The sequence below is a fragment of the Acutalibacter sp. 1XD8-33 genome (genome assembly GCF_003612555.1).
In the GTDB taxonomy this organism is placed as follows: domain Bacteria; phylum Bacillota; class Clostridia; order Oscillospirales; family Acutalibacteraceae; genus Acutalibacter.
In genome coordinates this window covers 1-43658 of sequence record NZ_RAZF01000025.1, presented here as the reverse complement: position 1 = coordinate 43658, position 43658 = coordinate 1, and the positions used below count along the sequence as shown (strand labels likewise).

At 58.9% G+C, this 43658-nt stretch carries 43 protein-coding genes, 1 tRNA gene and 3 pseudogenes; 18 read left to right on the top strand and 29 right to left on the bottom strand.

Annotated features, from left to right (window positions below):
• Together D7X94_RS13630 and D7X94_RS13625 are read right to left on the bottom strand one after the other, a co-directional pair.
• The coding region (locus D7X94_RS13630) for a chorismate-binding protein (protein ID WP_243111318.1) at window positions 1–748 on the bottom strand (748 nt) is incomplete at its 3' end.
• 28 nt (window positions 749–776) lie between these two features.
• On the bottom strand, window positions 777–968 hold the full coding sequence (locus tag D7X94_RS13625) for a hypothetical protein (protein ID WP_120428221.1): 192 nt from the start codon (window positions 966–968) through the stop codon (window positions 777–779).
• A 674-nt stretch (window positions 969–1642) separates the two neighbouring features.
• Here D7X94_RS13625 and D7X94_RS18215 point away from each other — a divergent pair.
• Window positions 1643–1963 carry a hypothetical protein gene (locus D7X94_RS18215; RefSeq protein ID WP_147401738.1) on the top strand — a complete coding sequence of 107 codons (321 nt, stop codon included), beginning with the start codon at window positions 1643–1645 and terminating at the stop codon, window positions 1961–1963.
• Here D7X94_RS18215 and trmB read toward each other — a convergent pair.
• Entirely contained in the window at window positions 1960–2634 is a 675-nt protein-coding gene (gene trmB, locus D7X94_RS13615; RefSeq protein WP_120428219.1) for a tRNA (guanosine(46)-N7)-methyltransferase TrmB, read from the bottom strand. The two genes, D7X94_RS18215 and trmB, sit on opposite strands and share 4 nt — an antisense overlap.
• Window positions 2635–3256: 622 nt before the next feature.
• Between trmB and D7X94_RS13610 the strand changes: the two genes are divergently transcribed.
• Window positions 3257–4111 (top strand): patatin-like phospholipase family protein, encoded by an 855-nt coding sequence (locus tag D7X94_RS13610; RefSeq protein ID WP_120428218.1) that lies wholly within the window; start codon window positions 3257–3259, stop codon window positions 4109–4111.
• Between the two features lie 16 nt (window positions 4112–4127).
• Here the strand turns inward: D7X94_RS13610 and D7X94_RS13605 are convergent, their stop codons facing one another.
• Window positions 4128–4418 (bottom strand): YlmC/YmxH family sporulation protein, encoded by a 291-nt coding sequence (locus D7X94_RS13605; protein WP_199715118.1) that lies wholly within the window; start codon window positions 4416–4418, stop codon window positions 4128–4130.
• A gap of 385 nt (window positions 4419–4803) precedes the next feature.
• Between D7X94_RS13605 and D7X94_RS13600 the strand changes: the two genes are divergently transcribed.
• Together D7X94_RS13600 and D7X94_RS13595 are read left to right on the top strand one after the other, a co-directional pair.
• Entirely contained in the window at window positions 4804–5340 is a 537-nt protein-coding gene (locus tag D7X94_RS13600) for an inorganic diphosphatase (protein ID WP_120428216.1), read from the top strand.
• A gap of 140 nt (window positions 5341–5480) precedes the next feature.
• Window positions 5481–6326: a hypothetical protein gene (locus D7X94_RS13595; RefSeq protein WP_120428215.1), complete on the top strand. Its 846-nt coding sequence runs from the start codon at window positions 5481–5483 to the stop codon at window positions 6324–6326.
• Here D7X94_RS13595 and D7X94_RS13590 read toward each other — a convergent pair.
• Window positions 6321–7202, bottom strand: coding sequence for a zf-HC2 domain-containing protein (locus D7X94_RS13590; RefSeq protein ID WP_120428214.1), 882 nt, complete (start codon window positions 7200–7202; stop codon window positions 6321–6323). The two genes, D7X94_RS13595 and D7X94_RS13590, sit on opposite strands and share 6 nt — an antisense overlap.
• Window positions 7203–7238: 36 nt before the next feature.
• Window positions 7239–7724 carry an RNA polymerase sigma factor gene (locus D7X94_RS13585; RefSeq protein WP_120428213.1) on the bottom strand — a complete coding sequence of 162 codons (486 nt, stop codon included), beginning with the start codon at window positions 7722–7724 and terminating at the stop codon, window positions 7239–7241.
• Between the two features lie 492 nt (window positions 7725–8216).
• Here D7X94_RS13585 and D7X94_RS13580 point away from each other — a divergent pair, with 492 nt between their 5' ends.
• On the top strand, window positions 8217–8735 hold the full coding sequence (locus tag D7X94_RS13580) for a hypothetical protein (protein ID WP_120428212.1): 519 nt from the start codon (window positions 8217–8219) through the stop codon (window positions 8733–8735).
• A 93-nt stretch (window positions 8736–8828) separates the two neighbouring features.
• On the opposite strand, the gene D7X94_RS13575 is transcribed toward D7X94_RS13580, so the two are convergent.
• The gene (locus D7X94_RS13575) at window positions 8829–9893 is read right to left on the bottom strand and encodes an SIS domain-containing protein (RefSeq protein ID WP_120428211.1); all 1065 of its coding nucleotides are present in this window, start codon (window positions 9891–9893) and stop codon (window positions 8829–8831) included.
• Between the two features lie 222 nt (window positions 9894–10115).
• Window positions 10116–10913 carry a fructoselysine 6-kinase gene (gene frlD / locus D7X94_RS13570; RefSeq protein WP_120428210.1) on the bottom strand — a complete coding sequence of 266 codons (798 nt, stop codon included), beginning with the start codon at window positions 10911–10913 and terminating at the stop codon, window positions 10116–10118.
• Between the two features lie 516 nt (window positions 10914–11429).
• Here frlD and D7X94_RS13565 point away from each other — a divergent pair.
• The 7 genes from D7X94_RS13565 to D7X94_RS13535 all read left to right on the top strand — a co-directional run bounded on the left by D7X94_RS13565 (window position 11430) and on the right by D7X94_RS13535 (window position 19554).
• Window positions 11430–12698: a cation:proton antiporter gene (locus D7X94_RS13565; RefSeq protein ID WP_120428209.1), complete on the top strand. Its 1269-nt coding sequence runs from the start codon at window positions 11430–11432 to the stop codon at window positions 12696–12698.
• 9 nt (window positions 12699–12707) lie between these two features.
• Complete coding sequence (locus D7X94_RS13560) at window positions 12708–13586, top strand: phosphotransferase (RefSeq protein ID WP_120428208.1); 879 nt, start codon at window positions 12708–12710, stop codon at window positions 13584–13586.
• Window positions 13583–15307, top strand: a complete 1725-nt coding sequence (ilvD, locus tag D7X94_RS13555) for a dihydroxy-acid dehydratase (protein ID WP_442857914.1) — start codon at window positions 13583–13585, stop codon at window positions 15305–15307. Before D7X94_RS13560 ends, ilvD begins: the two co-directional genes overlap by 4 nt.
• 134 nt (window positions 15308–15441) lie before the next feature.
• On the top strand, window positions 15442–15936 hold the full coding sequence (locus D7X94_RS13550) for a COG2426 family protein (RefSeq protein WP_120428206.1): 495 nt from the start codon (window positions 15442–15444) through the stop codon (window positions 15934–15936).
• Complete coding sequence (locus D7X94_RS13545) at window positions 15933–17165, top strand: NAD(P)/FAD-dependent oxidoreductase (RefSeq protein WP_158591030.1); 1233 nt, start codon at window positions 15933–15935, stop codon at window positions 17163–17165. The genes D7X94_RS13550 and D7X94_RS13545 overlap by 4 nt, the downstream gene beginning before the upstream one ends.
• Window positions 17162–18769, top strand: a complete 1608-nt coding sequence (locus D7X94_RS13540; RefSeq protein ID WP_120428204.1) for an NAD(P)/FAD-dependent oxidoreductase — start codon at window positions 17162–17164, stop codon at window positions 18767–18769. Before D7X94_RS13545 ends, D7X94_RS13540 begins: the two co-directional genes overlap by 4 nt.
• Before the next feature lie 140 nt (window positions 18770–18909).
• Window positions 18910–19554 (top strand): hypothetical protein, encoded by a 645-nt coding sequence (locus D7X94_RS13535; protein ID WP_120428203.1) that lies wholly within the window; start codon window positions 18910–18912, stop codon window positions 19552–19554.
• A gap of 729 nt (window positions 19555–20283) precedes the next feature.
• Here the strand turns inward: D7X94_RS13535 and D7X94_RS13530 are convergent.
• The 3 genes from D7X94_RS13530 to D7X94_RS13520 form a co-directional block, all read right to left on the bottom strand.
• Window positions 20284–20691, bottom strand: a complete 408-nt coding sequence (locus D7X94_RS13530; protein ID WP_120428202.1) for a bis(5'-nucleosyl)-tetraphosphatase — start codon at window positions 20689–20691, stop codon at window positions 20284–20286.
• Window positions 20692–20885: 194 nt separating this feature from the next.
• Entirely contained in the window at window positions 20886–21929 is a 1044-nt protein-coding gene (locus tag D7X94_RS13525; RefSeq protein ID WP_120428201.1) for an aldose epimerase family protein, read from the bottom strand.
• A 3-nt stretch (window positions 21930–21932) separates the two neighbouring features.
• Window positions 21933–22889, bottom strand: coding sequence for an ROK family protein (locus D7X94_RS13520; RefSeq protein ID WP_120428200.1), 957 nt, complete (start codon window positions 22887–22889; stop codon window positions 21933–21935).
• 193 nt (window positions 22890–23082) lie between these two features.
• Between D7X94_RS13520 and D7X94_RS13515 the strand changes: the two genes are divergently transcribed.
• Window positions 23083–23169, top strand: a tRNA-Leu gene (locus D7X94_RS13515).
• Between the two features lie 264 nt (window positions 23170–23433).
• Here D7X94_RS13515 and D7X94_RS19895 read toward each other — a convergent pair.
• The 4 genes and pseudogenes from D7X94_RS19895 to D7X94_RS13500 form a co-directional block, all read right to left on the bottom strand.
• Window positions 23434–23753, bottom strand: a pseudogene (locus D7X94_RS19895) (IS30 family transposase); the annotation flags it as partial.
• Between the two features lie 31 nt (window positions 23754–23784).
• Window positions 23785–24219 (bottom strand): antirestriction protein ArdA, encoded by a 435-nt coding sequence (locus tag D7X94_RS13510; RefSeq protein WP_442857913.1) that lies wholly within the window; start codon window positions 24217–24219, stop codon window positions 23785–23787.
• Between the two features lie 13 nt (window positions 24220–24232).
• Window positions 24233–24561 (bottom strand): annotated as a pseudogene (locus D7X94_RS13505) (DUF7768 domain-containing protein).
• Between the two features lie 136 nt (window positions 24562–24697).
• Complete coding sequence (locus tag D7X94_RS13500; protein ID WP_158591029.1) at window positions 24698–25498, bottom strand: S-layer homology domain-containing protein; 801 nt, start codon at window positions 25496–25498, stop codon at window positions 24698–24700.
• A gap of 19 nt (window positions 25499–25517) precedes the next feature.
• Here D7X94_RS13500 and D7X94_RS18210 point away from each other — a divergent pair, with 19 nt between their 5' ends.
• Entirely contained in the window at window positions 25518–25994 is a 477-nt protein-coding gene (locus D7X94_RS18210) for a hypothetical protein (protein WP_147401737.1), read from the top strand.
• Here D7X94_RS18210 and D7X94_RS13495 read toward each other — a convergent pair.
• Together D7X94_RS13495 and D7X94_RS19555 are read right to left on the bottom strand one after the other, a co-directional pair.
• A complete protein-coding gene (locus tag D7X94_RS13495) occupies window positions 25883–26779 on the bottom strand; it encodes a clostripain-related cysteine peptidase (protein ID WP_120428198.1) in 897 nt (298 codons plus the stop codon). The genes D7X94_RS18210 and D7X94_RS13495 overlap by 112 nt on opposite strands.
• A 17-nt stretch (window positions 26780–26796) precedes the next feature.
• Entirely contained in the window at window positions 26797–27495 is a 699-nt protein-coding gene (locus D7X94_RS19555) for a clostripain-related cysteine peptidase (RefSeq protein WP_120428197.1), read from the bottom strand.
• Window positions 27496–27770: 275 nt separating this feature from the next.
• Between D7X94_RS19555 and D7X94_RS13485 the strand changes: the two genes are divergently transcribed.
• The 4 genes from D7X94_RS13485 (at window position 27771) to D7X94_RS13470 (ending at window position 32113) form a co-directional block, all read left to right on the top strand.
• Complete coding sequence (locus tag D7X94_RS13485) at window positions 27771–28607, top strand: hypothetical protein (RefSeq protein ID WP_120428196.1); 837 nt, start codon at window positions 27771–27773, stop codon at window positions 28605–28607.
• A 141-nt stretch (window positions 28608–28748) separates the two neighbouring features.
• Window positions 28749–29960 (top strand): S-layer homology domain-containing protein, encoded by a 1212-nt coding sequence (locus D7X94_RS13480; RefSeq protein ID WP_120428195.1) that lies wholly within the window; start codon window positions 28749–28751, stop codon window positions 29958–29960.
• A 12-nt stretch (window positions 29961–29972) separates the two neighbouring features.
• The gene (locus D7X94_RS13475) at window positions 29973–30785 is read left to right on the top strand and encodes a hypothetical protein (RefSeq protein WP_147401736.1); all 813 of its coding nucleotides are present in this window, start codon (window positions 29973–29975) and stop codon (window positions 30783–30785) included.
• A gap of 50 nt (window positions 30786–30835) precedes the next feature.
• Window positions 30836–32113 (top strand): hypothetical protein, encoded by a 1278-nt coding sequence (locus tag D7X94_RS13470; protein ID WP_120428193.1) that lies wholly within the window; start codon window positions 30836–30838, stop codon window positions 32111–32113.
• A gap of 65 nt (window positions 32114–32178) precedes the next feature.
• Here the strand turns inward: D7X94_RS13470 and D7X94_RS13465 are convergent, their stop codons facing one another.
• The 12 genes and pseudogenes from D7X94_RS13465 to D7X94_RS13405 form a co-directional block, all read right to left on the bottom strand.
• A complete protein-coding gene (locus tag D7X94_RS13465) occupies window positions 32179–34098 on the bottom strand; it encodes an ATP-binding SpoIIE family protein phosphatase (RefSeq protein WP_120428192.1) in 1920 nt (639 codons plus the stop codon).
• A 60-nt stretch (window positions 34099–34158) separates the two neighbouring features.
• Window positions 34159–34431 carry a hypothetical protein gene (locus D7X94_RS13460; RefSeq protein ID WP_120428191.1) on the bottom strand — a complete coding sequence of 91 codons (273 nt, stop codon included), beginning with the start codon at window positions 34429–34431 and terminating at the stop codon, window positions 34159–34161.
• A gap of 10 nt (window positions 34432–34441) precedes the next feature.
• Window positions 34442–35353: a LytTR family transcriptional regulator DNA-binding domain-containing protein gene (locus tag D7X94_RS13455; RefSeq protein WP_120428190.1), complete on the bottom strand. Its 912-nt coding sequence runs from the start codon at window positions 35351–35353 to the stop codon at window positions 34442–34444.
• A 32-nt stretch (window positions 35354–35385) separates the two neighbouring features.
• Window positions 35386–35571: a bacteriocin gene (locus D7X94_RS13450; RefSeq protein ID WP_120428189.1), complete on the bottom strand. Its 186-nt coding sequence runs from the start codon at window positions 35569–35571 to the stop codon at window positions 35386–35388.
• A gap of 250 nt (window positions 35572–35821) precedes the next feature.
• On the bottom strand, window positions 35822–36409 hold the full coding sequence (locus tag D7X94_RS13445; protein WP_158591028.1) for an ATP-binding cassette domain-containing protein: 588 nt from the start codon (window positions 36407–36409) through the stop codon (window positions 35822–35824).
• Window positions 36387–38012 carry an ABC transporter transmembrane domain-containing protein gene (locus D7X94_RS13440; RefSeq protein ID WP_120428187.1) on the bottom strand — a complete coding sequence of 542 codons (1626 nt, stop codon included), beginning with the start codon at window positions 38010–38012 and terminating at the stop codon, window positions 36387–36389. Before D7X94_RS13440 ends, D7X94_RS13445 begins: the two co-directional genes overlap by 23 nt.
• Before the next feature lie 36 nt (window positions 38013–38048).
• A complete protein-coding gene (locus tag D7X94_RS13435) occupies window positions 38049–40226 on the bottom strand; it encodes a cysteine peptidase family C39 domain-containing protein (protein ID WP_120428186.1) in 2178 nt (725 codons plus the stop codon).
• 1 nt (window position 40227) lies between these two features.
• Complete coding sequence (locus tag D7X94_RS13430) at window positions 40228–40698, bottom strand: hypothetical protein (RefSeq protein WP_120428185.1); 471 nt, start codon at window positions 40696–40698, stop codon at window positions 40228–40230.
• Between the two features lie 24 nt (window positions 40699–40722).
• The gene (locus D7X94_RS19890; RefSeq protein WP_158591027.1) at window positions 40723–40833 is read right to left on the bottom strand and encodes a hypothetical protein; all 111 of its coding nucleotides are present in this window, start codon (window positions 40831–40833) and stop codon (window positions 40723–40725) included.
• On the bottom strand, window positions 40824–41819 hold the full coding sequence (locus D7X94_RS13420) for a sensor histidine kinase (protein WP_147401735.1): 996 nt from the start codon (window positions 41817–41819) through the stop codon (window positions 40824–40826). The genes D7X94_RS19890 and D7X94_RS13420 overlap by 10 nt, the downstream gene beginning before the upstream one ends.
• A 165-nt stretch (window positions 41820–41984) precedes the next feature.
• A complete protein-coding gene (locus tag D7X94_RS13410; protein ID WP_120428181.1) occupies window positions 41985–42542 on the bottom strand; it encodes a LytR/AlgR family response regulator transcription factor in 558 nt (185 codons plus the stop codon).
• Between the two features lie 380 nt (window positions 42543–42922).
• Window positions 42923–43282 (bottom strand): annotated as a pseudogene (locus D7X94_RS13405) (helicase); the annotation flags it as partial.
• Window positions 43283–43658: the final 376 nt, after the last annotated feature.

The window sequence follows — 43658 nt, the reverse complement described above, 5'->3', positions numbered from 1 at the left end:
AGGTGTCCCTGTCCACCAAAAAGCAGTTCCAGGTGTTGAAGGGGCTGATGGGCCGGGAGGATGTGGACTCCGTCGCGCCAAACTTGCTGATTTTGCCCAGGCCGTTGCGGCCCAGGTCCACCAGCATGTTGTGCTCGGCCAGCTCCATGCTCTCGCTAGTGAAATAGAACCGGTAGGGGGAGGGGGTAGTGGAGCGCAACACCCGGTAGGCGTCCAGGAGACTGCCCTCAAACCCCGCCTCCAGCCGGTTGGACAGCACTACCTGGAAGATGTCCCCCTCCCGGATGTACGCCTTGCCCCGCTCCACCATCGCCTTGTAGGCGGGCAGGTCGAACAGGGGCGTCAGGGGAGTGGTCAGCCGTCCGGGACGGTGTTCCATCGGCCTGCCGTACTTGAGCAGCGCGGTTGTCTGTTCCAGCTGCCCGCAGGCGATGAGGTAGCTCTCGTCCAGGTTCTCAGCGTCCGCATTGGCGATGAGGATGATCTTCTGGTGGTAGTTGTCAAAGCAAATCACCTGCTCGAATAACATCAGGTCCGTGTCCTGGAACTGCTCCCTATCCTCCGCGTCCAGGTTCAGGGACGGCTCCGCATACTTCAGATAGTCATAGGCGAAATATCCGGTAAAGGGCGGCAGGCCGGGCTCTCGGGGGCTCTTGTGCTCCCGGAGAATCTGCCTGAGAACGGGGCCGGGATGTTCCACCCGCATCTCGGTTTCTCCTACTCGAAGGAGGCCGTCTTTGCAAGTTATCTCTAAGGTCGGGTCAAAACCCAGAAAGTTATAGCGGCCCCCAGCCCGCGCTGTCGGCGGCGGATTCCAGAAGGAAACAGTGGCGGCTTTGGGCCCGCAGCACCCGCAGAGCAGTGATGGGCGTGATGAAGTCGGATAGCAATTCCCGGCTTACAGGCATCCGGCGGTACTGACCGGATGCAGTCAGGGCACGGGCCTCTTTGAAGGTCAGATAGCACATGGAAATACCTCCTTTTGGGGGCGGACAAATACAAAAAGCCCGCCCTCGACATGAAATAGTCAAGGACGGGCGAATGATCGCTCGCGGTGCCACCTCGCTTCGCGGCCAAAGAGACAAGACCGCGCCCTTAGCGGAGTACCAACATACCCCCGGCAACTGACGTATACCCTCACGTCGCGGGGTACTCAAACTTGTTCGCCAGAACAACGTGGATTTTATTCCCCGAACAACATTCTTTGCCCGCGCCCTCAGCGGTCCATTTGCCGGCCTGTTTCCCACCCGATTCTCAGCATCGCGGGCTCTCTGTAGAGGCGTAACCGGTTTGATCTCCGCTCCAACGGTTTCTGGATGGAGTGTAGCACAATCAGTTACGGTTGTCAAGAGGGTTTGCAGGAATGGCTTATACAACTTGCATTTTACAGATGCTTTTGCCTACCTTTTTACAGCAGCTTAATAGGATTCTTACAGAAACTCAACATGGAGATTTTCACTCTCCGTTTTTTATCAATTATGAACTACTCGTACTCATTTTTGCTCTCACTTTCAGCTCGCCAAAAATCCTGCATCCCAGAATATAGCTGTCTTTATGTATCGCCGGTTCCATAGATTCCGTAGGTACATACCCGGCAAATAGCACGAACCTAGACAATAGCACGATTACCACAAACATAGAAGTGGCGGTCGTTGTAATAGCCGTCATAGCTGTTCTCAACAAACGGCTCGATTTTTTAGGCTTTTTAGGGCGAGCCTTGGGTTTTGCAGTCTTATTCTTCCGCCTTTTCTCCTTGGCGGGTGTTTTCATGCCAATCTTCGGCAAGGAATTCCCACATTCCGGGCAAAAAGATACGCCGCTGTCTAGGAGGGCATTTCGGTTCGGCGCTGCGTCACGCCAACGGAAGGGATGCGAAATTTTTATCCTGGTCAGCTGGGGGCGCTTTACGCCCAGCTTGGCAGAGTTTCGTAAAGCAAAACGCATGACGCACGGCGAAACCTAGCCTAATTCTTTCTCCATTCCCAGCGCCATGTGCCGCGCCCGCAAGGCTTTGATCTGGATCCCCTGGGCGCTGAACATGAGCTCGTGCTCGGTGAGGATGTTCTCCGGGTCGTTCTCCCCGTGGAGGTCCCTGGTATCGTAAAAGATCTCAAACCCCGCCTCGCCCAGATACCGCTTGGTGGCCAGGTACAGATCATCGTTGTCCGTCTTGAACCAGATCTCCCCGCCGGGGGCCAGCAGAGGCTTGTACTGGAGGAGCTGGCGGGTGTGGGTCAGGCGGCGCTTGTGGCAGCCTGCGGCGGGCCAGGGGTTGCAGAAGTTGATATAGAGCCGGTCCGCCTCGCCGGGGGCGAAGAGCTCCGGCAGGCGCTCAATATTATAGTAGCACAGCAGCACGTTGTCCGGCTCCCTCTCCCCGAACGCCGCCTGTATATTCCGCCGCCCTACGCCCAGAATATCATAGCTGATGTCAATGCCCACGAAATTCACGTCCGGCCTGTTGCGGGCGGCTTCCGCCAGAAACACGCATTTCCCGCACCCCAGGTCCAGGTGCAGGGGGCGCTTCTCCCCGAATCCCTCCTGCCAGCGGCCCTTTTGCCCCGCCGGATCTTCGATGTAGTAGCCGCAGGCGGCCAGCTCCGGCCGGGCCCAGGCCTTCTTCCGTATGCGCATGGCACGTCCCTCCTTTTAAGACCTTGAGGACGCCGTCCCCAAACCCCTGCAACCTTTGAAAAGGTTGACGAAACTTTTACCCACTCCTCACTTCGTTCGTCGTGAACGTTTAATGGTTTTCGCATAGCCACGACACATTGCGCGGTCCAGGGGCGTTAGGCCCCTGGTAGGGTTTGGGGCAACGCCCCAAGGTCTTGACCTTAAACACCTGAGAAGCGCAATTTTTGCGGGGTGAATTGGCGGACGAAGTCCGCCAAGAGGGGTGCTTTTTGCAAGAATAAAAAGCACCCCTGGAAGCCGGAACCAGCCAGCTGTGAGCGTTTCGCACCCAGCCCGGCGAGTTTTCCGCAGGAAAACGGAAAGATAAACCGAGCTGCGCGAGTGTTTATCTTTTTGTCACTACCGCGAAACCCAGCTTACTCCTCGAACACACTAGGCGCGGTGTGCCAGCTTCGCGGGCTGAGAGCCAGCCGGGCGCATTCCGCCTGGGGCGCGTCCCAAAAAATGTGATATATAGGTATTATAGCAACAGGGCGGGAGAAAATCAACGGGGAAGGCTTGAAAGTTTTTATTCTATGGTGTAAAATGAATCTGTAAAACTGACGGAAAGGACAGTGGTCTTTTGGATAAAATTGCTTTGGCCCTGGAGGGGGGCTCTCTGCGGTGCCTGTTTTCGGCGGGCGTCACCGACCTTTTGATGGAGGAAGGCTTCTCCTGGGAGGGGGTGTTCGGGGTGTCCGCCGGGGCCCTCACCGGGGTGAACATTGTCTCCGGTCAGCCGGGGCGCACCGCGAAGGTGAACCTCAGCTTTGTAAACGATCCCCGGTATATGGGCCTGCGCAGCCTGATCCGCCACCGGAGCATCTTCAACTTCGACTTTCTCTTCGGGGAGGTCAGCGACGTGCTCCTCCCCTTGGACCGGGAGGCGTTTCAGAGCTCTCCCTGCCAATATACCGCCGTGGCTACCAGCTGCCTCACCGGTGAAGCCCGCTACTATGAAAAGAGCGGCGTGGATGACATCTACCCGGCCATTCGGGCCAGTGCCAGCCTGCCCCTTCTCTCCCCCATGGTGGATGTGGAGGGCGAGCCCTGCCTGGACGGGGGCCTGTCCGTCTCCGTGCCCTACCGGCGGCCTCTGGACGAGGGCTATAGCAAGGTGGTGGTGGTCACCACCAGGGAGCACGGCTACCGGAAAGCGCCGGTCTCCCGCCCGGCCGCACGGCTCTACGCCCGGGTCTACCGCAGGTATCCCCAGCTGGTGCGGGCCATTCTCAACGTGCCCCGGCACTATAACGCCGAGATGGACGAGATCGACCGGCTGGAGGCGGAGGGGAAGCTCTTTGTGATCCGCCCGCTGGAGCCGGTGACGGTGAGCCGGACGGAGAAGGACGTGGAGAAGCTCCAAGCCCTGTACGACCACGGACGGGAGGCCTGCCAGCTGGCCATGCCCAGGCTTCGGGCCTACCTGGGCCGCTGACCGCCCCCGCGCGTCGCTATCCCGCCAGCTTTCTCCACAGCCTTGCAAGCAGGCTCTCGCTCTGGGGCGGCGCGGGGCATTTCACCAGCACAATGTCCCCGCCGATCATCTCAATGTCCCTCCAGGGAATCACCGTGTCCGGGTCCCGGCCCAAAAGCCCGAAGAGCCGCGCCCGGCCGTAAACCACCAGGGCCACCACGGCGGCGGCGCCCGTGTCCACCTCCAGGTCGCACACAAAGCCCAGCCGCCCGCCGTCCTTGACGCTGATCACCTCCTTGCTCCGCAGGTCCTCCATTCTGCAGGTCATTGTCATCCCTCCATGGTTAAGTGCGTGTTTTTTTGAGTATTGGAGTATTGGAAGGCCTCCGGGGGCAAAGAAACGCCCCCTACGGCAAGGTCGTGGGGTTTCGGTCTCACCTGCCGGTTCGGTCGGTGCTTGACGGTCCCCACTGGGGACCAGCACCCCCGCACGACGACCAGCTTAAGACCAGCTGGACCGGTCAATGTTGTTAACTGTAGCATTCCAAGCTAACCAGGGTAAAAGTTTCGTCAACCTTTTCAAAGGTTGCGAGGTGTGGAGCATAGCTCCACGACCTTGCCGTAGCCGCCGGTCTGTGGCGGCGGAGGCCACACAGTATTACTCAAACATATTCCCCTCAAGGAAAAAATATACCAAGAAAGAAGGCATCCCTATGAACATCTGGCACGACATCTCTCCCAAGCGCATCAAGTCCGATGACTTCTACGCGGTGATCGAGATCTCCAAAGGCAGCAAGTCCAAGTACGAGATGGACAAGGAAACCGGCCTGCTGCGCCTGGACCGGGTCCTCTACACCTCCACCCACTACCCGGCCAACTACGGCTTCATCCCCCGTACCTACGCCAACGACGGCGACCCCCTGGACGTGCTGGTGCTCTGCTCCGAAAACATCATCCCTATGTCCCTGGTGCGGTGCTACCCCATCGGGGTGATCATCATGGACGACAGCGGCGCGGAGGACGAGAAGATCATCGCCATCCCCTTCGATGACCCCACCTACAACAGCTATAAGAGCATCTCCCAGCTGCCTATGCATATTTTCGAGGAGATGCGCCATTTCTTCAAGGTCTACAAGCAGCTGGAGAGCGACAAGAGCACCGAGATCAGCGAGGCCCGGGGGCCGGATGACGCCAAGGCTGTAATCGATGCCTGCCTAGACCGGTACTTAAACGACTTCTGCAAGGCCTAAAAATTCTTAAACGTGCAAAAGCGACCCATTCCCAAAAAGGAACGCGCCGCTTTTTTTATATTATTTCCGTCTTTGTGAAACCTTCGGGCACCTTCGACGACTTATCTCTTAGAAGGACAATTTGAAAGGAGCGAAGATCCATGAAACAAATCCTACCGGCCTTTCTGGCCCTTCTCCTGGTCCTTTGCGTACTGGGAGCCTGCGGGGAAAACAGCCTCCCCTCTTCCAAGAACGCCCCCGGCCAGGGAAGCCTTTCTAACGTCGCCGAAACGCCCGAGCCCACCGAACCCGCCGGGGAGGAGTCCTCCGCAGGCCAAGAAGTTTCCGACCAGTCCGCCGACGGCGTTTGGGAGGAAATGATCCTCATCGAAGTGAGGGAAACGGGCCTCACCGCCGTGGCGGAGGAATACGGCTCCCTGCTCACCTTCGGGACGCCGGAGAGCATCGCCTTCGAGCCCGGCCTGGAGGACGAGCTGAAGCCGGGCATGACCGTCTCCGTCCACTATGACGGCGCCGTCCTGGAGACCTACCCCGGGCAGATCCACGCGGACGCCCTCCAGGTCACCGGCTGGGACGACGGGCTGATCGCCCTGTACCTGGATGTGCTGGAAGATCTCTACGGCGAAGATGACGACGGCCTCAACGACAACTGCAGATACTTCGGCTTCGACCTCTCCGGCCCGGAGGAGCTCTCCCAGAAGGAGCTGGAGGCCATCGGCTGGGTGTTCGCCTCCGCCCACCAGTGCGAACCCCTGTATGGCACCATCCGGGAGCTGGGGGACCAGGGCTACATCAACATGGAGGAACTCTATTGGAAGGACGGCGTGCATTTTGAGCTGAAAACCGCCGACGTGACCGAAACCAGCTTCACCCTGGACGTGACCAAGTGGAGGAGCGGCCTGGGGGCCATCGGCTACCGGCTGAACGTGGAGAAGCGGGACGGCCTGTGGACCGCCGGAGAGGCGGGCATGGGCTGGGAGTCATAGACCTTCCCTGTCCCACAGGAGCACCCCCCGCTCCAGGAGAAGCCTCTTGCGCTCGGACTCCCCCTTCCGGTCCTCCTCCGTCACAGTGGGGAAATACTCCGCCGTCCCCTCCGAGAAGTGAGACAGCTCCTCCGGGTAGCGCAGGATTTTGCTGAAGTCCTCCCGGTCTGGGAAAAAGTACACCCGGTCAGCCAGCTTCTCCGGCCCGTCCACGTCCACCGGCACCCGGAACACGATCTTCTCCCGGCTGCGGTCCGGCTCCCGCCCGGTCAGCCGCTGAATCCGGGAGAACAGGTAGTTCCACCGGGAGATGGGGAAGCAACAGAGCATGACCTCCTCCTCGCCGCCGTCCCCGTCCACGTCGCACCAGACCCGGGAAAAGGTGAGGCCTCCATACTCATCAATGGGAAAGTCGTCCCGGTAGCGGTCCCGCAGGGTAAAGACGATCTCCCGGGAGATGCCGTCCGGGTAGACGCCCTCTCCCGCCTCCCGCTCCTGGTACTCCGCGCTTTCGATCAGGTCCGCCGGCAGGGGAACGGAGGTCATGTTCAGCCAGAAGCCGGCCCCCACGCACCACCCGGCCGCCAGGACCGCCGCCAGCACCCAGATCAGCGCCGTGCGCCATTTCATGCTCCGCCGCACCTTTTTCAGCGATTTCCCCAGGGGGCCCGGCGCGCTTCCTGGGGTTTCTTTTATGGGGGGAACCTGCGCCCCCTGGGCCAGGACCCGGTCCGATTCCAGCTGCGCCCGGTAGGCCTCCGCGCAGGGCTCGCACTCCCGCAGGTGCTCCTCCACCGCGGCGGCGGACTCCTCCGAGCACACCCCGTCGTGATACAGGGGCATCAGGTCCTTGATCAGCTTGCATGGGTATTTCATTTTGTTCTCCTTTCCGAAGGGCTGTGGACGCAGACCCTAATACCCCTTCTCGTCCAGCCGTTCCTTCAGCTTCATTTTTGCCCGGTGGTAGGTGACCCTGGCCCAGCTCTCGCTCTTGCCGAAGAGCCCGGCGATCTGCCCGAAATTCAGCTCCCCGAACACCCGCAGCCAGAATACCTCCCGGTAGGGCTCTTCCAGGGCGTGGAGCTCCCGGTGGGCGGCCAGGGCGGTCTCCCGGTCGGCGAAGCGGTCCTCGAAAGCGGCGGGGTCCGGCCAGCTCTCCTCCGGGGCCGGGGCGGACCGGCGGCGCTTTTCCAGCAGGCTATAGTAGGTATTCTTGGCGATCTGGCAGAGCCAGACCCGCAGCTGGCACTCCCCCCGAAAGCCGTCGATTTTCTTCAGGGCCTTGAAGAAGGCCTCCTGGGTGACCTCCTCCGCCAGGGCCGGGTCGTGGGAGAGCCGGAGGGCATAGCTATAGACCACGTCGAAATATTCCGCGTAGACCTCATCGAACTTGGGCACGGGATCACCTCCTTTCTCGACAATATGACGGGGAAAAGCTCGAAACGTTACAAAATCCGGAAATTTTTGGGGCAAGGTCGTGGGGCTGTCTCGCCTGCCGGCTCGGTCGGTTCGCAGCGTTGTCTGCAATACTTGGCTTTGCCAAGTATCCGGCAGAACGCTCACCCCCACACCCCGCAAGGGGCCTAGACGCCTGAGAAGCGCAATTTTTGCGGGTGTGAATAACAGTTAATCTTCGTTTCACTCGATTAACTGTCCGAGTTTTGCAAAGCAAAACTCTTAAGAGGGGGCGGAGAGTTCATCTCGTGTAACGAGATGAAACTCTTTTGCAACTGAATAAAAAGCTCCCCTGGATGAAGAATGTGCCAGCTGCGTGCGCCCGAAGGCCTTCCAACACTTCAAAAAAATTGACGCCCTCTCGGCCTCAAAAATCATAGACAAATGTTTTTTCTTATGGTATAATAAATATATATAGAAAAGGGAGCTTTGTGGATGAAAAAGAGAAAATGGCTCATCGGAGGTGTCTGCGCCCTGGCACTGGTGCTGGCAGTGTTTCTCCTTATAGCGAATTTCTGGATGGAGACGGTGGAATTCCAATGCACCATGGTAACCGACAGCGGGCGGGAGCCCATAAAGGCCACCCTCACCTATAACCTGGGCGCGGATTGGCTCGTTCCCATCCACTTGGGCCAGTGGTATCACGCCGCCAATATACGGGGCACGCTGACCGGCACGGCGGGAAATGAGAGGAAATTCCAGTATGAGCTTTTCGACACGCTGGAGCATCAGGCAAAGGACCCGGCGTCCCCTCTCTGGCCCTACTGTCTGGTGTGGGGATCGGATCCGGCGGGCGGGCCGCTTCTCTTCTGCTTATTCCGGAAGGACAGCGGGGAAATCCTCTTCGTCACGAAGGAAATGGCGGTTTTTGCCGCTGGCAGCGAGCTCAAGGGCCTGATGGACGAAATCAATGGGTCCTCTGAATGGCGGAAGTGGAGGGAACAGCTGGAATAATATAGTTAATCACAAAAGAAATCCCCCGGGGGAGCCTGGGGGATTTCTTTCTGTGGGAACAAAGCCATAGGCCGCCCGAGCACCTGGGCCGGTTCAATAATCGAACTGCCGGTAATACCGCCGGATGGACAGAGGATGCCGCAGGAAAAGCTCCAGATAGGCGTCCACCCGGTTGTTTATTGCATGCATCATCAGATGGGACACACTGCCCCGAAACTCCGGCGAAACGCTGGGCAAGGGCAGCTCTTTGGTGTCTATCACAGTGTAATTCCCGCAGACTCTTGGCAAAAACCGCGCCACCCGCTCCGCCAGGGGCCGCTGCTCGTCCTCTCCCATGAACAGCGTGACCGGCGTGTCCGCCGTAATGATTTCCTGCATTCCATGGAAAAACTCCCCGCAGGAAATGGACTTGGTGCGTATCCAAAGCTGTTCCTCCCAGTAGCACATGGCATAGGAGTAGGCGGCCCCCCACTGATTTCCCGCCCCAATGAAATAGTGGGGCAAGTCCGGATGGGCCTTGAGAAACGCCGCCTTGCTCTTCGCGTATTCATAGGCCCAGCCGTCGGCCGCTTTTTCGATCTCCACCAGCCCCTGGGCCAGAGAGGCCTCCATCTCCTGATTATAGCGGCCGTACTGGGGAAACTCGCCGTTTTTATACATCAGATAGTGGGCCGTCATGTAGAATTTCAGCTGCTCATTTTTGGGATACACCACCAGATAATCCCACTGACCCGGCTGGGTGAGAGCCGAACCGGGAGTATCGATGAACGCCAACACTCGGGCTCCCTTCGCCTTGACTTTCTTTACCATGTCCACCATCTCCGGCGTATTGCCGGACACACTGGAATAAATGACGATAGAACGCTCTGTCAGACGGCGGTTGCCCGTGGTAAGATACTCCGCGGCGTTTTCCGCAAAGACATCCAGCCCGGAGCGCCCGCGCATATAGACCTCGGCCTGCATGGCGGAGGCATAGGTGCCGCCGATGCCCATAAAAAAGATTCGGTCAAAGCCCTCGTCCCAGATCCGGTCGATGATCTCCTCAATCTGGGGCCGCAAAGCCAACGCGCCGTTTACGCTGTCCAAATCCCCCTGTTCGTCAAAACGGCGCAGGCAAGGGCCTTGGGGTTCAGTCCAGGCAGCCGGTGTATATTCCATGCTTTCCACTCCTTTTTACGTTGATTTTAGACAGCGCCGCGCAAAAATTGTACGCGCGCTTTTAAGAAGCTGTACCGATAGGATTTGTGTTATAGTAAACACACTTGAAAATCGGTATATACCCATTTTCAAGCTGGGCGGCTGAGGAGGTCACGGCCTCCCCGCCTGGTTCAAAAGAGGTACTCTACCTCTAGGTATCTTACCTCTTTTGAACTGCGTTAACTATAACCAGGCGCCGAAATAGCCCAGGGTTTCCGTGGCGGCCGCAGCCCCCATCTCCATGGCTTTTTCGATGGACGCCCCGGCGGTGATGCCCGCGAGGAACCCGGCGATATAGCTGTCCCCCGCCCCCATGGAATCCACCACCCGGGCGCAGGGGACAATGCCGAAGGGGTGGAAATCCGTGCCGTCAAAGCAGAGGCTGCCCCGCTCCCCAAGCATGGCCGTCACCAGCCTGGGGCCCTGGGCGTGATAGCGCCGGAGCTGGCTGCGCAAGGCCGGGGTATCGCCGGACTCAGAGGAAAAGAAAAAATAGTCGGTATAAGGGAGAGCCCTCTGGGCGGCAGGGTCGTCCGGACGGACCGCCCCATCGAAAGCGGTGGGAAGCCCCCGAGAGCGGAACTCTGGGAAAAAGCCCTCTACCTTGCCCCATAAATCACAGACCACAATGTCGTGGGCGCAGATAAAATCCACATCCTCCGGAGAGAGGGTGTAGCGCGCCAGAACGCCCTCGTCGTAATCCCCGAAAATGCGTTCGCCATCCCGGATCTCTACCTGGGAAACCGCCGTGGCCCCGGGAAGCACATGCAGGTGGGACACATCCACGCCTTTGGCGGCCATGGACTCCCGCAGGAGAGCGCCGTAGGAATCGTCCCCCACTGGGCCTATATAAGAGGACGTTCCCCCCAGCCGCAGCGTATAGACCGCCATATTCACAGGCCCTCCCCCTGGGCAGGGCAGGCCGCCCCGCAGGTTCTGGTAATAATCCACGCAGTTGCTGCCAATCGCCGCTAAATTCATCTCTTACCGCCTCCTGAGCCGCCTGGCTTGAAAATTGGTATTTATCCCAGTTTTCAAGCTCGTTTACGATTATATATATTGTAGCAAAACGCGAAAAGCAAGTCAACACTCCCCCGCGTCTTTTAGAGCAGGGCGGCTCCCAGGCTTCTCGAAAAATCACGCGCATTATATTAAGAGGGCATACGCCGGTTGACAAATCCTTCATTTACGAGTAAGATAGGTAAGGCTTTTTGTTTAGAGTTTGTTTTAAGAAGCTGTACCGATAGGATTTGTGTTATAGTAAACATACTTTCTGAGAGACAAGTGGCTGCGCACACGATCTCTCAAAAAGTATACGATTTTCGAGCAAATGCAGTGGGGAGAAGCAATCTGACGATTGGTAAGTTTTCACAACGTCGTTTCCCGGCTGAATTTGCCGGAAAGGGGAATACAAACGCCTATTGGTACGGCTTCTAAAAAGGCCGGTTTCAAGTGAATCAACTATATCATGTTTTCTGGAAAAAAGAGGGGAATTTTATGATCGTACTTCTGTGCATTTCTATCGCGCTGGTGGCGGGGCTTATGATGACCCGCCTGTTCAAGCGCTTCCATCTGCCCGACGTCACCTCCTACCTGATCGCGGGGGTCCTGCTGGGCCCCTGCCTCATTGGTCGGCTGGGACTCCCCGGCGTCGGCTTTGCCTCTTTTGAGTTGGTGGACACCCTGCAGCCCATCTGTGACGTGGCCCTGGGCTTCATCGCCTTTGCCATCGGTAGCGAGTTCCGCCTGTCCTCCCTGCGCAGCACCGGCCGCGCCGCCGTCATCGTGGGCATCTTCCAGGCCCTCACCGCCACTCTGGCCGTGGACGCCGCCCTGCTCCTCCTGCATCTCTTCCTGGGGGACAAGCTGCCCGTCTCCGCCGCAGTGACCCTGGGGGCCATCGCCGCCGCCACCGCTCCCGCCGCCACTCTGATGGTGGTCCGCCAGTACAAGGCCAAGGGGCCCGTCACGGACATCCTGCTGCCTGTGGTGGCCCTGGACGACGCCGTGGGCCTGGTGATCTTCGCCATCTCCTTCGGCGCGGCCCAGGCCATGGAGTCCAACAGCGCCAACATCGCCTCCATCGCCGTGGAGCCCCTGCTGGAGATCGTCCTCTCCCTGATTCTGGGCGCTCTGTTGGGCTGGGTGCTCACCTTTATGGAGCGTTGGTTCCTCTCCAACCGCAACCGCGTTGCCATGATCGCCGGGTTTGTGGTGCTGGCCGTAGCCCTGTCCATGCTCTCTTTTGAGGTGGGGGGCTTCCACGTGAAGTTCTCTTCCCTGCTGGTGTGCATGATGATGGGCACAGTTTTCTGCAATACCTGCCCCAACTCCGAGGACCTGATGGGCCGGGCGGACAAATGGTCCGCGCCCCTGCTCACCCTGTTCTTCGTGCTCAGCGGCGCGGAGCTCCACCTAGACGTGTTCACCGATCTGGCGGTGGTGGGCATCGGCGTGGTGTACATCCTGGCCCGGTCCCTGGGCAAGTACTTCGGGTCCCTGGCCAGCAGCCGGGCCGCCCACTGCTCCCCGGAGATCCAGAAATACCTGGGCATCACCCTGCTGCCCCAGGCCGGCGTGGCTCTAGGGATGGCCTCTCAGGTGGGCGCTCTGGGGGAGATCGGCTCCACCATCCGCAGCATTGTGCTCTTCGGCGTGCTGGTCTATGAGCTGGTGGGCCCCACCCTCACCAAGATGGCCCTCACCGCCGCCGGGGATATCAAGCCCAAGGGGCCCAAGGCCGTCACCGCCGCCACCAAGGCATAGGAGGGCTCTATGGATCCGCTTCTGGCCGAGCTCAAAGAGATGGGCGTCGCTTGCGGGGAGCTGCGCCCCATCCGCTCCAAGGACGGCGTCACCGTGGTCCAGGTGACGGATTCCCAGGGAAAGCGCTGGGTTCTGAAGCACTTTGAGGAGCCGGGCTTTCGCCGGGAAATCCAGCGCTACCGGCTGCTGGGGGAGCTGGGCGTGCCCACCCTCCGGCTCATGGGGGCCACCGCAGCCTCTCTCCTCCTGGAGGATCTGGAGGAGAGCCCCGCCCTGCGCCTGGGGGTTCCGGAGGATCTGGAGGACCCGGCTGTTGCCCGGCTGCTGGCCCGATGGTATACGCGCCTGCATCAGGCGGGCCGGGAGTACCTGCACCGCTGCCCGGACGCGGCCCTTTACAACGAGGCCGCCTGCCTGACCCCGGAGGCCCTGGCCCTGGTTCAAGAGCGGACCGGCTCCGGGGGGCTGCCCATCTGGTCCCGCCTGAAGAGCGCCCTGCCCGCCGTGCTCTCGGCCCTGAAGGCCCTCTCCCCCACCCTGGTGTACAATGACTTCTACTACACCAATCTGGCCGTGGCCCGGGACGGCTCCTCCGCCCTGATGTACGACTACAACCTTATGGGCCGGGGGTACGCCTACGGGGACGTGCGGAATGTGTGCGCCTCCCTGGGCCCGGAGGCCGGGCGGGCCTTTCTGGAGGAATACGGCCCTGTGGACCCCTGGGAGCGGCGGGTGGATCAGGTGGTCTCCCCCCTGGTCACCCTCATCCACGCCTGCCGGAGGGAGAGTTTTCCCGCCTGGGCCCGGCCCAGCCTGGAGGAGATGGAATCCAGCTACCCCCAGGTATTCACCCGATTTCTCAAGGATTTGGAGGAAAGATCATGTTGAAAAGCCAAGAAGTGCGGAAGATCGCCCCGGAAATGGACCCCCTGCGCATGGGCATGGGCTGGACCGTGGAGGACCTGGAAAAGCCCCAGGTCCTGGTGGAGAGCACCTACGGCCAGAGCCACCCCGGCAGCGCCCATCTGCTGGAGCTCTCCCAGAAGGCCGCGGCGGAGATCGACAAAAACGGCTGCAAGGCCGCCCAGTACTTCGCCACGGATATCTGCGACGGCATGTCCCAGGGCCACGACGGCGGGAACTACTCCCTGGTCTCCCGGGACACCATCGCCAACCTCATCGAGATCCACGCCAAGGCCACCACCTTCGACGCGGGGGTGTTCATCTCCAGCTGCGACAAATCCGTGCCCGCCCAGCTGATGGCCATCGGCCGCATCGATATGCCCTCCATTGTGGTCACTGGCGGGGTGATGGCTGCGGGTCCGGACTTGCTCACCCTGGAGCAGATCGGCATGTATAGCGCCATGGCCCAGCGGGGGGAGATCACCGAGGAGCAGTTCACCTACTACAAACACCACGCCTGCCCCTCCTGCGGGGCCTGCTCCTTCATGGGGACCGCCTCCACCATGCAGATCATGGCCGAGGCCCTGGGGCTGATGCTCCCCGGCACGGCCCTGCTCCTCGCCACCTCCCCGGAGCTCCCGGAAACCGCCGTGCTGGCGGGACGCCGGGCCGCCCAGATGGCCCGGGAGGGCCTGACCGCCCGGCAGATGGTGACCGACAAGAGCTTCGAGAACGCGGTGATGGTCCACGCGGCTATCTCCGGCTCCACCAACACCCTGCTCCACCTGCCCGCCATTGCCAGGGAGTTCGGCATCGAGCTGGACGGGGACTCCTTCGACCGGATCCACCGGGGGGCCCGGTATCTTCTGGACGTGCGCCCGGCGGGCCGCTGGCCGGGAGAATTCTTCAGCTACGCGGGGGGCGTGCCCCGGGTGATGGAGGAGATCAAGTCCATGCTCCATCTGGACGCCATGACCGTCACCGGGAAAACCCTGGGGGAAAACCTGGAGGACCTGAAGGCCTCCGGCTACTATGCCCGCCGGGAGGCCCAGCTGGAACAGTTCGGGCTCACCCGCAGGGACGTGATCCGGGAGTTCGCCTCCCCCATCGGCAGCGACGGCACCGTGGCGGTGCTCAAGGGCAATCTGGCCCCCCAGGGCGCCGTGGTGAAGCACAGCGCCGTTCCCAAGGAGATGCATCAGGCCGTGCTTCACGCCCAACCCTTCGACCGGGAGGAGGACGCCATCGCCGCCATTCTCCACGGGGAGATCCGCCCCGGCGACGCGGTGATCATCCGCTACGAGGGGCCCAGGGGCAGCGGTATGCCGGAGATGTTCTACACCACGGAGGCCATCTCCTCCGACCCGGCCCTCTCCGCCTCCATCGCCCTGATCACAGACGGCCGCTTCTCCGGCGCCAGCAAGGGCCCCGCCATCGGGCATGTCTCTCCGGAGGCCGCCGCGGGAGGCCCCATCGCCCTGGTGGAGGAGGGGGATCTCATTGAGGTGGACATTCCCGGCCGGGTGCTGCGGATCTGCGGCATCGCCGGGGAGCCCCGCACGCCGGAGGAGATCGACGGGATCCTGGCCCGGCGGCGGGAAAACTGGCGGGAAAAAGCGCCCCGGTACGAGACCGGAGCGCTGGGGCTTTTCACCAGAAACGCCGCGCCTCCTATGCTGGGCGGCTATATGGACTATATTGAATGAAAGAAATTCCATAGGAGTCAATCGAGTATAAAAGTGTAGCTTCCGGCGGCTGAGGTTTCACCCTGGCCGCCAGAGGCCAGAATGTCCACTCCCCCCAAAATATACTTTTCATTACAAAAAAGGAAGTCAAAATTATGGAGCATATTGTCGAAGTCCTCGTCCAATTTTTCAGCCAGACCATTCCCGCCGAGCTCACCGTGTTTCTCCTGTCCCTCATGCCCATCATCGAGCTTCGAGGCGGCATTCTGGCCTCCAAGCTCCTGGACCTGCAGATGCTTCCCGCCTTTTTCATCTGTCTTGTGGGCACCCTGATCCCCACCCCCTTCATCCTGCTGTTCATCAACAAAATCTTCAGCTGGATGCGCAACACCCGCTTTGTGAAGCTGGTGGACCGCATGGAGGCCAAGGGCCGCAGCAAGTTCGACAAGATCAACCGGTATAAAACGCTGGGGCTGCTGATCTTCGTGGCCATCCCCCTGCCTGGCACCGGCGCGTGGACTGGCTCCCTAGCGGCGGCGCTGATGAAGATGGACTTCAAGTCCGCCATGCTCTCCGTGGCCTTAGGCACCCTGACGGCGGATATCATCATGTGCGTGGTGTCTTACGGCCTGCTGGGGTTGGTCCTGTGAGAGGGCTGGGCGCGGCTGTTGTGGGGGCCGGAGCCTCCGGGCTGGCGGCGGCTCTGGGCGCGGCGGGGGTTCCCGGCGGTATCCTGGCGCTGGAGGGTAATGGGAAGCCCGGCAGAAAGCTGCTAGCCACCGGCAACGGCCGGTGCAACCTAACCAACGAATCCATTGCCATGGATCATTACCACGGGGATGTCCGCTCCGCCGCACCATTTTTAAACGCCTGGCCGGCCGCCCGTGTGCGGCGGGCCTTTCTGCGTCTGGGTCTGCTCACCCGGGCAGACGCCGAGGGCCGGGTCTACCCCCACAGCCTCCAGGCGGCGGCAGTGGCGGAGGCCCTTCTCTCCGCCTGCCGGGAACAGGGCGTCTCCCTGGAGTGCGGCCGCCCGGTGGAGCGCATTCTCCCGGTGAAGGGCGGCTTCCTGGTGAAAAGCGCCGGTGGGGAGCGCTTTGCCCGGCGGTGCGTCCTGGCCTGCGGGGGCAAGGCCTCGCCCAAGCATTCCACCGGCTCCGGCTATGGGCTGGCCCGGTCCCTGGGTCACACGGTCACCCCCCTCTCCCCCTCCCTCACAGGGCTCCAAGCGCCGAAAAAGTTCACCCGGCCCCTCAAGGGGATCCGGTGCCGGGCCCGGGTGGCGCTCTTCCAAAAGGGCCGGGAGCTCTGCGCCGAGAGCGGCGAGGTGATCTTCGGGGACGGCTCGGTCTCCGGCATCTGCGTGATGAACCTATCCGCCCGGCTGCGGGAGCTGGGCGCGGAGGGCCTGGAGCTGCGCCTGGACCTTCTGGAGCAGTTCAGCCGGGAGGAGCTGCGCGGGTATCTCCAGGCCCTGGCAGAGGCCCATCCAGGCCGTCCGGCAGGAGAGCTCTTCTCCGGCGCGCTGAACCTGCGGCTGGGCTGGGAGCTGGTTCATTGGATGGGATGGGACCCGGATCGCCCCCTGGTCCGGCTGAGTCCCCAAGAGCTGGACCGGGCCGCCGGCTGGGCGAAGGCCGTTCCCATCCCGGTTTCGGGCCCCCTTAGCTGGGAGCAGGCCCAGTGTACCGCCGGGGGCGTGCCTCTGGAAGAGGTGGACCTGGAAACCATGGAATCTCGGATCTGTCCGGGGCTGTACCTCACTGGGGAACTGCTGGACCTGGACGGAGACTGTGGGGGCTATAACCTCCACTGGGCCTGGGCCACCGGGTTCACGGCGGGGCTGGCCATTCAGAAGGAATGGGAGGCGAAAGCATGATCCGAGTGAATGGGCTGCGGCTGGAGCTGGGCTTCACCCAGGAGGACCTGCGGTCCGCCGCCGCCAGAAAGCTGAAGCTGCCGGAGAGCGCCCTCACTCAGGTCGCCCTGGCGAAAAAATCCGTGGACGCCCGGAAAAAGGACCGGGTGCATTTCGTCTGCGCGGCGGAGGTCCAGGTGGACGGGGACGAGGCCCGGCTTGTCTCCCGGGCCCGGAGCGGGGACGTGCTGCCCGCAAAGCCCTACCGCTACCAGCCGCCCCAGTTTCCGCCCCTTTGCCAGCGCCCGGTGGTGGTGGGCTTCGGGCCGGCGGGGATGTTCGCCGGGCTGATTCTGGCTCAGTGCGGCCAGCGGCCCATCATCCTGGAGCGGGGCCTGCCGGTGGAGGAGCGGGCCAAAAAGGTCCGGGAGTTCTGGGAGCACAGGCGGCTGGACCCGGAGTGCAACGTGCAGTTCGGCGAGGGAGGGGCCGGGGCCTTTTCCGACGGCAAGCTCACCACAGGCACCGCCGACGGCCGGATCCGCAAGGTGCTGGAGGAGCTGGTCTCCGCCGGAGCGCCCCCGGAAATCCTCACCGACGGCAAGCCCCACATTGGCACAGACCGGCTTCCCAGCGTGGTAGCCAAGATCCGGGAGCAGATCATTGCCCTGGGCGGGGAGGTGCGCTTCTCCACCCGGCTCACCGGTCTGCGCGCGGCCAACGGCCAGGTCACCGGGATCCAGGCGGAAACACCCTCCGGCCGAGAGGAGATTCCCTGCCACCAGGTGATTCTGGCCGTGGGCCACAGCGCCCGGGACGTGTTCCAGTATCTGCTGGATCTGGGCCTGCCTATGGCCCCTAAGGCCTTCTCCGTGGGGGTGCGCATCGAGCAGCCGGCGGCAGTGATCGACCGGGCCCAGTACGGGGCCTTCGCGGGGCATCCCGCTCTGGGGGCGGCAGACTACAAGCTCAGCTGCCGCCTGGAAAACGGCCGGGGGGTCTACACCTTCTGCATGTGCCCGGGGGGCACGGTGACGGGCGCGGCCTCGGAGCCCGGGGGCGTGGTCACCAATGGCATGAGCCCCTGGGCACGGGACGGCGTGAACAGCAACGCAGCTCTGCTGGTGGGGGTGGGCCCGGAGGACTTCGGCGGGGAGGGCCCCCTGGCAGGGGTGGAGTTCCAGCGGCGGATCGAGGGGGCGGCTTTTTCTTATGGGGGAGGCGGCTTTTTGGCTCCCGCCCAGCGGGTGGCGGATTTTCTGGCGGGAAGGCCCTCCGTTGGCTTTGGCGGCGTACTGCCTACCTACCAGCCCGGCGTGGCCCCTGGTGACGTCTCCCAGTGCCTGCCCGGCTTTGTGAGCGAATCCCTGCGCCGGGCCCTGCCTGTTCTGGGGCGGCAGCTCCAGGGCTTCGACGGCGGGGACGGCGTGCTCACCGCGCCGGAAACCCGAAGCTCCTCCCCGGTGCGGCTGCTCCGGGACGAGACCATGCAGTCGCCGGGACTCCGGGGACTGTACCCCTGCGGGGAGGGCGCGGGTTACGCCGGGGGGATCGTCTCCGCCGCGGTGGACGGGATCCGGGTCGCGGAAATGCTTGCAATGGTGAAAAATAGCCAAAAAACATGAAATAATCGCGCCAAATCTCTATTGGCATGGATATGCATATATGATATGATACATATCATAGAAAGCAAATAATAGATAGAAAGGAGGGAAACGTTTACAAAATGCTTTCTGGTAAAAAATTCTGAAAGGAAGTGACTCTGTTGAAAAAGATTCTTGTGGCTCTTACGGCGGCACTGTTTGCGGTGCTTCTGACTATGACAGCTTCTGCTGCTTCTGATAGCGGGGAAACAGAAGCAGCGCGTCAGCAGATGAATGAAGCGCAGATAGAAATTGTCGAAAAAATGCAGCGATTGGATATAAGCAGTCTTGATTATGACACCCAGGCGGAGATCATTCGGCAGACTTTTTTGCAGAAAGGGCTGACTGAGGCCGAAAATGGAATAGAAGCGCAATCTGTTAAGGTAAATCCTGAAGTTCGGAGTCTGGCTTATTCGAATGCTGATCTGGCCACGCCAGAAATGAAAGAGAAGATTCTGAATGCCCGTAAGGAAATAATTTATAGCTACAGCTGGAGCAACGATTTGGCAAAAGGCGTGTGTGTGGGCTATAGTGTTAATCTCGCTGATCAGACCTTTCAGATAGAACCCAAATTCAGTGAGCTGTTCCCTGGATGGGAGGTTCCTTCTGATTCGGCATACGAGAATTATGATGAAACAGAAGTATCTGAAAATGAGATGCCCAAGCTGTCAACTCCGAGCATTGAGAGCGCTTCGTGTGCGGCGGAGATGCTGAAAAGCGGTCTGTCTGCCGCGAATACAGTGATGACATTGGTCTATTATAGTTAACGCAGTCCAAAAGAGGCATTCTGCCTCTTTTGGACTGCGTTAACTATATGATGTAAGAACTTTGTGCAAGCGCTTTTTATACGGCTGGTCTTTCTCATGTAAATGTTGGGTTTGCTGATGCAGCTACAAATCAAAGTATTTCATATAAGAACAATTGTGCTGTGAATGTGTATGCGTTTGTAACAGTTACACCTTATTTTTCTCGAATAGCTGTTAGAGCCAGTACATTTGATACTCCAGGCTACGCCAATATGAAAATAGTGAGAACTGCATAAAAGGATACGAAGGGGGATAACCTCTCCCTTATTCTTGAATATGGACTGGCTTTCTGTTGAAGCCCCTCCATAACCCGGATCTCCCGCCGAAGCCAGGGAACATATCCTCCGGGCCGCAATCCACCGGTTCGCGTCCAGGGCTTCTCTCAGCATAGGCCAGAACGGAATGAAATGCTCCACCGCCGTGGTGGACGGCATCCACTGCGCAGAGGCCCTGGCCAATCAGCCGGCCTTATCGTAAAAAGCAAAGCAATCCCCCTGAGGAGTAGGCGCTTTTCAGGGGGATTGCTTTGCTTTTGTGGAATAATACTGTGCGGACTCCGACGGCAGGTGACACGGCCTAGCCCCTGGCAAGGCGTGGGAGAGTTCACAAAGCATATTTTGCTTTACTTGGTGCGGTGTGCCGTTCCCCCATACCGTATCACTATCAAAAAGTATAAGTTAACTCTGTTCGCTATCTTTCATAGTAAGCGATGAACTCCCGCAATACGGTCCTGTCGTTCTCAAAGGTCACCAGCTCCAAAGCCTCTCCAAACGTGGCCCAGCGGGCCTCCAGGACCTCCTCTTCTTGACGTTTCAACGTTCCGCCGGTGGGCTTGGCCCCGAAATAGACTACGTCTTTCATCACCTGGGGCTTGGGGGAAAAGGTCACCGTCTGTCGGAAGCCTGTGTCCATCTTTACTTTAAGCCCCGTTTCCTCCCGGATCTCCCGAAGAGCAGTTTCCTCCTCGCTCTCCCCCTTTTCCACATGCCCCTTGGGAAAGGCCCAGTGCCCGCCGTTCTGGTGGCGGATTACCAATACCCGGGGGAAGTCGCCGTCCTCCCGGCAGATAACGGCCCCACAGGATTTTTCCAAATTCATAGATTTTCCTCCCATAATCAAACAACTTCAGAAGCACCAAATATATAAATTGCTCGATTTTTATACATCAGGGTTGGCTCGCACCTACAGGCAGGCCAACCAAAACTTGAAAATACTGGTCTCCAGTTGATTGCCGAATAACGTCAGAAAGGAGGCTCAGGCAAGTTTTCTGCCAAAAGCCTCCTTCTTTCCTCTCATTTTGCGGAGAATTGGTAGGCCGTCCGGCTCTCAAACTCCACATCCTTTTCCAAGTAGCCTCCGGGGAAATTCTCATGGTGGACCGTATCCGGGTAGAACTGCGTCTCCAGGCAGAAGGCGGAATGGGGCTTCATCGGCTGGCCGTCTGTGCCTAAAACACCCTGGGGCGCACGGTTAAAGGTGTAGAGCTGCACGCCGGGCATGTCCGTAAATACCTCCATAACCCGGCCACTGTCCGGGTCGCAGGCCTCGGCAATCTTCCGGTAGCCGCTGCCCTCTGTGCAAAAATTATGATCAAAGCCGCCACACAGCTGAATCAAATGATCCTTGGCGAACATATCCTGCCCCAAAGGCTTTGGGCTGCGGAAATCCAAAGGGCTCCCCTCCACATGAACCAGCTCGCCGGTGGGGATCAAATCATCGGAAACCGCAGTCACCCTCTGCGCATTGATGGTGAGTATGGTTCCCAGGATATCCTTTCCTGGATCTCCGGAAAGATTGAAGAAGCTGTGATTTGTGGGGTTAAAGGGCGTCTTTTTGTCACTCTTCGCCCGGTAGCAGATCTCCAGAGCTCCCTCCTGGGTGAGGGTATAGGTGACACTGACGCTCAAGTTCCCGGGAAAGCCCTCCTCACCATCGGGGCTCTCCAAGGTAAATGTGATTTCCGGCTCGGCACCGTCCTGGAAGCCCGCCTGCCACAGAGCCTGATGGAATCCCCCAGGCCCGCCGTGGAGGGAGTTCTCCCCATCGTTCTTCACCAAAATGTACTCCTGGCCGTCCAGGGTGAACCGGGCCCCTCCAATGCGGTTGCCAAAGCGGCCCACAGCAGTGCCGTGGAAATCGACGCCCAGATACTCCTCTAGGGTCCGGTGGCCCAGCACCACATTCCCGGGTTTGCCATCTCGGTCGTTTACCCACAGTTCCAGAATGCGGCATCCATAGTCTGTGACAACCGCTTTCATTCCCTCCCGGACCAGGGTATAGGCCTTTGCCTCCCGTCCATCGGGCAATATTCCAAAATGTCTGACTTCGATACCCATATTTCAGCCTTCTTTCCCTAGCATGGCCGCGCCAATAATGCCCGCGTCGTTGCCCAGCTGAGCCTTGCAGATCTTCGTGGTGGCATCGGGGTTGTGGCCATACTGCTCCTTCTCCACGATCACCCGCACCGGCGCCAGCAGGCTCTCACCCTCGTTGCCCACGCCGCCGCCAACGCACAGAATATCAGGCTGGAAAATGTTGATGATATTGATCAGGCCCACGCTCAGATATTTCACATACTCGTCCACGATCTCCTTGCCCACTGGATCTCCCTGGCGCATGGCGTCAAAGGCAGTGCGACCGTTGACCTTATTGATATCCCCGCCCACAATAGTCCACAGAGGGGAATCCTTGGGAGCCTTTTCCATATGGATCTTGGTGGCCTTAATCAGCCCGGTGGCAGAGGCGTAAGACTCCCAGCAGCCCAGGCGTCCGCAGGTGCACGGCCAACCGTCCGCCACGATGACCATATGCCCCAACTCAGCGCCGGCAAAATTGCTGCCGGAATAGATCTTGCCCTCGATAATCACGCCGCCCCCTACTCCTGTGCCCAAGGTAATGGCGATGGCGTCTTTTGCTCCCTTTAAAGCTCCGGCCATGTATTCGCCGAAAGCCGCCGCGTTAGCGTCATTTTCCATGTAGACAGGCTTGCCGTCCAGACGCTCGGACAGCATCTTCTGCATGGGAGTGTTCCGGAAGGGCAGATTGTTGGCATACTCGATGATGCCAGTGGCCTTGTTCACCGTGCCTGGAGATCCCAGTCCGATCCACGGCACATCCGCCAAAGTGGCCCCGGCCTTTTCCAAAGCCTGCCGGGCCGTCGCGGCCATAGCATCGGCAATCTGCTCCGCGTTGTCCGTAGCAGTAGACGAGGTGGCCTTAGCGATAATCTCACACGCCTCATTTACAATTCCGACGGCAATATTCGTGCCGCCCAAGTCAATTCCTAGATAATACATAAAGCATACTCCTTCATAAAAATTGGGGCGCACCCCTTCTGGATTATAGTATACTATACTTTCTCTGTGAAAGCAAATATTTTCGCTTATGTTTTCAGAAAAATTTTGTAGAGATTTCGGAATGCCCATACTTGATTTTTTTTATCCGGCATGGTAAAATGTATATCATTAAATCGTTGTTGCCTTTCACTAAGCCGCCGTGGCGGAATTGGCAGACGCAAGGGACTTAAAATCCCTCGGTAGCAATACCATACCGGTTCGAGCCCGGTCGGCGGCACCATATTTGCATACCCTAGGGTCCCTGTTCACACAAGCGGTCGTACGCGTCTTTGCCATTTTCTACGCCAAAAGTCAAGATTAAATTACAAAAAAGTTTAAAAAATTTTCCCGACTTATGAAAAGCGGGGGTTCCGGCGCGTTCGGAATCCCCGCTTTTGTGCAAAAAGACAACAGAAAACCAAACCGAGCGTTCTTCTCGCTTCTGGTTCTGCTTCCTTTATGTTCAGTTATTCGGGGGCTATGTTATGTACCGCTCGAAAGGCATTTACGGCATTACCCATCCCGGTATCCGCTGCGGGTAGTTCGCCAGCCACTCTTCTACTTCCGCAACCTTCGCCGCCGTCACTTCATCAAAGCTTGTCCTTTTGGGAAGAAACGCCGGATAATGCGGTTCATGTGCTCATTGCTTCCCCGTTCGTATGCAGAATACGGGTGGCAATAATAACTCTTTGTGCGGGGCTTCCGCGCCCGCTTTGACCGCTCCATTCCGGCGCAATCCTGAAATTCGCTTCCGTTGTCAACCGTTATTGACCTGAACACTTGCCGGAACCCTGCGCCCATCCTCCGCTCTATACGGTCAAGCCCGTATGCCTCATAGTCAAAGTAGTCTTTCAGCTCAGCGGAGATCGGCAAGTCCTCCGCATAGTAGCGGCCCAAATCGTCCTCGCTTTTCCATATCCGGGTAAAATTCAAAGCTGTCCAGATTTTCCGCAAGGTTGACGATATCCGCCACGTTGGAGGTATGCGTCCCGATATGGAGCGCAGCCTCGAATTTTTCGATCTCACCTTGGGGGAGCTCCAAGAGCAGGCAGGCCAGATGGTTCAGCTCGTCCAGATTTTCATACTCGCCCAGATAGTCATTGAGCTCCAACACATCGCCATCAAAGCGGGTGATAAAAAATTCCTCGTAGCGTATACCGTCCACGCCGATATTTTTTAACAGCGCCTCCACCGCCTGGGGACTGGTGGGGAATTTCAGTATTTCCCCCACCAGCTCGCCCTCGTTATATTTCCCCAGGTTGGTGATGTACGCCTCGAACAGCGCGGCCACGTCAGCGGCGGCCCTAGCCCTTGACGGTCAAAATGCCCTCAAGGGTGGTGGCGGTGATGCCCAGCCGCTGGGCCACGGCGATGTCGTTTTTCATGGACTCGGTGACGGTATGCCCGCACACCACCAGCATCCGGGAGCGCCGGAGCAGGTCGCGCCCAATGTCGATGCTGTTCTTATGCTCCTCGGGAACCGCGTCGTTGAGGAAAAGGGGCAGGAACTGGGCCGGACAGATGGAGCAAAACCCGCATCGTAAACCGCCCGGCAATACTGCGCGGCAACCTCCGCGTTTTCCGTGCTACCGCCATACCAAGCGGCGGTGAGGTAAGCAAGGGGTCGTTTTATAGTCGTTTACAGCCAGCTCCCCAAAATCGTAAATACAAGCACAGAGGCCATCATTACAAGTATGCCCAGGAAAGCGCTGAAAACTTTTCTCATGTTATGCCCTCTCCTGGGCTTCATTTGTCGAAACAGCTATCTTCTATCTCCCCTCAAAATAGTTCATCATAATCTGTGCGGTCTCGCTCCGCTTGGCATAGCCTTTTGGATCGAGCCTGCCGTTTTTCCCGTGGAGGATTCCCTGCTCCACGGCCCAGCGCATGGCTGTTTGGGCGTACTCGCTGACCTGTGCCGCATCCGGGAAATCCAAGGCCAGGTTGGGGTCTTTCAAATTCTTGTTGTTGATTTTTTCCCAGCGCCAGAGCATGACGGCCATCTGTTCCCAGGTGATGGGGTCCCCGGGGCCGAACCTGCCGTCCCCATAGCCGCCGGTGATGCCCGTCTCCGCCGTATAGCACACCGCGTCGTAGTACCAGGCACCGGGCTTCACGTCCGTGAATCCGGCCTTGGAGGCTTTGGGCATTCCCTGGGCCTGATAGACGATCTGGGCGAACTGGGCCCGGGTGAGCGTATCCTGTGGCTGGAACCTGCCGCCGCCCACGCCGCTCATAAGCTGGTTCTTCCGGACGTACTCCACCGCCTCGTAGTACCACTCTCCCTTGGGCACGTCGGAGAAGGCCCCGCTGGCCCCTGGGGCGGAGATGACGGAGAAATACCCGAACGCGTCGGTCTCAAACAGCAGATAGCTTTTATCCCCCTCACTTATGATGGGGAGCACTTCCACCTGGGTAAAGCCGCTGCCGTCCGGGCCGTAACGGTACACCTGGAAGGTATCGGGGGCGGCCTTGCCGCTGAGTTGGAGCTTGAGAATCACCGTTCCGTCCTCCGCGATGGGGATGGAGCGGATCTCTCCCCCGCCGGCCGCCTGCTCCAGGAACTTCACGCTGTAGCAGGCGGCTCTCGTGGCCTGGGGATTCTTCTCCTTTGCCAGCGCCAGGGCCTTTTCGTGCAATACCTATACAAAGTTTGAAGGCGGAAAACTGGGCGAGACCTATCTTCTGGGCTCCACCACCGCGGCGGAGGACTGGGATGCCGGCCGCTTTACCGAACAGTTTGACGGCTTCTGGTATACCCTGAACGGGCAGCTTGTCTCAGCGGAGCTCCAGAGCCAGGGGCCTTATGAGGTGCTGGCAGTACCTGCCTATATCGAAGGGGAAGAGGAGCTCTGCGTCATTACGGCCTTGCGGATGGCCAGTGTGCCGGAATCAACCTTCTATATCATGGGCTACACCATCGTCTCCCCCGGGGAGGGGGGGTCTACACGCACCTATTCCCCCCAGGGCAACTTCACCTTCCAGCCTGTGCTGACCGGCTTTGACCTTGTCATGACGAACTCCATAGATTTCAGTGAAAACGCGTCGTCCAGATCCGCTATCTGAAGGACATAGTGTCCGGCCTCCGGATCGTATTCTGTGGACATACCGCCCACAAAGGAGCGCAGCTGGCCGGCCCTGAGCAGAACGCTGATCAGGTAGGAGGTGTAGTAATCGCTGAGGCCAAAGGTCCGGTAGAGGGAGACGCAGTTCAAAAGCTGTTCGGCGCTGGTGGTGCCTAAGGCGGTTTTGCTGGTGGGATAGAAGAAGGCCATCCCTAGGCAGCGGTCGTGGCTGGCGCCCGTGCCCCGGTAGACCACCGCCGGGTTCTCGCCGCCTACCTCGCCCACATAGTCCTCCGGCTCTGTGCCGGGAGAGGTCCCCAGCACGTCCAGCACCCCCTGGGCGGCGGGCACGTAGGGCAAAAGGCCGTTGGCAAAGTCGTACAGATCCAAAAGTCCGTAGTCGTCCATCATATGCTGCACCTTCTCCGACATCCGGGAGACCTTGGCGAAAAGCTGATCGTTATGCACCAAAAGGTTCAGCTCAAAAGCCATCTCGTTAAAGGCGGCGGCCAAATCCTCCATGCGCGAGAGGTCGACCAGGGCCAGAGTTTCGTCGTTGACCTGGCTCCACTCGCTCTCCTCATTCATGTTGCCCGCGTAGGTATCCACAATCACCCGGCCCAGGTCATCCGCCTCCAGGGTGGAGGTCTCGTCCCCATCGGAATACTCCTCCTCCAGGGCGTTCAGCCACTGGTAGTCCCAGCCGGGGGCGGGCTCGGTCTGCTCCGAGGCCACCATATAATCGCAGTAGGGAGAGAACACATAGGCGGTCTCCAGGTTGTTCATCAGACAGGCGTCAAAGCCTAGCAGCTCCAGCTTTTCACCCCCCCCCGGGCGGTTTGCAGGCCACGCAGCGCCGCGTCCAGCTCCGCAAGGCTCAGGATATCCCCGGTATAGCCGTCCAGGGCCACGCCCATCAGGGGTCCGCCGCCGTGGTTCCAGAAGCTCAGCATCATTCGCTCCGCCGGAGCCAAACTCAGGCAGTCCTCCAGGAAAGCCCCCAGGGTCTTGGGGTCGCCCATGTTCATGTTCCTCTGATAGTCCTTCACCAGCACCATTTCTTTGTCTGTTATCTCATATAGCTGCGTGCTGACGTTGGAGGGCTTTTTATAGGCGGGCGTCCCGGCCCCCAGGTCCTCTGGGTCCCACTGGCGGGTGCCGCCGGTCATCACCAGCAGTTTCACGTTTTCGGGGATATCCGCCTCGATCATCTGCAGGATGTTCTGGGTGGCAAAGCTCCCCCTTTCTTCCAGATCCGTTCCGCAGACGTACAGGCAGATGGTCCAGTCGCAGGCGGGCTGGGCCGCATATTTCTCTATCGCCTCCATCTGGCTGGTAATTTCGATTTCCTCCAGGCCTTCCTCCGGCAACAGGCTTTGCAGAAGGGCTAGACCGGCCTGTCCTTCAGAGCTGCCCGGCTCCGCCGCCAAGGCGGCCGGCGGAAGTGCCGTCAGAAGCATCAGAACCGCCAAGAGAATGGGGATAAAGTGTTTGCGCGTCATGGATGAATCCTCCTCACAATAGGTTCCCGTCCAAACATATTCCCAGAGAAATTCAATGGGCGTTTTGGGGGGATTTTATGCAAATTTTAGCATAGCGATTTATGCTAAGTCAACGAAATAAGACCAATGCATCATAAGTGTTGCTGAAACTAAAAGATAGGTAAAACCCCAAAATCTCCGGCTTTTGTTCTTTAGAGAAAGTCAATGGGCGGCGGCTTGCATTTCCCTGCCCGAGCCGCTATAATCGAAAAAAACATCTGAAGGAGTTTTTTGTTATGGACAATATTGTGGATAAGCAGCGTAACAGGCTGAGAAAGAAGGAGTTGGTGATTATCGGCCTTATGGCGGCGGTACTTGCCGTAAACCTGACCCGGGAGCGGCAGAAGGCCGATGCTTTGAAAACCTATCCCGCAGTCCTCTCCCAGGAAGAGTTTGAGGCGGCTTTGCAGGGAGAACCAGAGGTCTATCTGGTGGAGGAGGCTCCCTATACCGCCTCCGGCCCTGCCGGGGACCCTTTTGGCATCCTATCAGGGGAGTACGCGGCTCTAGTTTACAACGGGGAAGTATATGAGGACGGCATATTCCTGTTCGATGAGGACAGCATCCTGCCCATACCCGGAGGGTGGCAGCAGGCGGATGAATCCCGCAAAGCGGCAGCCTCGTCCATTTTTGTCTACGGCGTTCCCCTGGCGGATCTTGCCAGATGCGGGCTTTTTCCTCAGAAAGAGGTCAGCCTGGAGGAGACCTGCATGGAGGAAGCGCGAGAAAGCATGGACGACGGGTATTATTACCCGGAAGGAAGAGGCAACCGGGACAATAACCGGCGCTATACCCTAAAGGGAGCTGGGATGAAGGGAACCCTTACCTTTGTGTCCACGCTGGGAAACGGCCAGGTGGCGCCCCAGGCCTTGAATGGGGAACCTGCCGCCCTGGTTTTTGACGGCGGGGCAGAGAGCCTTGCGGAAGCTCTGAGTCAAAAGGAGACCGGGGATATTTCCACCATGCTGCTGTGCGGGGGCGTGGGAGAGTTCCTGCTGGCGGGGCTGCTGGCAGCTTCTATAGGTAGGCGGAAGAATAGCACGGGGAGGTCCAGGTCCCGGCCGGGCTCATAAGGGCATAATCATCTGGCAGCGGAATGTGTATTTTCATGGGCTGATTTTATGCGTTGGTCCGGATTCGTTGACAGAGGGAATCCCAGGTTGATATACTTTTAATGGAGTATGATCGATAAAATATAAGCGAGGAGGTCAATTATGTTTCAAAAGCACAAGCGAATCACGGCGCTCATTCTGGTGATAACCCTGATGCTCACTTCCATGCCACTGAGCGCCTTTGCTCAGGAAGGACAGGCAGAGCGGGCTGGCCGTTTTCGGGATGTTCCCGAGGACGCCTGGTACTATGAGGATGTGGCCAGCGCCGCCCAGGCCGGAATCTTTTCCGGTATAGGCGGCGGGCGGTTCAATCCCGACGGTTATATGACCCGGGCTATGGCAGTCACGGTCATCGGCCATTTGGATAAAGTTGACCCGGACAAGTACCAGGGCTTGGGCGGTTTCCGGGACGTGCCCTATGGCGCCTGGTACAGCCCATATGTGGTTTGGGCAGCGGAGAACCACATTGCCGCCGGCGTGGGCGGAAACAGGTTCAGCCCTGAAGGCAAGGTAACTCGGGAAGCGTTTGCGGCTATGCTGGTTCGATACCTTGACTATGCCGGCGTCACTCCTCAGCAGGTTTCCGGCGTTAAGCTGCCGGAGGACATAAGCGCTGCTTCCTCCTGGGCCAGGGACTCTGTCATCACCCTGTGGTATGCGGGGCTGATGAAGGGGAATAACGGCAAGGTTGACCCTAAAGGCACGGTAAGCCGTGCTCAGGGCGCGGCGTTGCTTGTGCGGGTGATGGAGTATCTGGAAGAGCAGGCGGCAACTGAGAAAACGCCTACGAGTCTGACACATAATGCCGCTGTGGAAAATGAGGTCGAACCCGATTTTTCAATAGCAATTGTCAGCAGCGCCTTGGATTTATCCGCCGCCAATATTATGGGGCTCATCTCCGCCTATGATGGCAGCGACGGCATGGAAAAGGAAGATTTCCTCACGATAACCGGCGGCACTGGACGCTATACTGTTTCAGCCAAGGACCCTGAAGGCTTTGCTCTGGGCTGCTCTTATGAAATATTCCTTGAGGATGACCGGCTCACCTTTGAGGGCGAGGAGGTCGATGTTCGGGAATTCCATTTTACCACTCGACACCCGCAGGAGGTCATGGATCTGCGGCTGAACGACGGCATCCTCTGCATCTCGCACGACGCTGTGGACAACGTGACAATAAACGGTAAGCAGGTGGATTCCCCCATCATTTCCCTGTTTCCTGTGGGAGACAAAGCACCTACCATCGGCAGCGATGATATTGGTAGCGTAACAGGCAGCTTCTCCTACGCCCCCAACAACCGGGAGGAGGCCCCCTAGGTAGGCGATGTGGTGGCCCTGTACGATGGTCTGCATCCGGACGAGCGCACGGTACAGGAAGAGGACGATGACAAGCATAGTAACATCTCTTATGTGACCATTACGAAAGTGGACGAGGCAAATTCTACCTACCATTTTGAAAACGCGGACACAGCAGACGTGGTCTTTATACCGGACACGCTGCCTGTGGCAAAGACAGCCATAGAGGATGTGGGGGACCATACCATCAAGGTTGCGAAAAAGGATATGGACTATAGCGGGGCCCAGTATTCCGAAATGGGCTTGAGCGCCGATAGCATTGTGCAGGCGGACGACTTCCTGGCCTTTTATGAGGGCGAGTTCGGTTCCAGCGGCACGCAGATCACTGGCTATGACCGCATCATGGCTGTAGAAGAGGAGAACGGCGCATATATTATCGCTTACGCGGACACCACCAAGGAAGAGATGGAGGACGCCATGTCCCTGTTCGATTCAGACGAGGTGGATGGCGACACTTTGCTGGACGGTGTTGACGAGGGCGCTGTGGTGCAGAGTATCCAGCGGCAGGTAGAGGAGAGCGGCTTTTCCCGTGAGGTGGGCTACCAAACTGCCCTGCTGGCCCTGGAAACCGATACGGTTAAGAAGGCTGCGGCCGATGCCGGGGTAGACCTGGACCAGTGTCAGCTGGTGGATGAAGATGGCAACCCCTTGTTCGACGACGCAGAGGACACAAACGACAAGACAAGGGAGTGGCATAAGCAGTATTCTACTACCTGGAAATACCATGTAGACGTAAATCTTTATAAACAGGCCCCCATCTGGGCAAAGGCATCGGCGCCGCTCTGACGGTCTCTGTCACCATACGCATCCCCTTGGACCAGATAGGCTATGAGTGTTTGCAGATCGAAATGTCCAGCACCCTGCAGCAGGAGATGAAGCTGGATCTGGTGACCAAGGGCAAGGCGGAATGGAGCTATGCGCTGGGGTTCATCCCCTATATCTCCGACTACAAGGTCAAGCTCAACGCCAACATCCAGGACTATACCGACATCACCTTCGACATAGCGGCCCTGAATACAAAGGATGACGATATCGTCTCTACCCAGACGATAGACGAGGAGATGAAGGAGCTTCTGAATAGCCGGAACGGAAAGGATCTGACCGACCGGCTGGTGGAGCGTTACCGGGCTCTGATCCATGAGAAAAAGCAGTGGCACAACCTCTTCAGCGCCAACATCTGCAACCCCAGCATGACCGTGGCCCTGCTGTTTAACCTGTACCTGGACGTAGACTTTGTAATGGACGGCTATATGAACCTGGCCCTGGGGGCGGACTTTACCTATCAGTGCGCCAACCAGTACAGCTATGACATCTCGTTGTTCGGGCGCAAGGCGGAAAACCATGCCCACAAGCTTTCCAGAGAGAAAATCGACTTTGAGTTCTATGTGCTGGGTAAAATGGGCATCCGCGCAGGACTAAAGATGGAATTCGGCGTCGCCCTGATCTGTAAAGAGCTGGCCAAGGTCTCCATTGACATACAGGGCGGGCCATACATAGAGCTGACAGGATTCTTTGCCTGTTCGCTGGAGCAAAATAAATCCTCCGAAACAGGCCAGCAGCCGCTGACGGACTACTCCTGCGACTACTGGGGCGGTATTAACCTGGAGGCCGGGGCCTATTTGGAGATCACTTTCGAGGCTGAGGCCTTTGCGGGTATTGCCTCCTCCAGCATGACGCTGTACGAAAAGGAATGGCCCCTATGGTCCTATAGCACTGACAGCGCGGTAATCGTTATGGACATTGGCTGGAAGGGCATGCCCGACAAGATCACCTTAAAGGGGCGGGCGAACAATATCTTTGACCTGAAGGAACAGGCGCTCGGCGTTCTGACCATTGGCTTGGGGGGAAGCCACGGAGACACGGGAATGATGTACCCCCAGTGGATGCCGTTGGATGATATGGTATCGGTGTCATGCACTGGTGATTTCTTTTATGACACCCAGCTGGGGGAGAAAAGGGCTATGGCAGGCATGGCATCTCTTCTGCGAGGCTACGCAAACGGTCAGCTGATCCTCACATTCGTCCCCCCGAAAGAGGACTCCCCATATGCCAAATTCAAGCCCTGCTCCAATAAGCCAGTCACACACGTCATTGATCTTGAGTGGACGGCCTAAGCGTTCATGAATACAGCATAAAGAGAGGGATGGCGGAAATGCCGTCTCTCTTTGCTATATATACATTAAACTCCCCAAGTTTTTTCCAGGGTCAGTCGGTTGCGCCCCGCTTCCCGGCAGTATTCCACCCGGTCCATGGTCCGGCGGACAATGAGGATGCCCAGCCCGCCCGGTTCCCGCTCCTCCGCAGGAATGCCGGTGTCCGGTTCCGGCTGGGCGGTGGGGTCATAGGGTACGCCGTCGTCCAAAAACCACAGCTGGCAGGATCCTTGGGAGGCCTCACAGCCTATCTCCACGGCAGACGCGCCACTATACCGGGCAATATTGGAGAAAACCTCGTCTACGGCTACGCCCAGCTGGGCCAGCGCTTTCGGCGGCGCGTCCCCCAGGGCCTTCCCCACAAAGGCTTCGGCCTCCTCCAAAGCGGACAAATCGGCGGGAAGCCGCAGGGATTTTCCTGCTGAGGTCAGGCCATGAAAGGCCAGGGCCAGCATGGTCATATCATCAGCCTGGGGCGCGCTGCCCGCAAAGGCGTCTACTCTGGCCTGCACAGCCTCACAGATGGCCTGACAGCTCTCTCCACCTTTTTCTTCTAGCACCTGCAGAAGCCGGGGAGTACCGAACAGATCCAGCGCCCCGTTGGCGGCCTCCGTCACGCCGTCGGTGTAGAGGAACAGAGCGTCCCCCAGAGAAAGTGAGAGCTCCTGGGGCCGGTAGACCGTGCCCGGCAGGCCGCCCAGCACAAAGCCCGGACGGCCCCTGACCAGCTGGGCTTTTCCGCCGGCCCCCAGCAGTACCGGGGGATTATGCGCCGCATTGGCGTAGCGCACTCGACCGGAATCCAGTTCCAGCACGCCCATCCAGGCGGTGACGAACATCCCCGTGTCATTGTCCGCGCACAGCCGTTGGTTGGCCTGGGTAAAGACAGCCTCCGGCGGCAGGCCGCTTTCGGCCAGGCCCCGCAGCAGGGTCTTTACGGTCATCATGAACATGGCCGCCGGAATGCCCTTGTCGGAGACGTCGGCAATGAGGAAAGCCAGGCGGTTTTCATCCAGCAGGGTGAAGTCGTAGAAGTCGCCGCCCACCTCCTTGGCCGCCCGCATAGAGGCGAAAAGGCCGAACTCCCGGCGGTGGGGGTAAGGGGGAAACACCCGAGGCAGAGCCGAGCACTGTATGGCTTTGGCGTATTCCAGCTCCTGGGACAGCCGGGCCGCCGCCTCAGCTATATATGCCTTTAGGCGAGCCACAGTGGCGTTGATGCCCTGGGACAACAAGGTAAATTCTTGGCAGCCGCCTACCTCTACTGTCACATCCAGGTCACCTTCTGTAATCTGTTCCAGGGCATGGCCGGTCTCCTGGATACTTTTTACAATGTGGGTGCGCACCAGTCGGGAAATCAGCAAAAACACGGCGGCAAAAACCAGCGCCCCGGAAACGGCCGTCAAGTACAGAGAGGCATCCCGGTTGACAAAGACCTCCCGCCATGGCAGCGCGGCCAGAATGTAGTAGCCCTCCGACCGGTCACAGAGGCAGCAGTGCCCCTTCCCATAGACGGGCAGAGAAAAGGAGCCCTGCCCTTGGGCGTCCGGCCAGGGGGGGCCGCTCTCCAGGGCCTTGCCGCCCCGGTCCTCTTCGCCGCTGACGATCTCCCCGTCCTCCCGGATGATAAAGACGAAGCCGGTCTCCCCCACATGGCGGTTGCTGGTGACGCCAGCCATGAGGTAGCCCAGGCAGAGGCTGAACATCTCCTCGTCGTAGCCCACCTGCAAAAAACCGCCCCAGGGCAAAGAAAGGCCCGCATACTTGCGGCTGGCGCCCCCCAAGGCGATCTCTCCGTATTCCTGGGCAAAGGCCTGGGTCTGCCCATCCAGGAGTATCAAAAAGTCCCGGGACTGCTCCCCCTGATCCATGTGGTACCCAATGAAGTCCGGGTTGGTGCTGTAGGTGATAACGCCGCTCTCATCAACGACGTTCCCCTCGGACACGCTATAGGTCTCGCACAGCCGTTTCAGCAGGGCGTTCCGCTCCCCCTCCGGGGTGGCGTCTCAGACCTTCTGCATGTCGGCGGATACCCACTGGGCGGCGTTGATCAGGGTACGGTCTGATTGATCCCGGATCTCCTGGCGCACGTCCTCCAGGTTTAGGGCCATGAGTTTCTCAGCGTTCTGCACACAGAGTCTGGTCTGCAAAACCAGAAATAACAGGGAGATCAGGAAAAAGGCGGCGGCTACCACCAGCCCCAGCCTCCGCTGAAAAATCGCCAAAACAGACGGCAGTCCGGTACGCTCCCGGTCCTTAGTTAAATGGAAGGGCCGCATCTGGTCCTCCTTATTCTATGGAGAGGATATCGGTGAAGCCCGTTATCTCCAGAACCTCCATCACAGCCTCGTTGGCGCCGCGCACTAACATCTCCCCGCTGCCCAGAGCTTTTCGAGCTGCAAGCAATACCCTGAGCCCCGCCGAGGAGAGGTACTGAAGCTCCGTTAAGTCCAGCACCAAGCGCTCCTTCACCTCCTTATAGGTGTGAAAGGGTACCGGAAGTGTCTCGCCGGTGATAATCTTCACCTCATACCGGCGAATAGCCATCACATATTTGCTGTTGACCGAATAGCAGCGGTGAATATGGCAGAAACACCTGGGCAGCAGCCGGCGCATGGCAGTGATGCTCAGGCCGCACTCTATGACCTGGTCCACGCAGTGCAGCAAAGTCTTACTCCGAAGACTCTCCACATACAGCAGAGAAGACGCCGGGAGAAAAATCGTGCTTCCCTCGCTGGGCACGGCTAATTTTTGGTTCTGGGAGGTCTCCAGCAGCACGTCCAGCACTGCCTGATATGCGGAAGAGCGGGATGCCCGAGCCGCAGAGCCGTGGTGCAAAAATTCATAGTCAGCGTGCAATAGTATTAGTTTTGTATCGCCGCCTATCAGTTGGAACAGCAGAGAATAACGGGCCATAATGGCGGCACTGTCCCTGCCCAGGGTGACCTGGGCCGTTACAGCCTCGCAGCGGGAGGTGATGGGCAGGCGGGTGTACTCGTCCAGAAGGACCCTGCTGCTGTGTGACTTCAGCCGAGAAAGGCGCTGCCGGATGGCCTCCTCGCCCACGATGGTGCGCTCGCCGGTCCCCAGCCACAAGCTTTTCGAGCACAGCCGCGAAAACCAGGGCTCAGGGTTGCCGTTATAGTATTCCCTGATAAGCTGCCGAGCAATTTCCACAGTGTCCTCCAGTCTCTCCGCCATTCCCCCGTTCCTCTGGCAGGCGGCGCTGGAGCTTACGGCTTTTTCGGGTCGTGCCCGGTTTTGCCGAACTCGTGGCGCAGGTAGGCCTCCTGGCCGGAGAGCCCGCCCGAATACGCGCTGGGGGCGGGGCGGCCGCCCGCGACCTGCTCCAGCTCTTCCTCTGTCAGTACCTTCTTGTCGTTCTCTGGGATCGTGGTGGGATTTTTCTTCTCGTTCATGGTGATGCTCCTTTCAGAATAGAAATGATATTATTAGAGTGGATTTTGGCCTCCGGCGGTTCAGGGGTTCCACCCCTGAAAACTCCGCAACCTTTGAAAAGGTTGACGAAACTTTTACGATTGTTCGGTTAGCTTGTCAAAACACATAAAACCTTCACGACGAGCAAAGCGAGGAGTGGGTAAAAGTTTTTGATCAAACTTTTTTCAAAAAGTTTGTGGGGTTTGGGGTGAAACCCCAAGGTCTTAGAGTTTACTGTACGGCCTGCTGGCGCTCCACCAGCCGGGCGAAGGTTCCGCCCCTCCGGATAAGCTCCTCATAGCCGCCGTCCTCCATGATTTTACCGTCTTTCAGCACCAGAATTCGAGTGGCTTGGCGTATGGTGGAGAGCCGGTGGGCCACTACCACCCGGGTGCAGTTCAGGCGGTCCAGGGACTGGGAGACCTGCTTCTGGGTGAGATTGTCCAGGGCGGAGGTTGCCTCGTCAAAAAAGAGAAGCTTCGGCCTGGGGGCAATGGCCCGGGCAATCAAGATCCGCTGGCGCTGCCCGCCGGAAACGCCCCCAGCCCCTTCGGAGACCAGGGTCTGCATCCCCATAGGCATTTGGCGGATTTCATCGGCGATGCCCGCCATCTCTGCCGCGGCCCAGGCCTCCTCCATGGTGAGCCCCGGGGCGCATAGGGCGATGTTCTGGTAGATGTCCCCGGCAAAGAGCTTGCCGTCCTGCATCACCACGCCGATATTCCGGCGCAGGCTGGACAGGTCCAGGGTGCTCATATCCTTCCCGTCGTAATAGACCGCGCCCTTGCGGGGGCGCTCAAAGCCCAGCAGCAGCCACATCAGGGTGGATTTCCCGCACCCGGCCCCCCCCCCCCCCCACCAGGGCCACATACTCCCCCGGGCGGATTTTCAGGGAGAGGTCGTTAAGGACCCAGGGCGCTTTCTCCCCATACTGGAACGAGACGTGGCTCATCTCTATACTGCCGGATAGCTTCTCCACCCGCTTCTTCCCGGGGTCAAATTCCGGCACTGTGGTGAGAACGGGGGTCAGCAGGCTCATCAGGGGCTTGATCTGCACAAAGCTTTCCACCGAGTCCATCAGTGTGGAAAAAGCCCCGGACACCACGCCGTAGGAGGCAATGAAGGCAAAGTAATCCCCCACCGCTACCTGGGTTTTCACCGCAAAGAACCACAGCGCCGCCGTACCCGCCAGGGGCAGCCACTGGCAGACCGCCTGAGCCAGCCGAAGGGTAAGAGGCGGGTCATAGCGAACCTTTGCCACCGGGATATAGGCCCCTGCCCATTTGGAAAACGCGCGCTTTTCTGCCCCGGCCAGCTTCAATTTTTGTATTCCCATCATCAGGCCGTAGGCCAGGCCCGACTCTCTGGACTGCCGCTCCATAGCCTTTCGGGCCAGCTTCAGCCTCACGGCCATGCCCAGAAGGGACGCCGCGCCAGTTGCCAGTAGCACCAGCAGGCCAGGGATCACCAGCCCGGGAGCGAAGCCGGCCATCTGCCCCAGGTAGAACAGGGCGGTAAGCCCCCCAGAGAGCACGGTGTTCAGGGTGCTAGAGCAGAGCTCTCCCATGCGTTCCAGGCGGCTCTGAAGCTCCCCCGCGCTGTGGGACTGGAAAAAACTGGGGCGCAGCGCCAGCAACCGGGCCATACCCGCCGCCTGCATTGCCGCCCCGGCCTTGCCAGAAATGCGTCCGAGAGTCAAATACTTGTATGTACCCAGCAGCACACCGGCAAACCCCGCGCACAGCAGGAACACTCCCGTAGACATCAAGGCACGGAGGCTGCCGTACAAAGACGCCTCGGTGTAAAGGACGTCGTGCAGCCACGGGGGCAGCAGCCCCACCAAGGACACCGCCAGGGTCGCCAGCACAAACAGGAGCCAGTCACCTATGCCCACCGAGTCTATAGCATAGGCCGCAAGGTCTTTTAGCCCGATTTCTCGCTGGGGAAGGGGCTTGTAAAAGCACAGGGCCTCTTCCGCCAAGAGAGAGCAGGTGCGCCTTGTGATCTTTTCGCGCCTGCCCGTGTCCGGGTCAAAAAAGTCGTAGCCTCCCAGCGGGCGGGGAATGAGAGCAATCACTTTACCGCTTTCCTCATCCAAGCCGGCCCGCCTGCCCAGCATGGCGCCCCACGCATTTCTGTGCCACTTGCCCTCTGACTTCACCTTGCGCCAAAGAAACCCTCTGGAGCCCAGTTCTTCCTCCAGCTGCCGAGACACTGTCCTCTCATGGGAGGCCTGTAAAAAGGGCAATCCGTAAAACTTTAAAATTTCCCCCACTGCCTGCCGGGACTGCTGGCTCTGGTCCCGCAACAATGCGGCCAGCTGTTTATTCATTACTACATCCGCCATGCCGGAAAAGGCCCCGCTGAACGCCTCCTGATCCTTTTTGGCACGCAGGCGGATCTGTTCGTCAAACCAGCCCAAAAACACACCTCCTCTCAATCAAATCAATCTCAGCGTTCAGTCGCTTTGCACCAAACGCCTATACAGCCCTTCCTCTGCCAGCAGCTGCTCATGGCTCCCCCGCTGGACCACAGCTCCTCGTTCTAGCACAAGGATCTCGTCACAGCCTATAATAGAGGAGAGCCTGTGGGCCGCGGCCACGCAAGTGACCCCCCGGTCCCATATGGCGCTGACCACCTGGGCTTCGGTATCGGCGTCCAGGGCGGAGGTGGCCTCGTCCATCAAAACGATGGTGGGATCTCCCGCCAAGACCCGGGCAATCTCCAGGCGCTGTCGCTGCCCGCCGGAGAGGTTCCTGCCTCCCGCCGTCAGCATACAGCGGTAGCCGCCCTCCCGGGTGACGATATCCTCATGAAGCATGGCGTCCCTGGCCGCGAGGATCACCTCGAAGTCCTCGATGGTCTCATCCCACATACGGATGTTGCTCTCCAGGGTATCCTCAAAAATGCTGATGTCCTGGTCCACCACAGAGAGAGACCCGGTAAATACCGGGCGTGGAATCTCCGCGATGGGCCTGCCGTCAAAGAGAATCTCCCCGCTCCAGGGCTTGTAGAGACCGGCAGTGAGCTTGAGGATGGTGGACTTACCGCAGCCCGACGGGCCCACCAGAGCCACCCGGCGTCCAGGCTCTATGGTGAGGTCAAAGTGTTCCAGCAGGGGCTTGCTCTGGGGAGAGTAGCCGAAGGTGACGTTTTTGAACTCAATGCGGCCGGAAAGTTTTTCCAGGCTCTCCTCCCCCAAGTCTCCGTCCTCATATTCCACGTCCACGGGATATTCCATCACATCCTGGATGCGCTCCATGTCCGTGCGCATTTCCTGGAGGACTCGGGTGCTCTCCACCAGCTGGGAAGCCGGAGACATGAATGAGGACAAAAGCCCGCTGAAAGCTGTAATCATGCCCACAGTCCACTGCCCTTGGGAGCAGAGCCAGGCCCCGCCCACCAGGGTGACGGTGTTCAGCAGGGCATACAGCGCCCGGGGCAGCATCCCTAAATAGGCACTTTTTTCCAGCAGCTCGGCCTCTTCCCCCATGACCTGTGCCTGATGCCCTGCCCAGCTGGCAAAAAAAGCCTGCTCGGCCCCAGCGGCCTTGATGGTATCCATCATCTCAATGCCGGACACCGTCATGCCGGAGAGCTTTCCCTGGTCCCGGGAGAGTACCCGTATGCGGTCCGCCCTGACCCGGGCGATCAGCCGGGAGGTCACAAGGTTCAGCAGCACCGAGAGAACTCCCGCCAGACTGAGGACAAGGCTGTAGCGCAGCATCACCGCCAAGTAGAACACCATCATGGCCCCCTGCAAAAACAGAGGAGCTAAAATAGACACCAGGGTTTTAACCACAGCCTTATTGTTCTGCTTTCTGGCCAGCACATCCCCGGCCATGCGCTGGGAGAAAAACTCTATTGGCAGGCGCAGAAGATGCCACATATAACTGCTGTTGGAGAGGATGGCAAGCTTACCTTCGGTTCGGCGGCTATAGCTTTGGCTTAACCACATGGCTGCGGCCTCCAGGGCCAAAAGTCCCGCCACTCCCAGAAAAAAGGGCGCCATCCATCCGGGATCCTTCCCAGTAAGGAGTCTGTCAGTAAAGGCTCGGGTAAATCCCAGGGTGATCAGGCCGGTTAGGGCGGTAATCACAGCCGACACCGCCGTCAACGCAAAGGGCTCCCGGGAGCCGGTAAGCTTTTCTTTTATAAACCCCCAAAGACTCCTCCGGCAGCCGCCGGGGGCGAAATCCAGGCCCGGGGCAAATTCCAGACAGATGCCGGTGAAGGATCGATCGAAATCCTCCATGGGCACCCGGCGCGCGCCGCTGTCCGGGTCGTTAATCAGGGCATACCCTCCCTGAAAACCCAAGAGCACCACAAAGTGGTTGAAGTTCCAGTGGAGGACACAGGGAAAACTGCCCCGCTGCCGCAGGTCCTCCGGCTCCATGCGCAACCCCTGCCCCATAAGCCCATAGGCCTGCCCGGCTCGCAAAAGGTTCTTGGCGTTGGAGCCGTCCCGGGAGACGCCGCAGGCGGTGCGGAGTTCTTCCAATGTGACAAACCGGCCGTAATAGGCAAGAACCATAGAAAGGCAGGCCGCGCCGCACTCGCAGGTCTCCAGCTGCAGGATGGCCGGAACACTTGCCCTGCCCGGGGCCTTTACTGGCTTTTTATTTATCCCGCCCATATCAGCCCACCACAAAGGAGATGGGCCGAAAGCTCTCTACCACCAGGCTGGCCGGATAGATGCCGTCTTGCAGGCCCTCTACCTCGGCCTCTACCATCCTGCAGTCCTCCTCCGGGTCCAGGCCGGAGAGCTGCAGCAGATAGGGCTCCAAGTCATGATGGGACGCCTCCTTCGATACCGCCCGAATAATCCCCTTCTGCCCGGCGATCTCAATGGTCATGCCCGGGGTCAGCCGCTGGGCGTCCTCGTCTGAGAGGGGGCAGAGGGCCACCTCCCCGCTGACCCGGGCCCCAGTGGAAACCGTGCTCTCAATGGTTCCGAATACGCCCCAGATCAGCATCCCCGCCAGCAGCAGGAGCAGCGCGAAAAGAACGAACCATGCCTGCGGGCTTACCACGCGAATATAGCCGCTGAGCTTTGCGGGGCTGTTGAGTCTTTCCAGGCTGGATTTTCGGAAAATCTCTTCTCTCATTGCCTTTCTCTCCTTAGATTGTGCCTAAACTGTCTTTTCGGTTTTTACGCAGTTTAACAGGACGCGCGCGGTAAACTCCCCGTCTTTGCGGATAAACTGGGCGCTGCCGCCGTACTTCTCGGCGATCAGGGCCACGCTGCGCAGTCCCAGACCCCTTCGGCCGTCCTCCTACCGGAGGAGAACGCCTCCCATCCGGAGAAGCCCTCCATGTCCGGCATGGGGCCGCAGGCGTTTCGGATCCGGATCAGCAGCACCACTCCGGATGGCATGATCTCCACAGACAGCCTTCGCTCCTCCGGCGGCAGAACGCGCACTGCCTCCAGAGCGTTCTCCAGGCAGTTTCCCAGAAGCACGGTGATGTCCGTGGCATCCACGCCGCTGCCCTTTGGCAGGGATGCCCGGCACTCCACCGCGACTCCCGCCTCCCGGGCCTGACTGAGGTAGTACTCCAGAACGCTGTCCACCACCGGGTCTCCGCTGGATTTCTGCTTCTCCAACTGGTCATACACCGTGCCGTACTGCTTGAGGTATTCCGCGATCTCCTCCTGCTTCCCCTGGGCGTTCAGGGCGGAGAGGGCGTTCAGATGGTGGCGCATATCGTGGCGCAGGCGGCGGGTCTCCTCTATGGCCCGGCTGAGCTGCCGGTACTGCACCTGCCACACGGCCAGCTCCTGGGCGGTCTCCGCCTGCCTGCGCACCGTGGCGATCTCCTGGAAGAAGGTGTAGTAGGTGAGCATCTCGGCCAGAGTGATGGAGAGGAAGGAGACGGTGGCGAAGGGCTGGCGGAAATAGGGCATCCAGTGGGAGACAAAGCAGAACAGCAGGAACATGACGCAGATATAGAGAAGTCCCCGCCGGGCCTCCTGCGTGCTGAGCAGGGGCAGACTCCCCTGCAGGGTGCGGCGGGAGAAGAGCCATACCAGGGGCCAGGTAACGGCCGTGACCCCCAGGATCGTGAAAAAAACGTAGGCATTCCCCGCCTCGGTATACACAATCTCGTTGATATAGCGCTCCTGGTCCCCGATGAGCAGGGCGGACAGGTTGCTGGCCAGCATCTGGACTGCGGCGTAATGGATCACCATGCCCGCCATCATCAGCTTGTGGAGGGCCGGGGCCTTCACAATCCAGGCCCGCGCAGCCCAAAAGGAAATACCCCGTAAAGGCCAGCAGGCAGTTCCGCCGCCGGAACCGCAGGGCGCCGTCCCCAAAGGGGGCGTACATCAGCGGCACCAGGGGGATGGTCTGGGCCCAGACCATCAGGAGAAGCATGGGGCTTAACAGGCGGCTCATGGCAGATCCTCCTCCATCTGGCTCATTTTCCGGAACATGAACTCGTGATACCGGGCCTGCACCTTGGACCGCTCCCGGCGGCTGACGGGCAGGCATTCCCCTGTTGTCAGGTGGCAGCCGGAGCCGCCTAGATATAGCAGGCTGTTCAGGTTGACGATGCAGCCCCGGGAGACCAGGGTGAAGTCCCACTCTTCCCCCAGCTGTTCCACCGCCTGATGGAAAGGAGCAGCCACCCACTCCCGGCAGGAGAGCAGGTACAGCTGGACGCCCCGGTCTAGGCTAGTCAGGTAGCGGATCTGCCCCAGGGGGAACCGGCGGCTCTCTCCGCGACCGGTAAGCTGCAGGCAGCGGGAGACTTCGAAATTTGGGGTGCGGAGCCGCCGTAAAAGCTCCTGGGCGCTTTCCACTGTCAAGGGCTTTACAAGATAGTGCAGGGCTTCCAGGGCGAAGGCGTCCACGGCAAAGTCTCGGCTGGAGGTAAGGAACGCCAGGGGCAGTCCGGGCATAGCCTGGCGCATACGGCGGGCGGTTTCCATGCCGTTTAGCCCTTTCATATATATATATCAAGAATCACCAGGTCCGGCGGGGGGCCTTACACGACCACCCGTACTGCCTCCTCACCGGAAGTACAGGTGGAAACAGAGAGGTCAACGGCCAAGGGCTGGGCCGCATCCCGAAGGATCCTTTCTATATCTTCCAGCTCACGCCGCTGGTCGTCGCAGAGAATGATGCGCATACTCGCTCTCCCGTTGTTAATTATGAAATCGGACGCCGGTATCGCTCCGGTGTTGGTAAATCTTTCGTTTCGTTTGAAAAAACAGACATTCATACAGGTACAATTATAGGTTATCCCAAGAAAACACGCAATACCGCCCATGTAGTGTTTTGACCGCTCGCGTACATTTTGCCCATGAATGTGAATAGCAGGACATGGAATCAATTCTTTTGTCTGTGCGATTTTCTTCGGGTAGTATTTGATTATCTTGCCCTCCAGAGCGTATTTCTCGGAGAGATAGCTGGATTTTAAGAGCCGCAGCTTTGATACCTGAATGTCTAAATCCATCTTTTCCTTAATATACAGGTTGCCTGTCGCAAGCATTTTTATCTCGGCGTAGCTGAGCGCCGTTTCGTCTATATCCTCACAGGAGCGCACAGGAGATTTGCTCGTCATTATCTGACCTGCAAACTTCTGTTTTCCCTCCACAAGCTGATACAAGTATGCGTCAAAGGTATCCTCTGTAACATAGCGGTAGAGGTGTCCCTTCGGATTTTCGTTGCCCTGTCTGACTAACTTTTCACGGCGGTCGGGATCATTCCAAATCCAATCCTTAAAGCCCTGCTTTGCCTGTGCAATCTGCGTTTGGCTGTATTATTAAAGCAGCTCGTGAAAGCGCCGGGATTACCATAGAAGCGTTAGCCGATAAAGCGTGTAGCTTCCGCCTCATCAGGCAATGATTGGTCTATAATCATATGATCTATCATTTCTTTTTCCATTAGCATTTTCATTTCTCCTGTCCGTTTATTGTCCAGTAGCTTTCATGTAAGCGAAAAATAGATACGAACCTACGCAAGAAAAGAAGAAGGCGGTATAATGAAGGGGGGATGAAGAAAAACGGAGGATATAAGGAATGGGAACAGAGCACAAATGCCAGTGGTGTGGGAAAGAGTTT

Coding starts and splice junctions, on each gene's coding strand:
- D7X94_RS13625 (WP_120428221.1), bottom strand. CDS start 968: ATGTGCTATCTGACCTTCAAAGAGGCCCGTGCCCTGACTGCATCCGGT.
- trmB (WP_120428219.1), bottom strand. CDS start 2,634: ATGCGCATACGGAAGAAGGCCTGGGCCCGGCCGGAGCTGGCCGCCTGC.
- D7X94_RS13605 (WP_199715118.1), bottom strand. CDS start 4,418: ATGACCTGCAGAATGGAGGACCTGCGGAGCAAGGAGGTGATCAGCGTC.
- D7X94_RS13600 (WP_120428216.1), top strand. CDS start 4,804: ATGAACATCTGGCACGACATCTCTCCCAAGCGCATCAAGTCCGATGAC.
- D7X94_RS13595 (WP_120428215.1), top strand. CDS start 5,481: ATGAAACAAATCCTACCGGCCTTTCTGGCCCTTCTCCTGGTCCTTTGC.
- D7X94_RS13590 (WP_120428214.1), bottom strand. CDS start 7,202: ATGAAATACCCATGCAAGCTGATCAAGGACCTGATGCCCCTGTATCAC.
- D7X94_RS13580 (WP_120428212.1), top strand. CDS start 8,217: ATGAAAAAGAGAAAATGGCTCATCGGAGGTGTCTGCGCCCTGGCACTG.
- D7X94_RS13575 (WP_120428211.1), bottom strand. CDS start 9,893: ATGGAATATACACCGGCTGCCTGGACTGAACCCCAAGGCCCTTGCCTG.
- frlD (WP_120428210.1), bottom strand. CDS start 10,913: ATGAATTTAGCGGCGATTGGCAGCAACTGCGTGGATTATTACCAGAAC.
- D7X94_RS13565 (WP_120428209.1), top strand. CDS start 11,430: ATGATCGTACTTCTGTGCATTTCTATCGCGCTGGTGGCGGGGCTTATG.
- D7X94_RS13560 (WP_120428208.1), top strand. CDS start 12,708: ATGGATCCGCTTCTGGCCGAGCTCAAAGAGATGGGCGTCGCTTGCGGG.
- D7X94_RS13550 (WP_120428206.1), top strand. CDS start 15,442: ATGGAGCATATTGTCGAAGTCCTCGTCCAATTTTTCAGCCAGACCATT.
- D7X94_RS13540 (WP_120428204.1), top strand. CDS start 17,162: ATGATCCGAGTGAATGGGCTGCGGCTGGAGCTGGGCTTCACCCAGGAG.
- D7X94_RS13530 (WP_120428202.1), bottom strand. CDS start 20,691: ATGAATTTGGAAAAATCCTGTGGGGCCGTTATCTGCCGGGAGGACGGC.
- D7X94_RS13525 (WP_120428201.1), bottom strand. CDS start 21,929: ATGGGTATCGAAGTCAGACATTTTGGAATATTGCCCGATGGACGGGAG.
- D7X94_RS13520 (WP_120428200.1), bottom strand. CDS start 22,889: ATGTATTATCTAGGAATTGACTTGGGCGGCACGAATATTGCCGTCGGA.
- D7X94_RS13495 (WP_120428198.1), bottom strand. CDS start 26,779: ATGAACAACCTGGAGACCGCCTATGTGTTCTCTCCCTACTGCGATTAT.
- D7X94_RS19555 (WP_120428197.1), bottom strand. CDS start 27,495: ATGACGCGCAAACACTTTATCCCCATTCTCTTGGCGGTTCTGATGCTT.
- D7X94_RS13485 (WP_120428196.1), top strand. CDS start 27,771: ATGGACAATATTGTGGATAAGCAGCGTAACAGGCTGAGAAAGAAGGAG.
- D7X94_RS13480 (WP_120428195.1), top strand. CDS start 28,749: ATGTTTCAAAAGCACAAGCGAATCACGGCGCTCATTCTGGTGATAACC.
- D7X94_RS13460 (WP_120428191.1), bottom strand. CDS start 34,431: ATGCGGCCCTTCCATTTAACTAAGGACCGGGAGCGTACCGGACTGCCG.
- D7X94_RS13455 (WP_120428190.1), bottom strand. CDS start 35,353: ATGGCGGAGAGACTGGAGGACACTGTGGAAATTGCTCGGCAGCTTATC.
- D7X94_RS13450 (WP_120428189.1), bottom strand. CDS start 35,571: ATGAACGAGAAGAAAAATCCCACCACGATCCCAGAGAACGACAAGAAG.
- D7X94_RS13445 (WP_158591028.1), bottom strand. CDS start 36,409: ATGTGGCTGCTGCTGGGCTTTGAGCGCCCCCGCAAGGGCGCGGTCTAT.
- D7X94_RS13435 (WP_120428186.1), bottom strand. CDS start 40,226: ATGGGCGGGATAAATAAAAAGCCAGTAAAGGCCCCGGGCAGGGCAAGT.
- D7X94_RS13430 (WP_120428185.1), bottom strand. CDS start 40,698: ATGAGAGAAGAGATTTTCCGAAAATCCAGCCTGGAAAGACTCAACAGC.
- D7X94_RS13410 (WP_120428181.1), bottom strand. CDS start 42,542: ATGAAAGGGCTAAACGGCATGGAAACCGCCCGCCGTATGCGCCAGGCT.